Raw genomic sequence first — 56,559 nt, 5'->3', positions numbered from 1 at the left:
CGCGTGGGCATGCTTGACGTCATAGCTCATGCCGACCCCACGCAGGGCGATTTCACGAGCGGCTTCGAGATACGACAGGGAGCCGCTGGAACCCGGATCATAAGTCAGCACCGTCTGCCCGTAGCTCGGCGCCTCCGAGATGCGCACCGACCGAGGGATGCTCGTCCGCAGCACCTCCTCACCGAAGTGGCTGCGGACCTCGTCCGCCACCTGGGAGGCGAGCCGGGTCCGGCCGTCGTACATGGTGAGCAGAATCGTGGACACATGCAGCGTGGGGTTCAGATGCGCCCGCACCAGGTCCACGTTCCGGATCAACTGCCCCAGCCCTTCGAGCGCGTAGTACTCGCACTGGATGGGGATCAGCACCTCCGCGCCGGCGACCAGCGCGTTGACGGTCAGCAGGCCGAGCGACGGCGGGCAGTCGATCAGGATGTAGTCCAGCGGCTGCTCGTACGCCTCGATCGCCCGCTGAAGCCGGCTCTCCCGTGCGACCAGCGACACCAGCTCGATCTCCGCACCGGCGAGGTCGATGGTGGCGGGCGCGCAGAAGAGACCTTCGACGTCCACGACAGGCTGGACCACCTCGGAGAGCGGCTTGCTCTCCACCAAGACGTCGTAGATCGAGGGGACTTCGGCATGGTGGTCGATCCCGAGCGCCGTGGAGGCGTTGCCCTGTGGATCGAGGTCGACCACCAGAACTCGCGCGCCGTGGAGCGCGAGTGAGGCGGCGAGGTTGACCGTGGTCGTGGTCTTGCCGACGCCGCCCTTCTGGTTGGCGACGACCATGACCCGCGTCTGTTCGGGGCGTGGCAGGCCCTCACCGGCACGGCCCAGGGCCTCTACGGCCAACTGGGCCGCACGGCCGATGGGGGTGTCGTCCATCGGGGGCGGCGATGTTTCACGTGAAACATCGCCGCCCGACGACTCGGAACGGGGGCCGGGGACCGGATCGGTCATCGGTCCCGCGATGTTGGCGTCGGACCGCAAGGATTCACTCTCCTCGACTTCAGGCTCGCAATGAGGAGAGCCTGCCATGCTTTCGGGGTCATGAACCAGCGAGGCCCGTGGTTCTGTGGATGAATCCATATCTGTGGACAACCCTGTACCCCTTACGAGGGGTTTCTTGCCCCGCGATGTGGAAGCGGCGCGACCTCGGCCGATAATGCCCTGCAGCAGTGAGCGACGTTTCACGTGAAACACGATGCACTCGCCGCAGGGCTGGACCGTCACGACACTCCGCAGTGGATGGTCATGGCTGCTTCGATGGAGCATCGTCGGCCGACCTCACCGACGAGTGGCGGATATCACCGACGGCAGCCCGCACCGGTGATCGACATCGGTGATCGACATCATCGGCGGCGGCGCGCTCGATCCGCTCGGGCGGCCTTGGCGCGCTTCGTGGCGAACCGCACCCCGCCGGGGCTCTCCCCGACCTCCGCCCTAACCACCGTGGCCGGCGGGTCCACCAGGCCCGCACCGACCCGCAGCACCGAGGAATCGATCACACCGAGCTTGCTCAGTGCCGACCGCGCGCCCTTCAGCTCCTCCTCGGCCGTGTCCCCCTTGAGCGCCAGCATCTCTCCGTACGGGCGCAGCAGCGGTACGCCCCAGCCGGCCAGCCGGTCCAGCGGAGCCACGGCGCGGGCGGTCACCACATGGACGGGCTGGAGCGTACCGAGCACTTCCTCGGCGCGCCCCCGTACCACCGTCACATGGTCCAGCCCCAGCAGCTCGACCACTTCCTGGAGGAAGTTCGTCCGCCGCAGCAGCGGCTCCAGCAGCGTGATCCGCAGATCCGGCCGTACCAGCGCCAGCGGGATCCCCGGCAGCCCCGCGCCCGAGCCGACGTCACACACGCTCACGCCCTCGGGTACGACCTCGGAGAGCACCGCGCAGTTCATCAGGTGCCGCTCCCAGAGCCGGGGCACCTCACGCGGTCCGATCAGACCGCGGGTGACTCCCGCGTCAGCGAGGAGCTCCGCGTACCGGACGGCGGCCGGGAAGGAGTCGCCGAACACCGTCCTTGCCTCTTCCGGCGCAGGGGGAAGCTCTGCCTCCGTCACGGGAACCGTCCTTCCGTTCTGAACCACCGGACTGTGGCTCATGGTCACTGTCTCACCGACAAAGTTTTCGGCCCCGCCTGTGGACAGACGGGGCCGAGAACCGAGAGAACGCTCAGGCAGGGAGCACGACGACGAAGCGCTGCGGCTCCTCGCCCTCGGACTCGCTGCGCAGTCCGGCCGCCGCGACGGCGTCGTGCACGACCTTGCGCTCGAAGGGCGTCATGGGGTTCAGCTTCACCGGCTCACCGGTGCTCTTGACCTCGTCGGCCGTCTTGGCACCCAGCTCGGCGAGCTCCGTACGCTTCTTCGCACGGAAGCCGCCGATGTCCAGCATGAGGCGGCTGCGGTCGCCGGTCTCCCGATGCACCGCCAGCCGCGTCAGCTCCTGAAGCGCCTCGAGCACCTCGCCGTCCCGGCCGACGAGCTTCTGCAGATCACGGCCGCTCACATCGCTGATGATCGAGACCGCGGCCCGGTCGGCCTCGACGTCCATGTCGATGTCGCCGTCGAGGTCGGCGATGTCGAGCAGACCTTCGAGATAGTCGGCCGCGATCTCCCCTTCCTGCTCAAGACGGGTGAGGGTGTCACTACCCTCGGCGGCGGCGGAGATGGTGCCTTCCGACACGGATGGACTCCTTCTTACTGCTGGCTCACTACGGGCCGGCTACGGGCTTCGGGGCGCTGCGCTTACTTCTTGGTCGGATGCTTGGGCCGCTGCTGACCCTTGCGCTGCCCGGACTTCGCCCGTGCGGCACCGTTGCCGGTCTTGCGCGGCGGCTTGGGCTGGGCGTCCTGTGGCTCGTCCTTCTTCTGCAACGACGTCTTGGGCGAATCGTCCGCGGCGTCGGAAGGCTTGGCTCCCGAGGTCTTGGCCGCGGGCTGGTGAGCGCCGCCGGCCTGCCGCTTCGACTTGGGCTGGCGCTTGGGCTGCTGCCGCTTCGCCGCGTGCGACTCGCCCTCGGGCAGCGCCTCACCCTTGATCACGGTGCCGTCGGCCTGCGCGACAAGACCACTCTTCGACAGGCTGTTGATGAACTTACGCTCATTGTCGTTGCGGTCGGGCCCCTTGGCCACGATCGCCGAGACGATGGTGCGCCTGCGCTTGGAGCGGACCTCGTTGTGCGTGGTGATGCCCTTGAGCAGCCGCTGGAGGTACTGGTCCTGGGCCTTGCTGCCCGGAGTCGGGTTCTGGTTGATCACGTACATCTGCTGGCCCATGGTCCACACGTTGGTGGTCAGCCAGTAGACGAGGACACCGACGGGGAAGTTGATGCCCATCACCATGAAGATCACCGGGAAGATGTACATCAGCATCTTCTGCTGCTGCATGTACGGCGTCTTGACCGTGAGGTCGACGTTCTTCGTCATCAACTGGCGCTGCGTGTAGAACTGCGACGCCGACATCATGACGATCATGATCGCGGTGACGATACGTACGGAGGTCAGCGTCGCGTCCAGGGACCCGACCTTGTCGGCGCTGTCCGTGAACTTGGCCGCCAGCGGGGCGCCGAAGATGTGCGCCTGGCGCGCGCTGTCGAGCAGCGACTGGTTGATGACGCCGACCGTCTTGCCCGAGGCGATGCTGGAGAGCACGTGGTAGAGGGCGAAGAAGAAGGGTGACTGCGCCAGGATGGGAAGGCACGAGGAGAGGGGGTTGGTGCCCGTCTCCTTGTACAGCTTCATCATCTCTTCGGACTGGCGCTGCTTGTCGTTCTTGTAGCGCTCCTGGATGGCCTTCATCTTGGGCTGAAGGACCTGCATGTTCCGGGTCGACTTGATCTGCTTGACGAACAGCGGGATCAGACAGATCCGGATCAGGACCACCAGGGACACGATGGACAGTCCCCAGGCCCAGCCCGTGTCGGGGCCGAAGATCGCCCCGTACACACTGTGGAACTGGACGATGACCCATGAGACGGGCGTGGTGATAAAGCTGAAGAAACTGGCAATCGTGTCCACTAATCAGGCTCCTTGAGCATTGGACGAGGTCTCTGCGGCCGGACTCGGGGTTTCGGGGGCCGAGGCCGAACCCCCGGAAGGCACGCCGGCGGCGGATTGCCCGCCCTTGGTGCCGCGCCACGCGTTGCGCAGCAGTTCATGCCACCGCGGGCGCTTGCGCGGAGGGACATGGTCCACACCACCCGGCGACCACGGATTGCACCGCAGAATGCGCCAGGCCGTCAGACCGATGCCCTTGACCGCGCCGTGCCGGTCGATGGCCGTGTAGCCGTAGTGGGAACACGACGGGTAGTACCGGCAGACGGGCCCGAGCAACGGGCTGATCGTCCACTGGTACAGCTTGATCAGAGCCAGCAGCGGGTACTTCATCGCGCGCCCCCTCCCAGCAGCCGCTCAAGTGCGGCGTCCAGGTCTCGGGCCAGGTGTGCATGGTCGGCGTCGCCCGCACCGGGCAGCGCTCGTACGACAACCAGGCTACCGGGGGCCAGCCGGGGCAGCCGATCGCGTATGAGGTGGCGGAGCTTCCGCTTCACCCGCGTCCGGACGACAGCTCCGCCCACGGCTTTGCTTACGACGAAACCCGCCCGCGTCGGGGGATCGCTCTCCCCAGGCGCGTGCGGGCCCGTAGTACCGCTACGTAGATGTACGACAAGAAGCGGGCGTCCGGCCCGGCGTCCCCGGCGTACCGCGGTCGCGAAATCCTCGCGCCGCCTCAGCCGATTCTCGGTAGGCAGCACGTCATAACCTGTAGACGATCAGGCGGACAGGTTGGCGCGACCCTTGCCACGGCGGTTCGCGAGAATCGCGCGGCCGGCACGGGTGCGCATGCGGAGCCGGAAGCCGTGGGTCTTGGCACGACGACGGTTGTTCGGCTGGAAGGTGCGCTTGCTCACTCGAGGGCTCCAGAAATGATGGTCGGAAGGCGGCAAATCGCCTGGCTGTCACCGTGCGCCCACGAGTAGCTCGCGATTACGCCCGAGTGCACCGCTTCACGACCACGGATCGTGATCCTTGCCCATCGGAGGCAGGCGGCAGCAGCCATCGACAACTCGACCTGGTCACGGTACGCGCGGCTACGCCATACGGTCAAACCAGCAAGCTGCCACGTTCCATTATGCACAGCCTGTGGACAACAACTTGAACCGCGTGGGTCGCCCTGACTACCGTGGCTGAACTCCGGATTCTTTTCCGCCGGTCTTCCCACCCCGTCCCGAGAACCACACATTCGTGGGACCAGCGAGAGAGCGTGCCCTGTGGCTGACGTACCTGCCGATCTTGCCGCAGTGTGGCCACGAGTGCTGGAGCAGCTCCTCAGGGAGGGCCAGCAGGGAGTCGAGCCCAAGGACAAACAGTGGATCGAACGCTGCCAGCCGCTCGCGCTGGTGGCCGACACCGCTCTGCTGGCCGTGCCCAACGAGTGGGGCAAGCGGGTCCTCGAAGGCCGCCTCGCCCCGCTCATCAGTGAGACCCTGAGCCGCGAGTGCGGCCGGCCCATCCGTATCGCCATCACCGTCGACGACTCGGCCGGCGAGCCCGTCCCGCTGCCGCAGCAGAACCGCTACCAGAACTCGCAGCACGACGACAGCCGCGATCCCCGCGATCCCCGCAATCCCCGCGATCCCCGGCACGACGACCAGCGGCCGGACGACCCCCGCCACGACGACATGCGTCCGGACGGCGGTTACCACCCCTACGGCCGCCGCTCCGACGACGACGGCATGCCGACGGCCCGCCCCGCGTACCCCGACTACCAGCAGCAGCGCCCCGACCCCGGGGCCTGGCCCCGGACGCAGGAAGACCTGTCCTGGCAGCAGCAGCGGCTCGGCGGCTTCCCCGACCGCGACCCGTACGCGACCGCGCGCCCGCAGCAGCCCCAGCACGACTACCGTCCGCCGCCGCAGTCGCCGGAGAACAGGCAGTACGAGCAGCAGCGCCCCGAGCGGCACGAGCGGCACGACCTGGACCCGCAGCAGTCGCGGCACGGCGGCCGGGGCGGGGCGACCGGGCCGCTGGGCGCGCAGGCGTCGCCGCCGCCGGGACCCGGCGAGCACCACGCGCGCCTCAATCCCAAGTACCTCTTCGACACCTTCGTCATCGGGGCGTCCAACCGGTTCGCGCACGCGGCGGCCGTCGCCGTCGCGGAGGCGCCGGCCAAGGCGTACAACCCGCTGTTCATCTACGGCGAGTCCGGACTGGGCAAGACGCATCTGCTGCACGCGATCGGGCACTACGCGCGCAGCCTCTATCCCGGCACGCGGGTGCGGTACGTGAGTTCGGAGGAGTTCACCAACGAGTTCATCAACTCCATCCGCGACGGCAAGGGCGACACCTTCCGCAAGCGCTACCGGGACGTCGACATCCTGCTCGTCGACGACATCCAGTTCCTGGCGAGCAAGGAGTCGACGCAGGAGGAGTTCTTCCACACCTTCAACACGCTCCACAACGCAAACAAGCAGATCGTGCTGTCCTCGGACCGGCCGCCCAAACAACTGATCACCCTGGAGGACCGGCTGCGCAACCGCTTCGAGTGGGGCCTGACCACCGACGTGCAGCCGCCGGAGCTGGAGACGCGTATCGCGATCCTCCGTAAGAAGGCCGTGCAGGAGCAGTTGAACGCGCCGCCCGAGGTACTGGAGTTCATCGCCTCACGGATCTCGCGCAACATCCGCGAGCTGGAGGGGGCGCTGATCCGGGTGACGGCGTTCGCCTCGCTCAACCGGCAGCCGGTGGACCTCGGCCTGACCGAGATCGTGCTCAAGGACCTCATCCCCGGCGGCGAGGACTCGGCCCCCGAGATCACCGCGGGCGCCATCATGGCGGCGACGGCCGACTACTTCGGGCTGACCGTGGACGACCTGTGCGGATCGTCGCGCAGCCGGGTGCTGGTGACGGCCCGCCAGATCGCGATGTATCTCTGCCGTGAGCTGACCGACCTGTCACTGCCCAAGATCGGCGCGCAGTTCGGCAACCGCGACCATACGACCGTGATGCACGCGGACCGCAAGATCCGCGCGCTGATGGCCGAGCGGCGCTCCATCTACAACCAGGTCACCGAGCTGACCAACCGCATCAAGAACGGCTGAGCCGGCCGGCGAACGCGTCGGCGGCCGGCCCGCCGGGCGCTTCGGGGCGCTTCGGGACACCGTCCCGGGGCGCCCTTCGTCATGTCCGGCGGGTGATCGGGGCGCGACACGCGCTCGACACGCGCTCAACCGCTGTTCGAATACGGGTCGTCGGGGGCCGCTTCTCCACAGAAAGGGGCCCGATCTGCCGTCCACAGCCTGGGGATCGATAAGTTGTCCAGACTGCGTCCACAGGTGGGCCGACCGGAATTGGATCATGCCAGGTCAGACCCCTGGGGATTTGTGGCCAACTTTCCTCCACAGCCTGTGGACAGTTTTTTCGCCCACAGGACCGGGCTCCGGTTGTCCACCGGCGGCCCACAGGCAACGGCCCGTTGCCCACAGCCTCGGCCCGCTTCTCCACACCGCTGTCCACTGTTCGGCAACAGAACACGACTGTTCACCGTGTCGAGTGAAAGGCGTCACACCGAGGTTGCCTCGGGCCCTGTGGGGAACGTCGGAAAAGCTGGGGACGACCCTGGGGAGAAGTCGGGGTGTCCTGTGCACCGGTTGTGCAGAACTTTCGGCCGTCCACAGAGCGACGGGGTTGTCCACCGTCGCCACCCACAGGGCCGGTGGACAAAAAAGCGGGTCTGACCTGCGAAAACGACGTTATCCACGGAATCCACAGGCCCTACTACTACTAACACCTGGAGTTACCTGGGAATCCGCTTGGAAGTGGGTGCTGTGCACAACTCGGCGCCGGACCGCGCCCGGCCGGTTGTCGCGACTTGACCCCGAGCAGCACCGAGTGTCGGTGCCGTACGTCAGACTGGTCCCCGGCAACCTCACCCTGCCCATGGCGGAGTGAGCTCATGCCGACGACGAAGAAGGCCGGCAGGGCGAGTCAGCAACAGCAGGAGGCGGTTCCGGTGAAGATCCGGGTGGAGCGCGATGTACTGGCGGAGGCGGTGGCCTGGGTGGCCCGTAGCCTCCCGGCCCGTCCGCCGGCGCCCGTTCTTGCGGGCCTTCTGCTGAAGGCCGAGGAAGGCGCGCTCAGCTTCTCCAGCTTCGACTACGAGGTCTCGGCCCGGGTCTCGGTGGACGCCGAGGTCGAGGAGGACGGCACCGTCCTGGTCTCCGGCCGGCTCCTGGCCGACATCTGCCGCGCCCTGCCCAACCGGCCGGTGGAGATTTCCACAGACGGTGTACGGGCGACGGTGGTCTGCGGCTCCTCGCGGTTCACGCTGCACACACTGCCCGTGGACGAGTACCCGGCACTGCCGCAGATGCCGACCGCCACCGGCACCGTGCCCGGTGAGGTCTTCGCCTCCGCCGCCGCCCAGGTGGCCATCGCGGCGGGCCGTGACGACACGCTTCCGGTGCTCACCGGCGTACGGATCGAGATCGAGGGCGACACGGTCACCCTGGCCTCGACCGACCGCTACCGCTTCGCGGTCCGCGACTTCCTGTGGAAGCCGGAGGTCGCGGACATCTCCGCGGTCGCCCTGGTGCCCGCCAAGACGCTGCTGGACACCGCCAAGGCCCTCACGAGCGGCGACACGGTCACGCTGGCGCTCTCGGGCTCCGGTGCGGGCGAGGGGCTGATCGGCTTCGAGGGCGCGGGCCGGCGGACCACCACGCGGCTTCTGGAAGGCGATCTCCCGAAGTACCGGACGCTGTTCCCGACGGAGTTCAACTCGGTCGCGGTGATCGAGACGGCGCCGTTCGTCGAGGCCGTCAAGCGCGTGGCGCTGGTCGCCGAGCGCAACACCCCGGTGCGGCTCAGCTTCGAGCAGGGCGTGCTCATCCTGGAAGCCGGTTCCAGCGACGACGCACAGGCTGTGGAAAGGGTCGACGCCAAGCTCGACGGCGACGACATCTCGATCGCCTTCAACCCGACGTTCCTGCTCGACGGCCTCAGCGCCATCGACTCGCCGGTCGCGCAGCTCTCCTTCACGACCTCCACCAAGCCGGCGCTCCTGAGCGGCAAGCCCGCGCTGGATGCCGAGGCCGACGACGCGTACAAGTACCTGATCATGCCGGTGCGCCTGTCGGGCTGATCCCGCCTCCTGCCGGGCCGTCGCTCCCCGCGTACGGCCGTGGTGGGGGCCGGGGCCGGGTCGTCAGGACCGTCCCACCAGGTCCGGCGTAGGCTCGGGCCGGGGCGTTCGGCACCGTCGCCGCCCGCCCCGCGCCTGAATGATTGTCGGCTCAACGCTTAAGGAACCATTGATGGAGCTCGGTCTCGTCGGCCTCGGCAAGATGGGCGGCAACATGCGCGAGCGCATCCGCCGCGCAGGCCACACCGTCATCGGATACGACCGCAACGCGGACGTCGCGGACGTCCACAGCCTCGAAGAGCTGGTGAGCAAGCTCAAGGGCCCCCGGGTCGTGTGGGTGATGGTCCCCTCCGGCGCGGCGACGCAGTCCACGATCGACGAGCTGGCGGGGCTGCTGTCCCCCGGCGACGTGGTCGTGGACGGCGGCAACTCCCGCTGGACGGACGACGAGAAGCACGCGGTGGAGCTGGGCATCAAGGGCATCGGCTTCGTCGACTGCGGTGTCTCCGGCGGCGTCTGGGGCCTGAAGAACGGCTACGCGCTGATGTACGGCGGCACCGTCGAGGACGTGGCGAGGGTGCAGCCGATCTTCGACGCCCTCAAGCCGGCGGGCGACCGCGGCTCGGTCCACGCGGGCAAGGTCGGCGCCGGCCACTTCGCCAAGATGGTCCACAACGGCATCGAGTACGCCATGATGCAGGCGTACGCCGAGGGCTGGGAGCTGCTGGAGAAGGTCGACTCGGTCACCGACGTCCGCGAGGTGTTCCGCTCCTGGCAGGACGGTACGGTCATCCGTTCCTGGCTGCTGGACCTGGCGGTCAACGCGCTGGACGACGACGAGCATCTGGACGCCCTGCGGGGCTACGCCGAAGACTCCGGCGAGGGCCGGTGGACGGTCGAGGCGGCCATCGACAACGCGGTGCCGCTGCCCGCGATCACCGCGTCGCTGTTCGCCCGGTTCGCGTCCCGGCAGGACGACTCGCCGCAGATGAAGATGGTCGCCGCGCTGCGCAACCAGTTCGGTGGCCACGCGGTCGAGCAGGCGGACGAGCGGACGCCGGGCAAGCCCGGTAAGCCCGTCAAGCCCGGCGGTCCCACGAACAAGTAGTCGCCGTTCGCACACGCGGCGGCGCCGGAACGGGGAGGTCGGGCCAGTCCATGCACGTCACGCATCTCTCGCTGGCCGACTTCCGTTCGTACGCCCGGATCGAGGTGCCGCTCGATCCGGGCGTCACCGCGTTCGTGGGGGCGAACGGGCAGGGGAAGACCAATCTGGTCGAGGCCGTCGGCTATCTCGCCTCGCTCGGCAGCCACCGGGTCTCCTCGGACACCCCGCTGGTGCGCAGCGGCGCCGAGCGCGCGGTGATCCGGGCCGCCGTCACCCAGGGCGAGCGCTCGCAGTTGATCGAGCTCGAACTCAATCCGGGCCGCGCGAACAGAGCCAGGATCAACAGGTCTTCGCAGGTCAGACCGCGTGATGTGCTGGGGATAGTGCGGACGGTGCTGTTCGCGCCGGAGGATCTGGCGCTGGTGAAGGGCGATCCCGGTGAGCGCCGGCGCTTCCTCGACGAGCTGATCACGGCGCGCTCCCCGCGTATGGCGGGCGTGCGCTCGGACTACGACCGGGTGCTCAAGCAGCGCAACACCCTGCTGAAGTCGGCGGCGATGGCGCGGCGGCACGGCGGGCGCGGGACGGACCTGTCCACGCTCGACGTGTGGGACCAGCATCTGGCGCAGGTGGGCGCGGAGTTGCTGGCCCAGCGGCTGGATCTGATCGAGACGTTGCAGCCGCTGACGGACAAGGCGTACGAGCAACTGGCGCCCGGTGGCGGGCCGGTGGCGCTGGAGTACCGTTCCTCCTCCGCCGACCAGGAAGGGCCGGACGCTCAGGTGCCGCGTTCGCGCGAGGAGCTGTACGCCCGGTTGATGGCCGCGCTGGCGGGGACACGGAAGCAGGAGATCGAGCGGGGGGTCACGCTGGTGGGTCCGCACCGGGACGAACTGCTGCTGAAGCTGGGCCAGTTGCCGGCCAAGGGGTACGCGAGCCACGGCGAGTCCTGGTCGTACGCGCTGGCGCTGCGGCTGGCCTCGTACGACCTGCTGCGCGCCGAGGGCAACGAGCCGGTGCTGGTCCTCGACGACGTCTTCGCGGAGCTGGACGCGCGGCGCCGGGAGCGGCTGGCGGAGCTGGTGGCGCCGGGCGAGCAGGTGCTGGTCACGGCCGCGGTGGACGACGACGTGCCGGGCGTTCTGGCCGGGGTGCGGTTCACGGTGGCCGACGGGGCGGTGGAGCGGACATGAGGGGTGCCGAGAGGCCGGACGGGCCCGCCAGGACCGGCGGCGCGCCCGCCGCGCTGCCCGATCCGGCGGCCGGGTCTGCCCCGGCCGCGCCAGGTGCGGACTCCGTGCCGTCCGCGCCGGCGCCCGCGGAGTCCTCGGGCGTCGACCTGGCGCGGGTCGCGCTGCGGGCGGCGAAGGAGCAGGCGCGGGCCCGTGGCGCCGCGGCCCAGCAGAAGAAGCACGTCAGACGGGGCGGTGGCCTGCGGTCGGGGTCGGGGGCCGACGGCCGCGATCCGCTGTCGCTGGGCGCCGCGATCAACCGGCTGATCACCGAGCGCGGCTGGGAGACGCCGGCGGCCGTGGGCGGGGTGATGGGCCGCTGGCCGCAGATCGTGGGTGACGACCTGGCCAGGCACTGTGTGCCCGAGCGGTACGAGGAGGACGAGCGGATCCTGACGGTGGTCTGCGACTCGACGGCCTGGGCGACGCAGTTGCGGCTGCTGGCGCCGCGACTGGTGGCCCGGCTGAACGAGGACCTGGGGCACGGCACGGTGAAGGTGATCAAGGTGCGCGGCCCGGCCGGTCCGCCGCGGCGCTTCGGCGCGTTGCGGGCGCCCGGCAGCAAGGGGCCGGGGGACACGTACGGCTGAGCGCGGTGGTACGGCGCCGGGCGGCGCGTACGGCTCGCGGAGGCGTACGCCGGTACGGCTCCGCGCCCCGCGTGGTGGCCCGGCAGGCGCCGTACCACCGCGCTCAGCCCGCGGCCCTCCGGAAAGCCCGCAGGAAGCCCGCGGAAAGCTCCCGGAGCGTGTGCCGAGCCGCTCCCCGTACGGATGGCCGGACCGTCCCGCGGTTGACCTTCCCGCCCGTCCGGAGCCGCGTCGACGGGCCGCCCGGGGCGCCGTGAAAGCCCCAACAGCCCTCCTGCGGCCCCTACTTCACACATGTGCCACGGCGTCACTCCGGGCCGCCGCGCAGAGCGCTGTGACCTCGCCGTACGCCGCCGGAGGGTGAGCTGTCCCGCACGGTAGCCGGAGGTTGACAGCCCGAAGCGCTCAAAGCCCGTGTGAGCCTCTTGGAGCCCCTGCCCGAATATGGGGAGTCGGCAGCCGCCGGTTCAGGGCGGCACATGCGGACTCAGGTACCGGCAAACCCCCATTCGGGTCGCCGCTACCGGTAGACTGATGGAGAATCCCGCCCCGTCGGCGGGACTCGCTTCCCAAGACTGTCAAACACTGTCGCAAGCCGAACGACGCAGCCGCTCCCGCCTGCCCGGAGAACGGCCTGTGCTGTGCCAGAAAGGGCGCTTCGTGGCCGATTCCGGCAACCCCAACGAGAAGACTCCGTCCGTAGCCACTGGTGAGAACGGCGAGGTGAACGCCTCGTACGACGCCAATGCCATCACGGTGCTGGAGGGCCTGGACGCGGTCCGTAAGCGTCCTGGCATGTACATCGGCTCCACCGGTGAACGTGGCCTTCATCACCTGGTGACCGAGGTCGTCGACAACTCCGTCGACGAGGCCCTGGCCGGGCACGCGGACACCATCGACGTCACGATCCTCCCCGACGGCGGCGTACGCGTGGTCGACAACGGCCGTGGCATCCCCGTGGGCATCGTCCCGTCCGAGGGCAAGCCGGCCGTCGAGGTCGTGCTGACGGTGCTGCACGCGGGCGGCAAGTTCGGCGGCGGCGGCTACTCCGTCTCCGGCGGTCTGCACGGCGTGGGTGTCTCCGTCGTGAACGCGCTGTCGACAAAGGTCGCCGTCGAGGTCAAGACCGACGGCTACCGCTGGACGCAGGACTACAAGCTCGGGGTGCCGACGGCGCCGCTGGCGCGCAACGAGGCGACGGACGAGACGGGGACGACGGTCACCTTCTGGGCCGACCCCGATGTCTTCGAGACGACCGAGTACTCCTTCGAGACGCTGTCGCGCCGCTTCCAGGAGATGGCCTTCCTCAACAAGGGCCTGACCCTGAAGCTGACCGACCAGCGCGAGTCGGCCAAGGCCGTCGTCGGCGCCGATGTCGCGGGCGCGGACTCGGCCGAGGCGACCGGCGAGGAGCCGGTGCGCTCGGTGACGTACTACTACGAAGGCGGCATCGTCGACTTCGTGAAGTACCTCAACTCCCGCAAGGGCGAGCTGATCCACCCCACGGTCATCGACATCGAGGCCGAGGACAAGGAGCGGATGCTCTCGGTGGAGATCGCGATGCAGTGGAACTCGCAGTACAGCGAGGGGGTGTACTCCTTCGCGAACACGATCCACACGCATGAGGGCGGTACGCACGAGGAGGGCTTCCGCGCGGCGATGACCGGCCTGGTCAACCGCTACGCGCGCGAGAAGAAGTTCCTGCGCGAGAAGGACGACAACCTGGCGGGCGAGGACATCCGCGAGGGTCTGACCGCGATCATCTCGGTGAAGCTGGGCGAGCCGCAGTTCGAGGGCCAGACGAAGACCAAACTCGGCAACACGGAGGCGAAGACCTTCGTACAGAAGATCGTGCATGAGCATCTGACGGACTGGTTCGACCGGCATCCCAATGAGGCCGCCGACATCATCCGTAAGTCGATCCAGGCCGCCACGGCCCGGGTCGCGGCCCGTAAGGCGCGGGATCTGACGCGTCGCAAGGGGCTGCTGGAGTCGGCGTCGCTGCCCGGCAAGCTGAGCGACTGCCAGTCGAACGACCCGGCCAAGTGCGAGATCTTCATCGTCGAGGGCGACTCGGCCGGCGGCAGCGCGAAGTCCGGCCGCAACCCGCAGTATCAGGCCATTCTGCCGATCCGCGGAAAGATCCTGAACGTCGAGAAGGCGCGGATCGACAAGATCCTCCAGAACACCGAGGTGCAGGCGCTGATCTCGGCGTTCGGCACCGGTGTGCACGAGGACTTCGACATCGAGAAGCTCCGCTATCACAAGATCATTCTGATGGCGGACGCCGACGTCGACGGCCAGCACATCAACACCCTCCTCCTGACGTTCCTCTTCCGCTTCATGCGCCCGCTGGTCGAGGCCGGTCACGTGTATCTGTCGCGTCCGCCGCTGTACAAGATCAAGTGGGGCCGGGACGACTTCGAGTACGCGTACTCCGACCGGGAGCGCGACGCCCTGGTGGAGCTGGGCAAGCAGAACGGCAAGCGGATCAAGGAAGACTCGATCCAGCGCTTCAAGGGCCTCGGCGAGATGAACGCCGAGGAGCTGCGCATCACGACGATGGACGTCGACCACCGGGTGCTCGGCCAGGTCACGCTCGACGACGCGGCGCAGGCCGACGACCTGTTCTCGGTGCTGATGGGTGAGGACGTCGAGGCGCGGCGCTCGTTCATCCAGCGCAACGCCAAGGACGTCCGCTTCCTCGACATCTGAGTCGGTCATCCGCCAACGACCGCTACGTAAAGGCCGAAAGGAACTTTGACCAGCAATGGCCGACGAGAACACTCCTGTGATGCCCGAAGAGGTGCCCGCCGTGGAAGGCGTGGGCATGCGTGTCGAGCCCGTGGGGCTCGAGACGGAGATGCAGCGCTCGTACCTCGACTACGCGATGTCCGTCATCGTGTCGCGCGCGCTGCCCGACGTACGGGACGGTCTGAAGCCCGTCCACCGCCGCGTGCTGTACGCGATGTACGACGGCGGGTACCGGCCCGAGAAGGGCTTCTACAAGTGCGCCCGCGTCGTCGGTGACGTGATGGGCACCTACCACCCGCACGGCGACTCCTCGATCTACGACGCGCTGGTGCGTCTCGCGCAGCCGTGGTCGATGCGGATGCCGCTGGTGGACTCCAACGGAAACTTCGGCTCTCCCGGCAACGACCCGGCCGCCGCCATGCGGTACACCGAGTGCAAGCTGATGCCGCTGTCCATGGAGATGCTGCGGGACATCGACGAGGAGACCGTCGACTTCACGGACAACTACGACGGCCGCAACCAGGAGCCGACGGTCCTGCCGGCGCGCTTTCCGAACCTGCTGATCAACGGATCGGCCGGTATCGCCGTCGGTATGGCCACCAACATCCCGCCGCACAACCTGCGGGAGGTCGCCGCGGGCGCGCAGTGGGCGCTGGAGCACCCGGACGCCTCGCACGAGGAGCTGCTGGACGCGCTGATCGAGCGCATCAAGGGTCCGGACTTCCCGTCCGGCGCGCTGGTCGTGGGCCGCCGGGGCATCGAGGAGGCGTACCGGACGGGCCGTGGCTCGATCACGATGCGCGCGGTCGTCGCGGTCGAGGAGATCCAGAACCGGCAGTGCCTGGTCGTCACGGAGCTGCCGTACCAGACCAACCCCGACAACCTCGCGCAGAAGATCGCCGACCTGGTGAAGGACGGCAAGGTCGGCGGCATCGCCGACGTCCGTGACGAGACGTCCTCGCGTACGGGTCAGCGCCTGGTGGTCGTGCTCAAGCGCGACGCGGTCGCCAAGGTCGTTCTGAACAACCTGTACAAGCACACCGACCTCCAGACGAACTTCGGCGCGAACATGCTGGCGCTGGTGGACGGTGTGCCGCGCACGCTGTCGATCGACGCGTTCATCCGGCACTGGGTGACCCACCAGATCGAGGTCATCGTCCGGCGTACGAAGTTCCGGCTGCGCAAGGCCGAGGAGCGCGCGCACATCCTGCGTGGTCTGCTCAAGGCGCTGGACGCGATCGACGAGGTCATCGCGCTGATCCGGCGCAGCGACACCGTCGAGATCGCGCGCGGCGGTCTGATGACGCTGCTGTCGATCGACGAGATCCAGGCGAACGCGATCCTGGAGATGCAGCTCCGCCGGCTGGCGGCGCTGGAGCGGCAGAAGATCGTCGCCGAGCACGACGAGCTCCAGGCGAAGATCAACGAGTACAACGCGATCCTCGCCTCGCCCGAGAGGCAGCGGCAGATCGTCAGCGAGGAACTGGCGGTGATCGTCGACAAGTTCGGTGACGACCGGCGTTCCAAGCTGGTGCCGTTCGACGGTGACATGTCCATCGAGGACCTGATCGCCGAGGAGGACATCGTCGTCACCATCTCGCGTGGCGGCTATGTGAAGCGTACGAAGACCGACGACTACCGCTCGCAGAAGCGCGGCGGCAAGGGCGTGCGCGGCACGAAGCTCAAGTCGGACGACATCGTGGACCACTTCTTCGTGTCCACGACGCACCACTGGCTGCTGTTCTTCACGAACAAGGGCCGGGTGTACCGGGCGAAGGCGTACGAGCTGCCCGACGCGGGAAGGGACGCGCGCGGCCAGCATGTGGCCAACCTGCTGGCCTTCCAGCCGGACGAGAAGATCGCGCAGATCCTCGCCGTACGGGACTACGAGGCGGCGCCGTATCTGGTGCTGGCCACGAAGGCCGGTCTGGTGAAGAAGACGTCTCTGAAGGATTACGACTCGCCTCGTTCCGGCGGTGTGATCGCGATCAATCTCCGTGAGACGGACTCGGGCGCGGACGACGAGCTGATCGGTGCCGAACTGGTGTCGGCCGAGGACGATCTGCTGCTCATCAGTAGGAAGGCGCAGTCGATCCGGTTCACCGCGACCGACGACGCGTTGCGTCCGATGGGGCGTGCGACATCGGGTGTGAAGGGGATGAGTTTCCGCGAAGGGGACGAACTGCTGTCGATGAATGTCGTCAGGCCCGGTACGTTCGTGTTCACTGCTACGGACGGCGGTTACGCGAAGCGGACCAACGTCGACGAGTATCGCGTTCAAGGACGTGGCGGCCTCGGTATCAAGGCCGCGAAGATCGTGGAGGACCGCGGGTCGCTGGTCGGCGCGCTGGTGGTGGAGGAGACGGACGAGATCCTTGCCATCACCCTGGGCGGCGGCGTGATTCGTACGCGAGTCAACGAAGTCAGGGAGACGGGCCGTGACACGATGGGTGTCCAACTGATCAACCTGGGCAAGCGCGATGCCGTCGTCGGCATCGCACGTAACGCCGAGGCCGGTCGTGAGGCCGAACAGGTCGAAGGAGTCGTCGGCGATGATGCCGGTGACGAACAGGCGACCGACGCGGCAGCGCCTGCCGAGGACGCTGAGGGCACCCAGCCCTCGGTAGCGGAGCACGAGGAGTAGAAGCGTGAGTGGAGCCACGGGCGCCGGATCGGCCGCTTCCGGAGCGAGCGGTGCCCGTGGCCCTGCCGCGGACTCCCAGGGGGTTACGGTGAGCGGCACCCGGGGGCAGCAGCCCCCTTTCGACTCGTACGGATCCGAGCAGCCGCAGCAGGCGGCGCAGCCGTACCACCCGCCACAGGCGTATCCGACGCCGCAGGGCGGGGGGACACAGGGCGGACAGCAGCGACCGGGCGCACAGCCGCCGCAGGGTCCGCCGCAGGTCCAGTTTCAGGGCCAAGGACAGGGGCAGGGCGTGGGGCCGGGTCAGCCGGGACAGACACAACAGGGCGGCGCCCGGCAGCCCACGGCGGCGGGCGTACGCCTGCCGCGCACGGGCGCGCGTACGTCACCGCGTACGCGAAAGGCGCGGCTGCGGGTGGCGAAGGCCGATCCGTGGTCGGTGATGAAGGTCAGCTTCCTGCTCTCCATCGCGCTGGGCGTGTGCACGGTCATCGCGGCGGCGGTGCTGTGGATGGTCATGGACGCGATGGGCGTGTTCTCGACGGTGGGCGGGACGATCAGCGAGGCGACGGGCTCGAACGAGAGCAACGGTTTCGACCTCCAGTCGTTCCTCTCGCTGCCGCGTGTGCTGATCTTCACGTCGGTGATCGCCGTGATCGATGTGGTGCTCGCGACGGCACTGGCGACGCTCGGATCGTTCATCTACAACCTGTCGGCGGGGTTCGTGGGCGGCGTCGAGTTGACGCTCGCCGAGGACGAGTAACCGGCCGGGCGCGAGGACCGGCGAGACGCCCTTCCACCAGGCTCGACAAGGGGTTGGACGGTGGAGGGGCGGCGAAGAGTGTGGCCCCGGTATCGATTTTGGGACTGGCCCTGGAGTGCGCTAATCTTCAGGGGCAGCGCGGGGCTATAGCTCAGTTGGTTAGAGCGCATCCCTGATAAGGATGAGGCCACAGGTTCAAATCCTGTTAGCCCCACAAGCGCCGATCCGCCCGGACAGAGAGCCTTCTGTCCGGGCGGATCGCTTTTTGCCGCGCGGGTGTTGACTGGTGGTTGTGGCCCCTGTTCCGGGGCGCATGTAGGTCACCGATCGGTATCGGCCGGTGTGTATAGTCGGGCGCCAGAAGGCCCCTAAGACAAGGAAAGACGAGGTAGCGCGGTGAAGAAGCTTCTCCTGGTCGCACTGGCCGCCATCGGCGGGCTCCTCGTGTACCGCCAGATCCAGGCGGATCGCGCCGAGCAGGATCTGTGGACGGAGGCGACCGACTCCGTGCCCGCAGGTTCGGGTGTGTGAGACCCAGTAGTCGGTTACGTGGGCCCCGGTCGCTGAGGCGACCGGGGCTCCGTGCTGTCGGCTTCGGTTTTGGCTGTGAGTTCGTGTGTGAGTTCGGCTGTGACTTCGCCTGCGCGAATGATTTGGTTGCTTTTGTGAAATTCCGGGCCCGGTGGGGGGGCCGGTCGAGGCGTACGGATCGGCTGCCCGCGCAGACAGGGGCGCGGCCGGCGGGGCAGGATGGGCGGGCAGTTGGTGGTGGGCGGCGGGGCCGCCGGACGACAAGGGGACGCGCGTGAAGAGGCTGCGCAGCAGGGGCCGGGTGGCGCTGGTCGCGGCGGCGGCGATGTGCGCGGTGGTGGCGCAGCCGGGGGTGTCGGGTCTGCCGGGACCGCCTGGGCTGGCCGGGACGGCTCGGGTGGCCGAGGGGCCGCGTCCGTACGCCTTCGACCCGGATGCCGGGCGGATCGAGGGCGGGACGAGTACCGGCGACGCGCGGCAGCTCGACGGCGGCTTCACGTACCGCGATTCGATCGAGCCGGGCCAGAAGCGCTTCTACCGACTGGAACTGGACGACGCGGAGAACGCGTACGTGTCGGCGACCGCCGTGCCCGAGCTGGGATCGCTGGTGGACTACGGCGACAGGATCACGGTCACGATGCAGGACGGCGACGGCGAGGACTGTGACTCCGCACAGGCCCGGGTCCCGCCGACGGCCGACTATCCGCAGCCGCTGACCACCTATGTGACCCGGACTCTCAGCGACAAGAAGTACAGGTCCTGCCGGGAGGCCGGTTCGTACTACGTGGTCGTGGAGCGGGAGTCGAAACCCACGTCCACGCAGGACGCTTGGGACCTGGAGCTGCGGTTTCTGTCCGAGCCGAAACTGACGAGCGCCGACCCCACCGAGGCGCCCGGAGACTGGTCGAGCAGCTCCCCCGGCCGGCCGTCCGGTGCTTCCCAGGCGCTGGCGGGAGGTGCCGGCTTCGCCACCGCCGCGAGCCTGGGCGACGGTGAGTGGACGGCGCCGATCCGGCCCGGTGAGTCGCTGTTCTACCGCGTGCCCGTCGACTGGGGGCAGCAGTTGTTCGCCGGCGCCGACCTGGGCGGTTCGGAGGGGACCGGCCTCGTCAGCGGGGCGATGTCCCTCGCCGTGTACAACCCGGCGAGAGGGCTCGTCGACAGCAACGCGTCCATGTCGTACAACGGCGAGCGGAAGTCGACGTCGACGGATCCGGCGCCGCCGGTGGACTACGCGAACCGCTTCAGCACCGCCGAACAAGCGAAGGCGATGCGCTTCGCGGGGTGGTACTACCTGCGGGTGAGCCTCAACCCCGAGGTGGGCGAGGAGTTCGGGCAGAAGGCGTACGACCTGACGCTGCGGGTGAAGGTCGACGGCACGGCGAAGGACGGGCCGGGGTACGACGGACCGGCCGAGGAGTTCAGTGTGTCGGACGAGAATCTGGAGCAGGCGGACGACGGGGAGACGCCGGTCGCCGCCGAGGACCGCGGCACCATGAAACTGGTCGCGGCGGGTGGGATCGGGACGGGGACGGTGTTGGTGCTGGGGCTCGGGGGATGGATGCTGCTGGCGCGGCGGCGGGAGGCGGGGCGGTAAGGGGGGGGGCGGCCTGCGTGCCTTCGCGGAAGGGCCGTCAGATCTGCGCGAGGGCCCAGAAACCCACGCCGAAGCAGACCAGCGCGAGCAGCAGGACCGGGATCGTCACCTTGGGTGGCGGTCCCGGTCGTTTGTGCGGGGTGGGGGCGGGAGCCGGGGCGGAGGCGGGGGCGTACGGAGCTGGTGGGTACTGGGTGGGAACCCCGGGCCGCTGAGCGGTGTATCTACGAGTGTGCGGCAGGTCGTGCGGCACCGACGTGGTGGGCGCCTGCGACAGATCGGGTGCCGCGGGGGAAGGAGACGTGAACGGATGCGCGGGCGCGGAGTAGGGAGCGACGGGCGGGGCCGGTTGCAACGGGTGCGGCCCGGAAGGGGGTTGGTACATCTGCTGTGGGCGAGGTGTCTGTGGCTGTTGGAGCGGTGGCTGTTGCTGGTCCGGGTAGGGCGATGGCGGGGGCGGGGGGAGGTGGAAGCTGCCGGTCTCCGACATGGAGGTCGGTGGGGCGGGCTGCGGCTGGTCGCCGGTGACTCCGCCCGTCAGCCCGCCGGTGACCCCGCCCGTGACTCCCCCGGTGACGGCGCCCGTGACGCCGCCCGTGTGCTGGTTTCCGTACGAGGGCGGCTGGGGGCCGTGCTGGTTCGGATCCGGGGCCGTGACGGGCCCGTCGGGGCCGAACGAGGCGGGAAGCGGCCCGAGTTGGTCGAAGACCTCGACGGGCTCGTCGTCCTCCGTCTGCTCGGGCAGCATCTCGGCGGCCGTCGTGAGCGCCTTGCGCGCCCCCGTGGCCGTACGGAACCGGGCGTCCGGATCCGGCTGGAGCAGTCCGGCGAGGACCTGCCACAGCGGCTCGGGAATCCCCTGCGGCGCGCCGGGGGTGCCGTGCGCGGTGAAGTACTCCACCAGGGCCTTGGCGTCCGGCTTCTGCCCCTCCAGCAGATAGAGCGCGACCAGGCCGACCGCGAAGAGGTCGGCGGGGAAGTCGGGCTCCGCGCCCATCATCTGCTCCGGCGCGAAATAACCGGGCGTGCCCACCACGTAGTTGGTCTCGGTCAGCCGTGGCTCTCCCTTGCGCATGGAGATCCCGAAGTCGGACAGCTTCAGATGCGGCCGGCCGGTCCCGGTGGCGTCCAGCAGTATGTTGGCGGGCTTGATGTCGCGGTGGACGACCCCCTCCGCGTGCACCGCCGCGAGACCGGCGAGCAACTGGTCGAGCAGGGTGCAGACGAAGCGCGGCGGCAGCGGCCCGTAGTCGCCGATCACATGGGCCAGTGATCCGCCGCTCACCAGGTCCATGGTGAACAGGACCTTGTCGTCGTCGGCGGCCCAGCTCGCCGGTGCCAGTACGTGGGGGTGATCGATCCGCAGGGCCTGCTCGCGTACGAAACGCAACAGGGTGTGCGCGTCGCTCTGCTGGAGGACCTTGGCCGCCACGTAGCGGCGGCGCCGGTGGTCCCAGGCACGCCAGACGGCGCCCACACCGCCACGTCCGATCGGGTCGACCAACTCGTACCGACCAGCGAAGACCTCACCCATTGCGCCGCGCTCGCTCCCAGTCGTCCTGTCCGGCGGACCGTCGCCCTCGCCCGGCCTGATCCAAAAGACACGCCCTAGTTCTGGTGCGCCTCGTAGTGCGCGACCGCCTCGGCGGTGCGCCCGGCCCCGTACACCCGGAGGAACTCTGCCAGTTCGGGGTGGCTCGGTGCGAGGGAGTCCGCCGCGTCGATGATGTCACCGGCGGCGGCGACGGACCGCAGCAACGACTGGATCTCGCGGACGACCCGCCGCACGGTCGGCGCGCCCGTGCTGTTCGTCGTCTGGCTGGTGGCGGTGAGGACGGAGCCGCCCTGCGACTTCTTGACCTCGTCCATCCGGGAGGTGGCCTCGGCGGCGCTGACACTGCCGTCGGCGACCTGCCCCGCCAGATCCTGGAGCGCCTGAACGCGCTGGACCACGGCGGGATTTCCGATCTTGGCGCGCTGGCCGCTCATCAACTGGGAGAGCATCGGGGCCGACAGACCGAGCACGGCGGCGAGCCTGGCCTGATTCAGCCCCAGGTCATCGATCAGCCGGCGGAAGAGTGCTCCCAGCGGCTCTCCGTACCAGCTCCGCTGGAGTTCCCTGGCTCTTGCTGTCGATTCCTGCTGTGCGGCGTCCATTCGCGTCTCCCCATCGCTTCCCCAGGCGGCAGCTTCGCTGCTGCGAACCTCTGGGGCATCCTACGGAGCGGGGTCGCGCATCGGGAGTCCCAATCCTTTTGCGAGATCACGGGGGACACCCGGTACTCTGGTCCCCGGCGCCCGCCGAGATGTCCTGCGGCGCCGGTGTACATCCCTTCCGGGGCCTTAGCTCAGTTGGTAGAGCGCTGTCTTTGCATGGCAGATGTCAGGGGTTCGACTCCCCTAGGCTCCACTTGTCCAGCCCCTTCGACCTGCGGAAACGCGGTTCGGAGGGGCTTTTCGCGTGCTGCTGTGTCAGCGCGGTGACAGCGACGGGGACCGCGTCCGGGCTGTCGCCGGCAGTTCCACGGTGATGCGGATCCCGCCGGCGGAGCGCGGGGTGAGGGTCAGTGTCCCGTCGTGCGCGTGGGTGATGCTCCTGACGATCGCCAGACCGAGGCCGACGCCCGCATGGTCGGTGCGTACGCGCCCGGTGCCGCGCTGAAACGGTTCGGTGAGTGTCGCCACCAGTTGTGGGGTGACCTTCTCGCCGGTGTTCTCGACGGTGAGCACCACACTTCCGGGGCGGAGGCTGGTCGTGACCCACACGGTGCCCTGTTCAGGCAGGTTGTGGACGATCGCGTTGTGCACGAGGTTCGTGGTCATCTGTAGCAGGAGCGCGTGTGAGCCGGTGGTGGGGGCCAGGTCGCCGGAGGTCTCGATGGTGACCCCGTGTTTCTCCGCGAGGGGCAGAAGCGTCTCGGTGGCGTCCTCCGCCGCGAGGGACAGGTCGACGTGTTCCCGGGTGAAGGACCGCTGGTTGGCGCGGCTGAGTAGGAGCATCGCTTCGGTGAGGTCGATCGCCCGGGTGTTGACGAAGTGGAGGCGGTCGACGAGTTCGCCGGTGTCGCGGTTCGGATCCTTGCGGGCCACGTCGAGAAGGGTCTGCGTGATCGCCAGTGGGGTGCGCAGTTCGTGGGAGGCGTTGGCCGCGAATCTCTGCTGTTCGGCGTCGTGTGCTTCGAGCCGCGCGAGCATCGCGTCGAAGGAGTCGGCCAGCTCGCGGAACTCGTCACTGCGGCCCTCCAGGTGGATTCGGTGGGAGAGCGATCCGTTCGTGGCCAGGCGGGTGGCATTGGCGATGCGCGTCAGGGGCGCGAGCATGCTGCCGGCGAGGAGCCAGCCTCCCAGGAGGCCGAAGACCAGCAGGAACGCCAGCGCCATGGCTGCCTTCGGGGCGAAGGCGGCCAGCAGGTCGGAGCGGTCGGGCATCATCAGCGGCGAGGGAGCGAGCGTGTCGGGTACGTAACGCAGCAGGAACAGCCATACGACGCCGAGCAGCAAGCCACCCGCGAGCATCAGGAACCCCGCGTAGCTGAGGGTGAGTTTGAGGCGGACACTCAGTCCGGGGGCCCTATCCACGCTCTCCGCCCCGCTGTTCGGTGCCGGGTGCCGAGTCGATGCGGTAGCCGACGCCGGCCACGGTGGCGATGACCCAGGGTTCGCCGAGGCGTTTGCGCAGTGCCGAGACGGTGATGCGTACGGCGTTGGTGAACGGGTCGGCGTTCTCGTCCCACGCCCGCTCCAGCATCTCCTCGGCGCTGACGACACCGCCTTCGGCGGCGACGAGGACTTCGAGCACGGCGAACTGTTTGCGGGTGAGCGCGACGTAGCGGCCGTCCCGGTAGACCTCGCGGCGGAACGGATCCAGCCGCAGACCCGCGATCTCTCGCACGGGTGGTCTGCTGTGGGCACGTCTGCGGTCGAGTGCTCTGAGTCTGAGGACGAGTTCTCGCAGGTCGAACGGTTTCGTGAGGTAGTCGTCGGCGCCCAGTCCGAACCCGGACGCCTTGTCGTCGAGCCGGTCGGCGGCGGTGAGCATCAGGATCGGCATGCCGCTGCCGGAGGCGACGATCCGTTTGGCGATCTCGTCACCGGACAGTCGGGGGACGTCGCGGTCGAGGACGGCGATGTCGTAGGCGTTGACGCTCAGCAGCTCCAGGGCGGTGTCGCCGTCACCCGCGATGTCGGACGCGATCGCCTCCAGGCGCAGGCCATCGCGGATGGCTTCTGCCATGTAGGGCTCGTCCTCGACGATCAGCACACGCATACGGTCGATGCTACGAGCCGGTGCATATCGTCGACATATCGAAAACCTCATACGTGCTGACAACACCACGCCGCCTTGACTACCGGCAGGACGCGACGGTGACCCGCGGTGACCGCGGCAGTGTCCGGCAGCGATCGGCAGCGAGCGAGGACAGACGATGACGCAGGTGGACACGGCGGCGACCGGACAGAGCGACGCCGACCACCGGAACACCGGCTCCGGCACGTGGCGCGCGGGCGTCCGCCGGGCGATCCGCGCCGGCTCCCGGCCGGGGCCCTGGAAGCGCGGTCCGGTGCTCGCGGCGCTGGCGCTGCTGCTCGGCCTGCTCATGCTGCTGCACGCGGAGATCCCGAACCGGACCAAGAACCTCGGCAGCCTGGTGGAGACGTTCCTGCCGTGGTTCGGGCTGTTGATCCCGGTGCTGCTGGCCGGGGCGCTGTGGCGGCGCTCCGCCTCCGCGGTCGTCGCGCTGCTGCTGCCGGTGGTGGTGTGGCTGAACCTCTTCGGGGGGCTGCTCGGCGACAAGTCCCACCCGGACGCCGATCTCACGGTGGTCAGCCACAATGTCGGCGCCGACAACCCCGACCCGGCCGGCACCGCCCGCGATCTGGCCGCCTCCGGTGCGGACGTGCTGGCGCTGGAGGAGCTGAGCGAGCAGGCCCGGGGCACGTACGAGAAGGAGCTGGCGCAGACGTACCCGTACCACACGGTGCAGGGCACGGTCGGGCTGTGGAGCAAGCTGCCGCTGTCGGACACCCGGCCGGTCGACGTCATGATGGCCCCGGTGCGGGCGCTGCGCACCACGGTGGCCACGGACCACGGGCCGCTGGCGGTGTATGTGGCCCACCTGGGGTCCGTACGCGTCAATCCCAGGGCGGGCCTTTCGACGGGGCAGAGGGACGGCGGCGCGTACGCGCTGGGCGAGGCCGTCGCCGCCGAGCGAAACGAGCGGGTGGTGCTGCTCGGCGATCTGAACGGCACCATGGACGACCGCGCGTTCGACGGCCTGACCTCGCGGATGCGCTCGGTCCAGGACACGGCCGGGGACGGCTTCGGCTTCAGTTGGCCGGCGACGTTCCCGGTGGCGCGGATCGATCAGATCCTGGTCAGGGGCGTGGAGCCGCGCAGCGCCTGGCTGCTGCCGGCCACCGGCAGCGACCACCTGCCGGTGGCGGCCGGAATCAATTGGTGAACGGGCCCGGTGGTGAACGGGCCATATCGTCGGCGTATCGAAAACCGCATACGTGCCGACAACACCGCGCTGCCTTGACTGGAGCCATGTCCTACAGCGAACCAGCCCGCCCAGCGGCCCAGACCCGAGAAGGCCGGCGCGAGGGCCGGCGTGCGGGCCGGCCTGAGGACGGCGGACCAGCGAGCCGAACCGCGCACCACCGAGGAGTTGGGACCGTGGGCATGAGTCTGACTGTCAAGCCGATCAGCGCCGCCGAGCACTTGGCGTTCGTACGGACACAGCGGTCGGTCAGCTTTCTCCAGACCCCGGCGTGGGGCCACGTCAAGACCGAGTGGCGCAGCCAGTCCCTCGGCTGGTACGACGGCCGGCGGTTGGTCGGCGCGGGGCTCGTCCTGCACCGACCCGTGCCGCGGTTCGAGCGCTTCACGCTGGCCTATCTGCCCGAGGGCCCGGCCATCGACTGGACCGGGCCGATCGACGCGTGGCTCGACCCGCTGGCGGCCTGCCTGAAGGCACAAGGCGCGTTCGCGATCCGGCTCGGCCCGCCGGTGCCCACGAACATCTGGAGCGCCGACCAGGTCAAGGAGGGCATCGCCGATCTGGGTATCAAGCGGCTGACCGAGATGTCCAGCCGGCAGGAGGACGCGGTCGGCGTCCGCGTGGCCGGTCGGCTCAGGGACGCCGGCTGGCTGCCGCAGAGCCCGGAGGACGGCTTCGGGGTCGGGCATCCGCAGTTCAAATACGAGATCCCGCTGGCCGGAAAGACCGAGGACGACCTGCTCGGCGGCATGAACCAGCTCTGGCGCCGCAACATCAAGAAGGCGGCCAAGGAGGGCGTCGAGGTCACGGTCGGCGAGGACCTGAAGGCGTTCCACGACCTGTACGTCCACACCGCCGGGCGCGACCGCTTCACGCCCCGGCCGCTGGGCTACTTCGAGACCATGTTCGCGGTGCTGCGTGCCGAGGACCCCGAGCGGATCAAGCTCTATCTGGCCCGTCACCGGGGCGACCTGGTCGCCGCCACCGTACTGATCCGCGTCGGTGCTCACGCGGTGTACGCCTACGGTGCCTCCTCCACCGAGAAGCGCGAGGTGCGCGGCTCCAACGCCTGTCAGTGGGCGATGATCCGCGATTCGCTGGCGGCCGGCTGCGACGTCTACGACCTGCGCGGCATCACCCCCACCCTCGACGCGGACGACCCGCACGTCGGGCTGATCCAGTTCAAGGTCGGCACCGGGGGCCGGGCGGTGAGGTACGTCGGCGAGTGGGACCTGCCGCTGCGGCCGATGGTCTACCGGGCCTTCGACCTCTACATGAAGCGGCGCGGGCGCTGAATCTTCCAGGTGGACTTCGGCCCGGTCCTGGCCCGGTCCTGGCCCGGACAGGCCGGCTAGACGAGCGCGGCGGCGATCTCGTCGAGGCGCGCTCCGCGGGAGCCCTTGACGAGCACCACATCGCCGGCGGCGATGTGGTCGCGCAGCCACTCGACGGCCGCGTCGTTGTCGGCCAGGACCACCGCCCGCTCTCCCGCGCCGTCGGCGATCGGCCGGGCGGCCTCGCCGACCACGGCCACCACATCGGCCCGCGAGACGGCGTACGCCCCGACGGCGCGGTGCTCGGCCGCACTGTCCTCGCCCAGCTCGAGCATCGTGCCGAGGACGGCGATACGGCGCCCGCCCTCGATCGCGGCCAGCGCGTCCAGGGCGGCGCGGGTCGAGTCGGGGTTGGCGTTGTACGAGTCGTTGAGCAGCGTCGCGCCACCGGCGAGGTCGCGCGGCTCCATGCGCCACCGCGAGAGCGAAGCCGTGGCCAGCGCCGCCGTGGCCGCGCCGAGGGGTACGCCGGCCGCCAGCCCCGCGGCCGCGGCGGCCGACGCGTTGAGCGCCTGGTGGGCGCCCAGCTGCGGCAGCGCGACCGGAACCGAGGCGCCGGCGGTACGCAGGGTGAAGGACGGCCGGCCCAGCCGGTCCAGCGCCAGGCCGAGCGCCCGCACGTCGGCGTGGCCGGCCCGGCCGAAGGTCAGCACCGGACCGCCGGTGAGCGAGCGCATCGCGACCACCCGGGGATCGTCGGCGTTCAGGACGGCGATGCCGCCGGGCGCCAGCCCCCGTACCAGCTCGCCCTTGGCCTCGGCGATGGCCGCGCGCGAACCGAACTCGCCGAGGTGGGCCTGGCCGACGTTGAGGACGACCGCGATGTCGGGCGCGACCAGGCCGGTGAGCGCGGCGATGTCGCCGATGTGGCGGGCTCCCATCTCCAGGACGAGGAAGCGGGTGGCCGCGTCGGCGCGCAGCATGGTGAGCGGCACGCCTAGCTCGTTGTTGAGCGAGCCGATCGTGGCGATCGTCGGCCCGGCGGCGTCCGAAGCGCCCGAAAGCACCGCCGCCAGCAGGTCCTTGGTGCTGGTCTTGCCCTGGGAGCCGGTCAGCCCGACCACGGTCAGGCCGTCGCGCAGCCGGGCCACCACGTGGGTGGCGAGCGCCTGTAGCGCGGCCCGGGTGTCCTCGACGACGACGGTGGGCAGCGGCGTGGGCCGGGAGCCGAGTACGGCCACCGCGCCGGCCCGGCCGGCCTGGGCGGCGTAGTCGTGGCCGTCCACGCGCTCACCGGAGAAGGCGACGAAGAGGGCGCCCGGCTCGGCCTGCCGGCCGTCGAGCACGGGCGGCGCGCTCACGGTGACGGCGCTGTCGCCCTCGACCGTCCCGCCGACGACCGCGGCGATCTCGCGGAGGCTGAGCGGGATCATGACCGGGCGGCGAGGGCAGTGAGTTCGCGGTAATTCATGCCTCCAGTCAACGGGGCCTGCTGTTTCCGGCGCGTATTCAGATTTCGATATGCCGACGATATGCGACCACTCGGTAACTTATGGTCCGCATATCGAAAATCGCATACGTGCCGACAACACCACGCTGCCTTGACTTGGGACATGTCCTACAGCGAACCAGCGACCTCGTCCTCCTCGGCCGCCCCGGCAACGGGACTCACCATTTATGGATGCGGGCAGGACGAGGCCGTTCTGTTCCGGGAGATGGCTCCCCGCTTCGGCGTCGTACCGACCATCGTGGAGGCGGCGGTATCCGAGGCCAACAGTGAACTGGCCGCCGGAAACCGGTGCGTCAGCGTGGGCCATAAAACGCGGATCGCGAATTCCACCCTGCTGGCACTCGGCCGGGCCGGCGTCACGTACATCTCCACAAGGAGCATCGGCTACAACCATATCGACAGGGAATACGCGGGACGGGTCGGCATCACCGTCGAAAATGTCGCCTACTCGCCCGACAGCGTTGCTGACTACACGCTGATGCTGATGCTGATGGCGGTACGGAACGCGAAATCCACCGTCCGCCGAGCCGACCTGCACGACTACCGGTTGAACGAAGTGCGCGGGAAAGAGCTACGCGACCTGACCATCGGCGTCGTAGGAACGGGACGCATCGGCACAGCAGTTGTGGACAGGCTGCGGGGTTTCGGCTGTCGAATACTGGCCCATGACAGTCACCCCGAGACCGCTGCCGATTACCTGCCACTCGATGAGTTGCTGCGGTCGAGCGACGTCGTCACGCTCCACGCACCGCTCAACGCGGATACGCATCATCTCCTCAATCGTCAGCGTATCGAGCAGATGAAACACGGCGCGTTCATCATCAATACCGGGCGAGGTCAACTGCTGGACACCCAGTCCCTTGTTTCGGCCCTGGAAAACGGCAGATTGGGCGGTGCCGCGCTGGACGTCCTCGAAGGAGAGGAAGGAATTTTCTACGCCGACCGCAGAGACACGCCAATCGAGAGCAAGTCGTTGTTGCGACTCCAAGAGCTGCCGAATGTGCTCATCACTCCACACACCGCCTATTACACGGACCACGCCCTGAGCGACACGGTCGAAAACTCCATCATCAACTGTCTGAAATTCGAAAGCGGGAATCGGCATGGCTAGGTTGAAGGTCGGCGTCATATTCGGAGGATCTTCCGAAGAACACCCCGTCTCCGTCAAGTCCGTGCAACAGGTCGCCCGACACCTCGATATCGAGAAGTATGAACCGTTCTACGTCGGAATCACGCGGAGCGGTGCCTGGAAGCTCTGTGACGGGCCCGGCGCGGACTGGGAGAACGGCAGGTGCCGTCCGGCCGTGCTGTCACCGGACAGGAGCGTCCACGGACTGCTCGTTCTGGAGGACGGGAAATACGACTCGATCAGTCTGGACGTCGTATTGCCCGTTCTGCACGGCAGGCTCGGTGAGGACGGTGCGATACAGGGTCTGCTGGAACTGTCCGGAATCCCCTACGTAGGCTGCGATATCCAGAGCTCCGCTCTGTGCATGGACAAATCCCTCACCTACATGGTCGCCCGAAGCGCGGGAATCGCGACGCCGAATTTCTGGACCGTCACGGCGGACGACGACATCGACCGCGATCTGCTCACCTACCCCGTCTTCGTGAAGCCGGCCCGTTCGGGGTCGTCCTTCGGCGTCAGCAAGGTGTCACGAAAAGAGGAACTGCTGACTGCGGTGGAAACCGCGAGGCAGTACGACTCGAAGGTGCTGATCGAAGAGGCTGTCTCCGGCAGTGAGATCGGCTGCGCCATCCTGGGGAACGAGCCGGATCTGGTCGCGGGCGAGGTGGATCGAATCGCGCTGACTCACGGCTTCTTCCAGATCCATCAGGAAGCGGAGCCCGAAAGCGGCTCCGACAACTCGACAGCGATCGTTCCCGCCGACATTCCGGAGCAGTCGCGAGCGCTCGTTCAGGAGACGGCGAAGGCCGTGTACCGCGCCTTGGGATGCAGGGGACTGTCGCGCGTGGACATGTTCCTCAGGGACGACGGGGAAGTCGTCCTCAACGAGGTCAACACGCTGCCCGGCCTGACCTCGTACAGCCGCTACCCGAGGATGATGGCGGCTGCCGAGCTGCCGCTTTCCGACGTGATCGACCGGCTGGTGTCGTCGGCATTGGCGGGGAAGACCCGATGAACGATGATTTCGTCTTCGTGGACGAGCGTGTGCCCGCCATACGCTGGGATGCCAAGTACGCCACCTGGGACAATTTCACCGGAAAGCCGGTGGACGGATATCTGGCGAATCGAATCGTGGGCACGAGGGCGCTGTGCACAGCTCTGGAAAAGGCGCAGGGAAAGGCCGAATCGCTCGGCTTCGGCCTGCTTCTCTGGGATGGTTACCGCCCGCAACGCGCCGTGGACTGCTTTGTGCGATGGTCACGACTTCCGGAGGACGGCCGGACGAAACCACGGCACTATCCGAATATCGACAGAGCCGAGATGTTCGAGAGGGGATATGTGGCCACCAGGTCGGGCCACAGCCGTGGCAGCACCGTTGACCTGACCCTGTATCACCTGGCCACCGGTGAACTCGCCCCCATGGGCGGTGACCATGACCTGATGGATTCGATCTCACATCATGGAGCAGAAGGGATCACGCGAAGCGAAGCAACAAACCGTCAGCGTCTCTGCTCCATCATGGCCGACGGCGGCTTTCGCTCGTACGACTGCGAATGGTGGCACTACACACTGGAAGAAGAACCCTATCCGGACACCTATTTCGACTTTCCCCTCACATAGGTGATCCGGCCGAAGAAGACTCCCGGCGGAGCAGTTCCTCGCAGTGGGTGCGCAGGCGTCGGGGCCAGCGGTCCTGCCAGGCCCGCCACAGGAGCACCTGTACGACCACCAGGACGAGCGCGGCGCAGGCGGCGGCGCCGAGCGCCAGCGCCACCAGTGCGAGGGCCTTCTCGAATCCCCCGGGCCCCGCGTCGGTGTCGCCGAAGGCGCCCGACGCCATCAGGACAGTGGTGTTGAGCGCGACCCATCCCGCGCCGATCAGCGCCGCGGTCCACGGCGCGCGTCGGGCATTGTCGTCGCGCCGTGTGCGCCGAAGGGGCAGATGGCCGGACAGCCGTTCCCGGTGCGCGGCGCAGGCCTTCTTGAAAGCGGGGTGATCCGCGAGCTCCCGCGCCGTCACCGGGCGTCCGGCGGACCGGGAATCGCGGACGAATCGCCATGCCGCCAGGGTCAGCGGATGCTCCGGAGGCGTCGCGTCCCTGGGGTCGGTCACGTCGGGCGGCGGTACGAGCCCTTCCCGCGCGTCGGTGTGCACGGGCCCCTCGGCGGTCAGTGCCCGCAGGGCCAGCTCCGCCGCGAGGTGTTCCCGGTACCAGGTCGATGTCCACGTCCGGCTGTATCCGCACCGGGTCAGCCAGGTCGCGTGGTACGCGTCCAGCTCCCCCGACGCGATCAGACGCTCCGTCACCCGCAGATCGGAGCGGTGACTCCACAGGGCCAGGACGCCGATCCCCGCGTTCAGCAGCACCAGGAGCCCACTCGTGCTCAGCACGAGCCACGCCACGCCATCGTTCATAGCGACAAGGATCGGATCGTTCCCCCGTCCTGGCCAGGGTGAGCCGTGTCCCCGTCTCGCACCAATGGCCTGACGTGGGCTCAGGAATCTGTCGCCGGCGGGGTGTAGAGGTCGATGAGCTGGGCGAGGTGACGTCCCGCGGTCAGCAGGGGGCGCTCGCTGCGGGACACCTGGGCCGCCAGTTCGGCGCCTTCCAGGGTGCTGATCACCGTATGGGCCAGGTCGTGGGCGTCGTCCTCGGCGATGCCGGCGCGGTGAAGTCGGGCATACACCAAGTCGCGCCAGTTCGCGAACGCGGCAGCCGCGGCCTCCTGGATGTCGGGCGCGCGGCCCGCCGTACCCAGGGCGGTGGAGGTGACGGGGCAGCCCTCGATCCAGTCGGACTCGCGCAGCCCCTCCGCGAGACGGTGCGCGCAGTCGATCACCGCCTGGGCGGGGTCGGCCGCACGGTCGAGGGCCAGGCGCAGTTCGTCGGCGAACTCGCGGTCCCCGTGTTCGATCGCGGCGACCGCCAACTGCTGCTTGCCGCCGGGGAAGAAGTGGTAGACCGATCCGAGTGTGGCTCCGGCCTCGGTGGAGATCTGTTTGATCCCCGTGCCGTCGTAGCCCTGGCGCTGCATCAGCAGCGAGGCCGCCCGGACGATCCTCTCGCGCGTGCCGACGGGACGCCCCGCACCCGTGGTGAGGTCCTGCTCCGCCGTCTTCACAGCAGAAGCCTACTGGATAGAACGCTCGCTCTAGAGGCGTGTTAGGTTTTCCACTGGATAGAGCGTTCGTTCTAGTGAGAGTGGAGCATGTGATGAGTACGCCTACGAGTGCCCCGGCGGTGACGGTGATCGGCCTCGGCCCCATGGGACGGGCGATGGCGGGCGCGTACCTGGACAAGGGCTACGCGGTGACGCTGTGGAACCGCAGCGCGGGCAAGGCGGACGCGCTGGTGGCCAGGGGCGCGACCCTGGCCACGTCGGTCGACGAGGCCCTTGGCGCCGGCGGCCCGGTGGTTCTCAGCCTGACCGACTACGACGCGATGTACGCGATCCTCGAACCGGCCGTCGCGAGCCTGCCGGGACGGGTGATCGTCAATCTGACCTCGGACACCCCGGAGCGGGCGCGGGCGGCGGCGCACTGGTTCGCCGGCCACGGCGCACGCCATCTGACCGGCGGGGTGAACACACCGCCCTCCGGTATCGGCACGTCGGACGTCTTCACCTTCTACAGCGGTCCCCGCGACCTGTTCGAGGAGCTGACGCCGGCGCTTGAGGTGCTGACCGGCACCGACTACCGGGGCGCGGACCAGGGGCTGGCGGCGCTGTACTACCAGATCGGGATGGATCTGTTCTGGACGACGATGACCGCCTGGGTGCACGCCCTCGCGATCGCGGACGCCAACGGCATCTCAGCGGCGGAATTCCTGCCGTACGCGTCGCAGAGCACGGGCGGGATGTCGCGGTTCTTCGAGTTCTACACGCCCCGGATCGACGCGGGCGAGTTCCCCGGTGATGTGGACAGGCTCGCCATGGGGGTGGCCAGTATCGAGCACGTCCTGCACACCACCGAGGCGGCCGGGGTCGACACCGCACTGCCGAAGGCGGTCCTGGAGCTGTTCGGGCGAGGAATGGCGGGCGGTCACGCCGACGACAGCTTCACCAGCCTTTTCGAGGTGCTGAAGGGCAGTCCGAAGGCCGCCTGACGCGGCATCACAAACGATTAACGGCACTCGTTGCACCGTACGGGTGGTGTTCATCAGAAGAACTGCGCAGTGGCGGCGTTGGTCCCTCGATTCCCAAGATGCGTACACATCATGTGGAAGGTATGTAGATCGCTCAACCCGAGCGCAACCTGAAAGCGAGGGGCCATGGCCGCCTTCAAGGTCAAGAATCTGTGGACCGTCTTCCTGACCGCGTTCTTCGCGGTGCTCACCACCCTGGGGCTGACCGCTCCCGCCGCCGCGGCGGACGCCGCCGTACAGCAGCCCGCCGAGCAGCCCGCGAAGGGTGACCGTTCGGACCGTTCGCCGGTCGCCGCCGAGGCGCGGGGCGGAGGTGGAGGCGGAGTTGGAGTCGGAGTCGGAGTCGGAGTCGAGGAGGCACCCGCCGTGCGACGGGCACTGCCCCGGAGCGCGCGGCCGGCGGACACGTCCCGGCCGCCGACCATCGAGCAGCGTATCCGCGCGGAAGCTCACGGTTCGTCACCTTCGGTCCGGCGCCTGCCCGTCGACACCCGTACGGACGCCGACGTGGCGCGTGACAACGAGGCCGCTGCCGCCGCCGACGCGGCGCTCGTGGCGGCGGCGTGAGGAACCGGGATTCCCTCAGGACTCCCGGTGCCCGCACCACGCGGAGCATCCCCACCACGCACGACGCCCGCGACACCGTCTCGGCCGTACCGGACTTGACCCCACCGGTCTCACCCGCACCGGACCCGGCCGGCGTCACCCGCGTCACCCGCGTCACCCGCAGTGCCCGCAGTGCCCGCCGTGCCGAACCAGCCAGGCCGCCGCATCACCCGCGCCGGCCGCGACAGTCGTCGTACGGCGACAGCACCACCAGTCGTACGGATCACCGGTCACCCGTCACGGGCGGTTGTCGCGATCCCTCGCCTCTTCTTCCTCGGCCTGCTTGGCCTTCACCTCCGGATCGAGCGCACTCTGGCTGCCGTCGACGGACGACAGCGACGTGTCGCGCTCGGAGACCTCTGTAGGAGCGGGCGGTTCCACCAGCCAGTCGGGATTGGCCTGCTTGTCCCACCACTTCCACGCGGCGACAGCGCCACCGGTCAGTACACCGAGGACCAACAGGCCCTTGGCGAGCCGTCCGGCCCTGGCCCGTCGCTCATGCTTCCTCACAAGCTTCTGGACCTCCTTCACCGTGATCTGACCACGCAGCGCGGCGAGGGCGGCGGCGGAACGTGCCGCTGCCTGCCCGGCGACCGGCTGTGCGACGGAGACCGCGTGCTCGACGCGCGGCACCGTGTAGTCGGCGGCCTGACGCGCGGCCTTACGCGTCCGTGCGGCGGCACGATGTGCTGCCACGTCGACCTTTGGGGGCACATGCGGCGCCACGTGGGTGCCGTACTTAGCACACGCCTGCTTCGCGGCCTTCGACACCTTCGGTGCGAGCCGGACGCGGGCTTCTTCGGCGTACAACGCGGCCTGTTCCTTGGCCGTCTCGGCGTAGGGTGCCACCGCTTCCGCGGCGTGCAGCACGCTCTCCCTCGCCGAATCGGTGGCGGCGCGCACGCTGTCCATGCGGGTCACAGGATCCTCCTCCTCGGTGGCGGTCAGGGGCTAGGGGGTTTCCCCCGTTAATTGGACAAAGATCCGCCTGTCCACCCAGATCGAAATCATGCCTGCCGCCCGCCGGACCGGCATGCGGTGCGGGCATCCGGGTCAACGAAGTCGACTTGGGGCGATGCTCGGGCATTGCGGTGCAAGGGGAGCTTCCGGACGACAATGCCACGGTTCGCCGTGCCGCGCCCCGGCAAAGCCATGACTGCCTCGCCTTTCTCCCGCCGCCGCCCGACCCTTGAGGGGTACGGGGCGGGCGACCCGCTCGGCGGCCGTGCGAGGATCGACAGAGTCAGAGCAGACTCACGGAAGGCAGATCGTGGCCGAGCAGCTTTACGCCACCCTGAAGACCAACCACGGCGATATCGAGATCCGGCTCCTGCCGAACCACGCGCCGAAGACGGTCAAGAACTTTGTGGAGCTCGCCAAGGGCGAGCGTGAATGGACCAACCCGGCGACCGGCAAGAAGTCCAGCGACAAGCTGTACGACGGCACGGTCTTCCACCGGGTCATCAGCGGTTTCATGATCCAGGGCGGAGACCCGCTGGGTAACGGCACCGGTGGTCCTGGCTACGAGTTCGGGGACGAGTTCCACCCGGACCTCGCCTTCGACAAGCCGTACCTCCTGGCCATGGCGAACGCGGGACCGGGCACCAACGGCTCGCAGTTCTTCGTCACCCTGGCGCCCACCGCGTGGCTGACCCGCAAGCACACCATCTTCGGTGAGGTCACCGACGAGGCGAGCAAGAAGGTCGTGGACTCCATCGGATCCACGCAGACCAACGCGCGCACCGACCGCCCGGTGGAGGAAGTCAAGATCGAGTCGGTCGTCGTCGAGTCCCGCTGAGGACTGTCCGACGGACAGGTCCCCGGGCCGCCGGCACATCGCCGTAGGCCGGGGCGCACCCGCCCCTTCGGACGCGTCACGACGCCGTCTCGGATTCCCCTTCGGGGAACCATCCCGCCCTGCCCGTCCGTAGTGGTTACATACCGGACGGGGAGGGCGGTGCGCTGTGCTCCTCCCGCCGCAACGAGCACCGAGGGGACCGATGGACCAGCAGCACGGGGGCCCGGACCGGCCCGCCGCCGACACGACACCCCACTGTTACCGGCACCCGGACCGTGAGACGGGCATCCGCTGCACTCGCTGCGAGCGCCCCATCTGTACGGACTGCATGATCAGCGCCTCCGTCGGATTCCAGTGCCCGAACTGCGTACGGGAGGGATCCGGCTCGGGCATCTCCCCGACCGCCGCCCGCCCGCGCACGATCGCCGGCGGCACCATCTCCGCCGACCCCCGGCTGCTCACGAAGATCCTGCTGGGGCTGAATCTCACGGTCTTCGTCGCCGTCCTGGTCAGTGAGCAGCGCGTCGTCGGCGAGCTGGATCTCATCGGGCTCGCCTACAACACGGATCTCGGCCAGGTCGTGGGCGTCGCCGACGGGCAGTGGTATCGCCTGTTCACGGCGGTGTTCCTGCACCAGGCCGTATGGCACATCGCGTTCAACATGCTGGGGCTGTGGTGGCTCGGCGGTCCGCTGGAGGCGGCGCTGGGGCGGGTGCGCTTTCTCGCCCTGTATCTGATCTCCGGTCTGGCGGGCAGCGCCCTGACCTATCTGCTCGCCGAGCCGAACCAGCCGTCGCTCGGTGCCTCGGGCGCGATCTTCGGTCTTCTGGGTGCCACGGCCGTACTGATGCGCCGGCTGAACTACGACATGCGGCCGGTCTTCGCGCTGCTGGCGCTGAACCTGCTCTTCACGTTCACCTGGTCCGGGATCGCCTGGCAGGCGCATCTCGGCGGTCTGGTCGCGGGCACGGTGATCGCCGTGGGCCTCGTGCACGCGCCGCGTGAGCGGCGGGCGCTGGTGCAGTGGGGCACGTGTGCGGTGGTGCTGCTGGCCACGATCGCGCTCGTCGTGCTCAGGAACGGCCAGCTCACCTGAGGGCCGCCGGAGGCACCGGGGGTCCCTGAAGCACACAGTTGTCCACAGCGTGTGGCGGATCTTGTGCAATCTGTGGGGGAACATCAGTGCCCCTTGTCGCTGATCAGGGTTTTCCCAGCAGAGACAAGGGGCCGAGACGCTTCATCACATCGGCCGAAGCGGGTGCTCCAGTCACACCGGCGTCAACCTGCCGTGGAGTTATCCACAGATCGTCAGACCTTTTCCCCCGGCTGTGGACAGCACTGTGGATAAGTCTCTGGGCAGAGGTTGACGCCGGCCGCGGCCCTTACTTCCACTGGGTGGAGACACCGAAGCCGGCGGCGATGAAGCCGAAGCCGACCACGATGTTCCAGTTGCCGAAGGCGTCGATCGGCAGCGAGCCGTCGGTCACATAGAAGACGACGATCCAGGCCAGCCCGACGAGGAACAGCGCGAGCATGACCGGCGCCACCCAGCTCCGGTTGGACAGCCTTATGGTGGTCGACTGCTTCGCCGCGGGGGGCGGCGTGAAATCGGCCTTCTTGCGGATACGTGACTTCGGCACGAGGGACTCTCCTGTCGATGCGCTGCGTGACCGCGCAGGTAACTGAAACGGTGTGCCGGGGGTGAGGAGCAGGGGGAACGCCGGCTCCCCCGGGCGTCCGTTAGCGTAGTGCTTCCGTGGCGCCTAAGGAGATAAGGGTACGTTGAGCAATTCTGCCGACTCCCCCGAAGGGCCGGTCCGCCGACCGAGCCGGCGGCCGGTCCGGCTGCTCACGGCCGGGGTCTTCGCCCTCGCCGGCCTCATCTTCGTCACCAGTTTCAATACGGCGAAGGGCACCAACCTCCGTACGGACGACTCGCTGCTCAAGCTCTCGGACCTGATCCAGGAGCGCAGCGACAAGAACGCGGCGCTGGAGGAGTCCACCGGCGCCGTACGGGAGAACGTCGACGCTCTCGCCAGCCGCGACGCCGGTTCCACGGAGGCCCAGGACGCGAAACTGCGCGGTCTGGAGAACGCCGCGGGCACCAAGAAGGTCTCGGGCCAGGCCCTCACCGTCACCCTCGACGACGCCCCGCCGGACGCCACGGCCAGTCCCGGCTACCCGGAACCGCAGGCCAACGACCTGGTCATCCACCAGCAGGACCTCCAGGCCGTCGTCAACGCGCTCTGGCAGGGCGGCGCGAGCGGCATCCGCGTCATGGACCAGCGGCTGATCTCCACCAGCGCGGTGCGCTGCGTCGGCAACACCCTGATCCTCCAGGGCCGGGTCTACTCACCGCCGTACAAGATCACGGCCGTGGGGGACCAGGGCAAGCTCCAAAAGGCGCTCGAGGATTCGCCCGCGATCCAGAACTACCAGTTGTACGTCCAGGCGTACGGCCTGGGGTGGACGGTCGAGGAGCACGGCGAGACCACGCTCCCCGGCTACACGGGCACCGTGGATCTCCACTACGCGAAGCCGGTGGAGTAGTCCGGCCCAACCGTTGGGCCGCGCCGTCCTCTTACAGAAGAAGAGGGCAACGGCACACCTGACCCATGCGCCGCCCACGTGACCCCGCGGCCCCTTAGTCTGGTTCGGTATCGCGCACGCCGGTACGGCGGTGTGGGCGCGGAACGGGTACGGAACGGAAGGGACAGCATGTACGGCTGGATCTGGCGGCATCTGCCGGGCAACGTGTGGGTGCGGGCGGTCATCGCGCTCGTGCTGGCGCTGGCGGTCGTCTTCGTGCTGTTCCAGTACGTCTTCCCGTGGGCGGAGCCCATTCTGCCGTTCGGGGACGCGACGATGACCGGCGCGGGAGGCACCCCATGAGCGGTGCCCGCGTCCTCGTCGTGGACAACTACGACAGCTTCGTCTTCAACATCGTTCAGTATCTGTACCAGCTCGGCGCCCAGTGCGAGGTGCTGCGCAACGACGAGGTGTCGACGGCGCACGCCCAGGACGGCTTCGACGGCGTGATGCTCTCCCCCGGCCCCGGTACGCCCGAACAGGCCGGTGTCTGCGTCGACATGGTGCGCCACTGCGCCGCGACCGGCGTCCCCGTCTTCGGAGTGTGCCTCGGGATGCAGTCGATGGCGGTGGCGTACGGCGGTGTGGTGGGCCGGGCCCCCGAACTGCTGCACGGCAAGACCTCGTTGGTCACGCACGAGGGCAAGGGCGTGTTCGCCGGGCTGCCCTCGCCCTTCACCGCGACCCGCTACCACTCGCTCGCGGCGGAGCCCGCCGAACTGCCGGACGAGCTGGAGGTCACCGCGCGTACGGCGGACGGCATCATCATGGGGGTACGCCACCGTGAACTGCCCGTCGAGGGAGTGCAGTTCCACCCCGAGTCCGTCCTGACCGAGCACGGTCATCTGATGCTGGCCAACTGGCTGGCGCAGTGCGGTGATCCGGGCGCCGTGGGCCGGTCGGCGGGCCTGGCGCCGGTGGTGGGCAAGGCGGTCGCGTGACCGCACTCCGCCCCGAGCACGACGCGGGATACGGCGCCTCGTACGAGCAGCGGGAATCGTACGAGGAACCGGGCGCGTTCGAGGCGGCGGTGGATGGACTCGCGGATCCGTTGAACGATCCGCTCCCCGGGCAGGTCGCCCCGCCGACTCCGGCGCCGGCCCCGCCCTCTCCTGCTCCCTCTTCGCCTGCGCCTTCTGCGGCTCCCGGCCCCTGGGCGGCGGGGGACGGGATATCGCAGCCGCAGCCGCAGCCGCAGCCGCAGCCTTCGGCGGAGCAGGAGTGGTCGGGGTACGGGCCCTATCCGTACGAGGCTCAGGCGCCCGCATCCTCGCCCGCCCCGCCACCTGATCCCGGTCCGCCGTACGTCCCCGTCCGGGACGACGAGACCGTCGGTCTCCGTACGGAGGACACCCGCCGCGCCCCGGTGAGTGTTGGGGTCACCGGCGGCGCCGGGGAAGCCACGGCCCTGCTGCCCACCGTCCCCGAATCCGCCGCGGACCGGCCGGTGCGGACCGAACCGGCCACCGGGGGCCGCGCCGAGCGGCGTAAGGCGGCCAAGGGCGGCCGTGGACGGGGTCGTAGGCGCCCGGAAGGCTCGGGGAGCCCCGAGAGTGCGCCGGAGACCTCAGCGCCCGCCAGGCCGCTCTCCCGCGTCGAGGCGCGGCGGGCCGCCCGTGCCCTCAAGGACAGTCCGGGAGTGATCCTCAGCCGCGCGGTCGGCGAGATCTTCATCAGTCTCGGTGTGCTGATGCTGCTGTTCGTCACGTACCAGCTCTGGTGGACGAACATCCGGGCCGATCTCTACGCGGGCAAGGAGACGGACAAGATCCGGGCGGAATTCGCGGAGGGCCGCCAGCCCGGGGTCTTCGAGCCCGGCAAGGGTTTCGCGATCATGCATATCCCCAAGCTCGACGTGGTCGTTCCGATCGCCGAGGGGATCGACAAGTCGACCGTGCTGGACAACGGCATGGTCGGCCACTATTCGGAGGGCCGGCTCAAGACGGCGATGCCGTCCGACAAGCAGGGCAACTTCGCGGTCGCGGGACACCGCAACACCCACGGTGAACCTTTCCGGTACATCAACCGCCTGAAGCCCGGCGACAAGATCATCGTGGAGACGCAGGACGCCTACTTCACCTACGACATGGCGAGTATCCTCCCGCAGACCTCGCCGTCGAACGTCGGTGTGATCTCTCCCGTGCCGCCCGGTTCCGGATTCACGGAGCCCGGCCGATACATCACGCTGACGACCTGTACGCCGGAATTCACCAGTACGTATCGAATGATCGTGTGGGGCAAGATGGTTGAGGAACGGCCACGCGACGAGGGAAAGCCCGACGCGCTCGTCGGCTGAACGGATCACGACGGAGACCAGGGACCAGGGACCAGGGGACGGGTGCTGTGGCAGCGGGAACAGAGCACGGCGACGGGCATGCGACAGCATCCGAAGAAGCCGGAAAAAACGATACATCCGCGACAACTGGGGTGGTTGAGCCCGCGCCTGAGTCTGCGGACCCCGAGCCGCCCGAGCCCGAGCCCGCGCCCGACTCCTCGGACCCTGAGTCCCCGGCCCCTGAGTCCCCGGCGGAGCCGGAGCCCGAGCCCGCCGCGGACGCGCGCCCGGTCCGGCCGCGGCGCGGCCGGGTCGCCGCCGCCGTCAGCGTCTTCGGCGAACTGCTCATCACCGCGGGCCTGGTGCTCGGTCTCTTCGTCGTCTACTCGCTGTGGTGGACGAATGTCCTGGCCGACCGCGAGGCCACGAAGCAGGGCAACGAGGTACGCGACGGCTGGGCCGACGGCCGCGGCGGCCCCGGCGCCCTCGACGTCAAGAACGGCATCGGCTTCCTGCACGTGCCCGCGATGAAGAACGGCGAGGTCCTCGTAAAGAAGGGCACTGACCTCAAGTCCCTCAACAACGGCGTCGCCGGCTACTACACCGATCCGGTCAAGTCCGCGCTGCCCGAGGACAAGAAGGGGAACTTCTCGCTGGCCGCGCACCGCGACGGGCACGGTGCGAAGTTCCACAACATCCACAAGCTCAAGACCGGTGACTCGATCGTCTTCGAGACGAAGGACACCTGGTACGTCTACAAAGTCTTCAAGGACCTTCCGAAGACCTCGAAGTACAACGTGGACGTGCTCCAGCCGGTGCCGAAGGAGTCGGGCAAGAAGAAGCCCGGCCGCTATCTGACCCTCACGACGTGCACGCCCATCTTCACCTCCGACTACCGCTACATCGTGTGGGCCGAGCTGGAGCGCACGGAGAAGGTCGACAAGGACCGGACGAAGCCGCCGGAGCTGCGCTGAGCCGGCCCGTCCAGCACGACGGCGTACGGCACGAAGAAGCCCCGGCATCCTGAAAGAGGATGCCGGGGCTTCTTCATCTCCTAAGGAGGCGGCGACCTCAGTCGCTGCCGCCGAAACCGCCGCCGATGAAGCCCCCGTTGTCACCGCCGCCGTTGTCGCCGCCCCCGTTGTCATTGCCGCCCGTGGAAGCGACGAACAGCGTCACGGTGCTGTTCTTCTCGACTTCCTGGCCGGGCTGCGGATTGGTCCCGACCACCCGCGCGTTGGGGTCGTTCGGCGAGTTCGGGGCCAGTACGACCACCAGACCCAGGGCCTCCAACTGGGCCTTCGCCTCGGCGACCGTCTTGCCGCCGACGTCACCGGGGATCTGCACCTTCTCGGGCTGCGCCGGCCCCTTCGAGACCTGGAGGGTGACCTGGCTGCCCTTGGCCGCCCTGGCGTTGCCCGTCGGGGTCTGGCCGACGACAGTGTTCGCGGCCTTCTCCGAGTCGACGTCCGTACGCGCGACCGTGAAGCCGAGCAGTTCGAGCTGGCTCTTCGCCTCTTCGTACGGCTTGTCCGTGACTGGCGGCACCTGTACCTGCGCCTGCTTGGCGACGGAGAGCGTGACCGTCGCCCCCGTCTCCGCCTCCGAGCCGCCGGCCGGTTTCTGCGAGACGACCGTTCCCGGGTCCTGGTCGCTCTCCACCTGCTTGGTCTCGACCTTGAACTCCGCGTCCTGAAGAGTCTTCGTCGCGTCCTCGACGGTCTCGTCGGCGACGTCGGGCACCTGGACCTTCGGTGCGCCCTCCGAGACGACGACCTGGATGGTGTCGCCCTGGTTCATCTTCTCGTCGGCCCCGGGGTTCTGCGAGCAGATGGCGCCCTTGGGCTGGTCGCAGCGGTCCGTCCCGGACTGGGCGACCTCGACCGAGGCGTTGCTCGCCAGCTCCTTCGCGGACGCCATCGTCTCCCCCACGAGCTGCGGCACGGGGATCCGGTCCGCGCCGCCGTCGTCGCCGCCGAAGACCGCCTTGCCGATCAGGATGGCGCCCGCGAGCACCAGGACGCCGGCGAGGATCAGCAGGATCGTCGAGGTGTTGGACTTCTTCTGCCGGCGCCGGTCGGGACGGTCGTCGTAGTTGCCGTAGCCGCCCCCGTCGTCGGGGTTGACCGGCGGCATCATCGACGTCTGGCCGCCGCCGGGAGGGGCGGTGCGCAGCGCCGTGGTGGGCTGGTCGTCGGAGCCGTAGCCGCCCGCGTAACCGACCGCGCCCATGGCCGCGGTGGCCGCGACGGGCTGGCCGTCGAGGCACGCCTCGATGTCGGCGCGCATCTCGTCGGCGGACTGGTAGCGGTAGTCCGGGTCCTTGACGAGGGCCTTCAGCACGATCGCGTCCATCTCGGGCGTGATCTCGGGGTCGAAGGTGCTCGGCGCCTGCGGCTCCTCCCGTACGTGCTGGTACGCGACGGCGACCGGTGAGTCCCCGATGAAGGGCGGGCGCACGGTCAGCAGCTCGTAGAGCAGACAGCCGGTGGAGTACAGGTCGGAGCGCGCGTCGACCTGCTCGCCCTTGGCCTGCTCGGGGGAGAGGTACTGCGCGGTGCCGATGACCGCGGAGGTCTGGGTCATCGTCATGCCGGAGTCGCCCATGGCGCGGGCGATGCCGAAGTCCATGACCTTGACCTGGCCGGTGCGCGTCAGCATGACGTTGGCCGGTTTGATGTCGCGGTGGACGATCTGGGCGCGGTGCGAGTACTCCAGCGCCTGGAGGATCCCGACGGTCATCTCCAGCGTGCGCTCGGGCAGCAGTCTGCGCCCGGAGTGCAGCAGCTCACGCAGGGTGGACCCGTCGACGTACTCCATCACGATGTACGGGATGGACACCCCGTCGACGTAGTCCTCGCCGGTGTCGTAGACGGCGACGATCGCGGGGTGGTTGAGCGAGGCGGCCGACTGGGCCTCTCGGCGGAACCGGGCTTGGAAGGACGGGTCGCGGGCGAGGTCGGCCCGCAGCGTCTTCACAGCGACGGTGCGGCCGAGCCGGGTGTCGTGCGCGAGGTACACCTCGGCCATGCCACCACGGCCGAGCACCGAGCCCAGCTCGTACCGGCCGCCGAGGCGACGCGGCTCTTCCATACTGTTCCAGCCCTCTCCGTCTGTCCCGACCGCACCGGTGTGCGGTCCGGCGGTGTGCTGTCCGCGCATACGCTACCGGGCACGCCGCATCCGGTCCGACCGTCCCTGGTAGCTGATACAGGACTGGTACTTCAATGGCCACATATCGGTTGTTAACGTTCGGGTGGCGAGGGTGAGACCGGTCACCGGTCGGGCATCGGCGCCGCGTTATCGATTCCGCCGAATTCCGCCGCCGTGCCGCCGCCGTGCGGTGTCGAGCTGTGATCGAGTTCGGTGTAGAGGGAAACGTTTTCCGTGTTTATCGACGGTCCGCCGACTCGTCCGACAATGGCCCGGACAGCGCCAATAGCTGTCCGGGCCATTTCGGGAATGTCGCCCGACTACTCCTTGCTGTCGATCACGGCCTTCATGACGTCCTTGGCGATCGGGGCGGCCAGGCCGCCGCCGGAGATGTCGTCGCGGGTGGCGTCGCTGTCCTCGACCACGACCGCGACGGCGACCGGCGACCCGTTCTCGCCCTTGGCGTAGGAGATGAACCAGGCGTACGGGTTCTTGCTGTTGTTCTCGCCGTGCTGCGCCGTGCCGGTCTTGCCGCCGACCTTCACGTTCGGGATCTGCGCGTTCTTGCCGGTGCCCTCGTCGACGACCGTCTCCATCATCTCCTGGAGCATCTGCGCGTGCTCCTGGCTGAGCGGCTGGCCCATCTCCTCGGACTCGGTCTTCTTGATCACGTCCAGATTCGGCGCCTCGAGCTGGTCGATCATGTACGGCTTCATGAGCTTGCCGTCATTGGCGATTGCGGAGGCGACCATGGCCATCTGGAGCGGAGTCGTACGGGTGTCGAACTGGCCGATGGAGGAGAGGGCGGTCTGCGAATCGTTCAATTCCTCGGGAAAGATCGAGGCGTTGGCGCGGACCGGGACGAACTGCTCCTCGTTGAAACCGAATTTCTTCGCGGTCTCCAGCATCTTGTCCGCGCCGACGTCATAACCGAGCTTGCCGAAGACGGTGTTGCAGGAGATCCGCAGCGCTTCCTTGAGCGTCGCGTTCTTGCACGGGATGTTGCCCTCGTTCTCCAGCGGCGTCGTCGTGCCCGGCATCGTCCACGGGAGCGGGGTTTCGGTCTTGGCGTCGATGTCGTCCACGACACCGTTCTCCAGCGCCGCCGCGGCGGTGACGACCTTGAAGGTGGAGCCGGGCGGATACGTCTCGCGCAGCGCGCGGTTCAGCATCGGCTTGTCGATGTCCTTTTCGAGCGCCTTCCACGCCTTCTCGTCGTCGGCGCCGTAGCCGGCGAAGGACGAGGGGTCGTACGAGGGGGTGGAGGCCAGCGCGAGGATCTTGCCGGAGCCGGGCTCCAGGGCGACAACGGCGCCCTTCTTGTTGCCCAGGCCCTCGAAGGCGGCCTTCTGCGCGGCGCCGTTGAGGGTCGTGACGACGTTGCCGCCCTTCGCCTCGTCGCCGGTGAACATCGCCATGGTGCGGTCGAAGAAGAGCTGGTCGTCGTTGCCGGTGAGGATGCCGTCCTCGATCTTCTCGATCTGCGTGGCGTCGTACGCCTGCGAGGCGTATCCGGTGACCGGTGCCCACATCGGGCCGTCGAGATAGGTCCGCTTGAACGCGAAGTCGGTGTCCTTCGTCTCGACCGACCCGGTGATGGGCTTGCCGTCGACCACTATGTTGCCGCGCTCGCTCGCGTACCGCTCGATCAGGACGCGGCGGTTGCGATCGTGGCTGTTCAGCTCGTCGGCCTCGACGTACTGGAGCCAGTTGGTGCGCACCAGCAGCGCCAGGACCAGCAGTCCGCAGAAGATCGCGATGCGTCGCAGGGGCTTGTTCACGGTCGGACCACCTGGGTCATCTCGGCGTCGGGTGAGGGGGCGGGCGCCGGGGCGGGACGGCGTGCGGTGTCGCTGATTCTGATGAGGATGCCGATCAGCGCCCAGTTGGCGATCACCGACGAACCACCGGCCGCGACGAACGGCATCGTCATACCGGTCAGCGGGATGAGGCCCATGACACCGCCGGCGACAACGAAGACCTGGATGGCGAAGGCGCCGGAGAGACCGATCGCCAGGAGCTTGCCGAAGGGGTCGCGGGCCGCGAGCGCGGTGCGTACGCCGCGCTCCACGATCAGGCCGTAGATCAGCAGGAACGCCATCGTGCCGGCGAGCCCGAACTCCTCGCCGACGGTGGACAGGATGAAGTCGGAGTTGGCCGCGAAGCCGATCAGGTCGGAGTTGCCCTGGCCGAGACCGGTGCCGAGCGTCCCGCCGGCGCCGAACGACATCAGCGCCTGGCCGATCTGCTCGCTCTGCTCCCAGGTGGAGTCCGCGAAGGGGTTGAGCCAGAACTCCACGCGCTGCTGGACGTGCGGCTCGAACGTGGCGACACCGACCGCGCCCGCGGCGGACATCACCAGGCCGAAGACGATCCAACTGGTGCGCTCCGTGGCCACGTACAGCATCACCACGAAGAGGCCGAAGAACAGCAGCGAGGTGCCGAGGTCGGTCTCGAAGACCAGGATCAGGATCGACATGGCCCAGACCATGAGGATCGGTCCCAGGTCGCGTCCGCGCGGCAGGTAGAGGCCCATCACCCGGCGGCTGGCGAGCGCCAGGGCGTCGCGCTTCACCATCAGATAGCCCGAGAAGAAGATCGCGATGATGATTTTCGCGAACTCACCGGGCTGGACGTTGAAGGGGCCGATGCTGACCCAGATCTTCGCGCCGTTCACCGCCGGGAAGAAGACCGGGAGGATCAGCAGGACCAGCGCCACGGCCATGGAGATGTACGTGTAGCGCTGGAGGATCCGGTGGTCCTTGAGCAGCAGCAGCACGGCGACGAAAAGCGCGATGCCGATCGCCGAGTACAGCAACTGCTTGGGCGCGTCCGGGGTGAACGCGCCGAAGGAGCTCTCGGCGCGGGCGATCAGCCGGGGCGACTGGTCCAGCCTCCAAATGAGGACGAGCCCCAGGCCGTTGAGCAAGGTGGCGAGCGGCAGCAGCAGCGGATCGGCGTACGGGGCGAACTTGCGCACCACGAGATGGCCGACACCGGCCAGCAGCCCGATGCCCAGGCCGTACCCGATCATGCCGCTGGGCACCTCGTTCTTGACCGCCAGGCCGACGTTCAAGTACGCGAAGATCGGGATGACGACGGCGAAGGCGAGCATCGCCAGCTCGGTGTTGCGGCGGCTCGGCGCTTCGATTGCGCCGATGGTGGTCGTGTTGGTGACAACGCTCATGGTGGTGAAGGCCCCCTACGGCCGGCTACTGCTTACCGCAGTTCGAGGCGAGCTTCTGCTCCTCCTCCGAGAGGCTGGGGCCCGGAGAGGGAGTCGCCGATTTCGGCGTCTCTTGCTTGGTGTCGGTGCCGGTGGTCTGTGGCTTCGTCCCGGTCGTGCCGCCGGCCTCGCCCTCGCCGGTGATCGCGTCCGCCGCGCGCTCGGACTCACGGCGCTGTTCGTCCTTCTGGCACGCGGCGGCCTGCTTGGACAGGTCGTCGATCTTGGTGCGCGCGGAGGCCTTGCTGCCCTCGGCGATCGTGTCCTCGACCTGCTTGCGCTGGTACTCCGGCAGGTACTTGAGTTCGATCTTGGTGAAGTCCTCTTCGACCTTCGACAGCGAGACCCACGCCAGATCCTGGCTGATGCCCCGGTAGAGCGCGACGTGTTCGTCGTTGACCCCGACGTAGTACTGGGTCTGGGTCCAGCGGTAGCCGCCGTACAGCCCGCCGCCGACGACCGCCAGCGCGAGCACGACGTAGAACGAGCGCATGAACCACTTGCGCCCCGCGCCCCGCGGCTTGGCGAAGTCGTCGTCGCTGTACGCCCCGAAGCTCGCGTCCGGCGGCATGCCGCCGTAACCGGCCCCGTCTCCGCTGCCCGGCGGGCCGAAGCCCCCCGAAGGGGGCTGGTGCTGCTGCGGTACGGGACGGCCCAGACCGGCGGCGCGGCCGGCGGGCGTCTGCATCGACGGGTCGCTCTCGGCGGCGTGCAACTGCTGATTCTCGGCGACGGCGCCGACGACGACCGGGGTGTCGTTGAGCTGCCCGGCCAGGGTGTCGTTGGACTCGACGTCCAGGACGTCGGCGACGATGCAGGTGATGTTGTCGGGACCGCCGCCGCGCAGAGCGAGCTGGATGAGGTCCTGGATGGTCTCCTGCGGGCCCTGGTAGCTCGCCAGGGTCTCTTCCATGGTCTGGTGCGAGACGACGCCGGAGAGGCCGTCGGAACAGATCAAGTACCGGTCGCCCGCGCGGACTTCGCGGATCGACAGATCGGGCTCGACATGGTCGCCGCTGCCCAGCGCGCGCATCAGCAAGGAGCGCTGCGGGTGGGTGGTGGCCTCTTCCTCGGTGATGCGCCCCTCGTCGACGAGGCGCTGCACCCAGGTGTGGTCCTGTGTGATCTGGGTGAGCACGCCGTCGCGCAGGAGGTAGGCGCGGGAGTCTCCGACGTGTACGAGGCCCAGGCGCTGGCCCGTCCACAGGAGGGCGGTGAGCGTGGTGCCCATGCCCTCGAGCTGGGGGTCCTCCTCGACCATCACGCGCAACTGGTCGTTGGCGCGCTGGACCGCCGTACCGAGCGAGGTCAGGATGTCCGATCCCGGCACGTCGTCGTCGAGCTGCACGAGCGTGGAGATCACCTCGGACGAGGCGACCTCACCGGCGGCCTGGCCGCCCATGCCGTCGGCGATGGCCAGAAGGCGCGGACCGGCGTAGCCGGAGTCCTCGTTCCCCTCCCGGATCATGCCTTTGTGCGACCCGGCGGCGAAGCGCAGAGAAAGACTCATGCGCGCCTCTCCTGTCGGTTCGCCAGCCGAATGTGGCGCCAGCCGGTCTCGAGCCACACTGCCCACCCTCCGGTCGGGAGCCCGCCGCGGTCCCGGTGAAGGACCGCCGCGGCTCGCTCGCTCCGCTCGCTCATTGTCGTACTACTTCCGCAGCTCGATGACGGTCTTGCCGATGCGGATCGGCGCGCCCGGCGGAATCGGTGTCGGGGTGGTGAGGCGGGTCCGGTCGAGATACGTGCCGTTGGTGGACCCGAGATCCTCGACGATCCACTGGCCGTCCCGGTCCGGATAGATCCTGGCATGCCTGCTGGACGCGTAGTCGTCGTCCAGCACGATCGTTGAGTCGTGCGCCCGGCCCAGGGTGATGGTCTGTCCCTGGAGGGCCACCGTGGTGCCGGTGAGGATCCCCTCCGAGACGACCAGCTTTGTGGGTGCCCCCCGGCGCTGGCGGCCCGTCTGCTGCCGTTGTGCGGGCGGCGCGGCGCTCTGGCGGGGGGCGCCCTGCGGCGGCCGTGAGTCGGCGTTGCGGCGTGAGCCGCGCTGCGTGACACGTGTGCCGAAGAGATCGCTCCGAATGACCTGGACGGCCACAATCACGAACAGCCACAGAACGGCTAGGAAACCTAGCCGCATGACCGTCAGGGTCAGCTCTGACATTGCCCCCGCTTCACCCTTCGGCTTGCCGGTAAACGATGGTGGTTTGGCCCACGACGATCCGCGAGCCGTCGCGGAGCGTAGCGCGGGTGGTGTGCTGTCCGTCTACCACGATGCCGTTGGTGGACCCGAGATCCTGGATCGTCGAGGGCGTTCCGGTCCGAATCTCGCAGTGCCGGCGGGAGACGCCGGGGTCGTCGATCCGCACGTCGGCGTCGGTGCTGCGGCCCAGCACCAGCGTGGGGCGCGAGATCTGGTGGCGGTTGCCGTTGATCTCGATCCACCGGCGGACCTGGACGCCCGGCATCGCCCCGGGAGGCGGTGTCGAGGGGGGCTGTGCGGCCTGTCCCGGGCGCCCGGCGCCCGGCGGGGGCGTCGGAGGCATGGGGGGCGGTGACGAGGGAGGGTAGCCGTAACCACCGGGCGGTGCGGCCGGCGGGGCCGCGGGGGCCCTGCCGGGGGCGGCTCCGCGTACGGGTGCGGGGCCGGGGCCCTGCTCGGGTCCCTGTGACGTACTCGACGCCAGGGTGCGGCTGCGTACCCGGTACAGACCGGTGTCGAGGTCGTCGGCCTTCTCCAGATGGACCTTGATCGGGCCCATGAAGGTGTAGCGCTGCTGCTTCGCGTAGTCGCGTACGAGCCCGGACAGTTCGTCGCCGAGCTGTCCCGAGTACGGGCTGAGGCGCTCGAAGTCGGGCGCGCTCAACTCGACGATGAAGTCGTTGGGGACGACGGTCCGCTCGCGGTTCCAGATCGTTGCGTTGTTGTCGCACTCACGCTGAAGGGCGCCGGCGATCTCCACGGGCTGGACCTCGGACTTGAACACCTTCGCGAAGGTGCCGTTGACCAGACCTTCGAGTCGCTGCTCGAAGCGCTTCAGGACTCCCATGGGGCACCTCCTTCGTCGTTGCCGTCCTGGTACTGCTTACTGATCGTATCCACGCGTAGGGAAATCGGCTGGTTCCCCTTGTCTGCCCCGTCGATGAGTGTCACCTCTCACACGGATCGTAGAGGCGGCCTCTGGACAGTGTCCCGCACGCGGGGTGCACTCCGGAGGAGTGGGGGGAGGCCGCTCGAGGTTGCTTCTTCCCCGGCAAGGTCGCCGGGACAAACGGATGTGATTCCACTGTGTGCAGCGTGCTAATCTTTTCGATGTCGCCAGGCGATCACACCAGCAGGTGAGAGGCCGGACGGCACACCCAATGCGCGGGTGGCGGAATAGGCAGACGCGCTGGATTCAGGTTCCAGTGCCCGAAAGGGCGTGGGGGTTCAACTCCCCCCTCGCGCACAGAGGTCAACTGACCCGATGAAGCCGGTCGAAGCGACGGAATGTCGCTTCGACCGGCTTCTTCGCGTGCCGAACAGACCTGTGGCCTCTTCCTGATGAGCACGAGGCCACGGCGGGTCCGGTGGCGTCCGGTGGCGTTCGGTGGCGTTCGGTGGCGTTCGGCGGCTTCGCTGTCCTTGCTGTCCTTGCTGTAGCCGTTGAAGGAACGTGACCGATTCGCGTCCCCAGATCTCGGGCGGTCCGGCCGGTGACGGGGTGACATCCACCACAGCGAGTCGTGGATCGCGGTCGCGGTCGCGGCCTCGCGCTGCCGCGACGTGGTGGCCGGTCCCGCTGTGACCGGCTGTGTCAGGGGGACGAGCAGGTTCGCGGTTCGACGGCTCCGCCCCGGTGGGTGATCAGGGTGAGGGTGTTGCGCAGGGTGGTGATGCCGAGGTCGGTGAGGGTGTCGATCCAGGCATCGACGTCCTGGCGATAGTCGTGGTTGCCGTTGCCGTTGCCGCTGCCGCGTGGTGTCGGTGTGCGATGCGCCGGGGCCGGTATCCCGGTACCGGCCGGCCTCCTCCTTAAGACGGAGCCGCCACGTCTCAGTCGGACGCGCGGCCCGCCAGCAGCGCCATGGTCTGATCCCACAGCTCCTTCTGTACGAGGGGATCCCGCCCGGGTTCGGGGCACTGAAGCGGCTTGGCGTCGCGTACGGAGAAGTAGCCGCCGCTGGTGTGCGCGAACGCGGGGTCGGTGGCGAGCCGGACGATGATGCCCGCGCCCTTGCGCGGGTCACCGACGCGCAGCGTGTTCAACACCCGCCGCAGCAACTGGGATCCGGGCAGATCACGTCCCAGGCCGGTGGCGTTGAAGCCGGGATCGCAGCAGTTGACCGTGACCTTCGCGGGATCCAGGCGCCGGGCCAGTTCCTGCGTCCACATGATCGTCATCAGCTTGGTCCGCCCGTACAGCGCCATCGACGCCCGGCGTGTGTATGGGGCGACATGGCGCAGGTCCTCGGCCGGCGCGATCGACTTCGCCTGCTGGGACGCCTCGGAGGCGACGTTGACGATCCGGGACGGCGCCGAGCCCAGGAGCCGGTCGGTCAGGGCTTGGGTCAGCACGAATGGACCCAGATAGTTGACCGCCGTCATGCCCGAGAAGCCTTCGGTGGTGGTGCGCTGCGAGAAGGCGTGCAGCCCGGCGTTGTTGACCAGCACGTCCAGACGCGGGTAGAACGCGGCGATCTCCTGTCCGACCCGTCGAGCGTGTGCGATCAGGCCCAGATCCGCGTGGAAGACGTCCACCGGCACGTCACCGGCGACCGCCTTGAGTTCATTCGTCATGGCGTCGGCCTTGGTACGGGAGCGGGCCACCATGCCGATGCGGTAGCCGCGCCCGGCCAGGTCGAGAGCGGCGATACGGCCCAGGCCGGAGGTGGCTCCGGTGATCACGGCAACGGGACGGTCCATCACTTCACTCCATTCGTGAGGTACCTCATGATATCCCTGTGGGAGGATACCCGACACCATGAGCGAGCACGCGGCGATCACCGCCGAAACCGGCCCTGAGCAGGTAGGACTGACGTTCCTCACCGTCGCCTACGGCCTGCGCGGGGCAGTGGACCGGCACATGCGGTCGACCGTGGGACTCTCCCTGTCCCGCACCAAGGTCCTTCAGGCTCTGGCCGCGCACGGCACCCTGCACCAGGCCCAGCTCGCCGACGCCCTCGGCCAGGCACCCCGGTCCGTCACCCAGATCGTGGAAGGACTCGAACGTCTCGGCCTGGTCTCCCGCGCGGACGACGCCGACGACCGCCGCCGCAAGACCGTGTCCCTGACCGCCGCGGGCAGCACCACGCTGGCGGCGGCGGAAGAAGCGGGCGCCCATGTCCTGCGCGAGATCTTCGGCTCGCTGGACCCGCAGCAGATGAAAACCATGCGGTCGTCGCTGGCCCGCCTCGGCACGGCACTCACCACAGAGTGACGAGGCCCGCTGTCCGACCCGACCGCGGCCGCATGTCACCGGGCGGGTGGGGGTGGTGACATGGGCCCGGCCCGCACCCGTACTGCTCGGGGTGCGGGCCGGTCTGTTCGTCCGCTGTGCGTCTGTTGTCGGTGGGTTGCGCGTCCGCGTCCGCGTCCGGGTCCGGGTCCGCGTCCGGGTCAGGCGGCGAGGCGGGAGGCCAGGGCCTTCGCCTTCTGCGCGGCCTCTTCGCGGGCCTTCGTACGGGACGCCTCGGCGAGCGGGATGAGTTCGGCCATGGCGGGCAGGCTGTGGGCCAGGGTCAGCTCGGGGACGATGAAGTCGACTCCCTCGACACCGAACATGCCGCTCAGGACCTTCGTCAGATAGTTCTGGACGAATTCGAAGTCCTCGCGCGGGGTGCCCGGCGCGTACGAGCCGCCCCGGCTGGCGACGACCGTGAACGGCTTGCCGGTGATGGGGCTGTTCTCGCCGGTGTTGTGGTCGACGATGATCACGTGGTCCAGCCATGCCTTCAGGGTGGACGCGATCGTGAAGTTGTACATCGGGGCGCCGATGAGAACGGCGTCCGCGGCCGCGAGTTCGGCGGCGAGTTCGGCGCGCAGCGCGTTGTCCGCGCCCGCGGCGGCGGCGGCGATGTCCAGATGCGGCAGTGGCGCCGCGGCGAGGTCGCGGTAGACGACCGTGCCTTGCGGCTGCTGCTCGCGCCAGCCCTGTACGAAGGCGGCGGTGACCTCGCGCGAGGCGGATCCCTGCGGGGAAACGGCGGAGTCGATGTGCAGCAACGTGGCCATGAAGGTCTCCATAGGGGACGGAGGGGTGGGCGCGGCCCGGCGGAGTGCCGGTTCCGTTCGTGCACTTTCGTGCGTACCTATTAATAACACAGTAGCTTACTTTTTTTCATCCCCTCGCGGGTTCGCAGTACGCTGGTGCCATGGAGGGAAACGGCGGGGACCCGTGCAAGCCGGTGGGCACGGGGATGACGCGCGTCTTCGAGCTGTTCGGGAAGCGGTGGACCGGGCTGATCGTGTCCGTCCTGATGCAACGAGCCGTGTACTTCGCGGAGTTGCGGCGGGCGATCCCCGGTATCAGTGAGCGCATGCTGTCCGACCGGCTGACGGAGCTGGCGGCCGCGGGGCTGCTCGTGCGCGAGGTCGACGAGGGGCCGCCGCTGCGCGTCGCATACCGGCTCACGGAGGCGGGGGCGGCGATGGAGCCCGCGCTGGAGGAGCTGGGGCGGTGGGCCGAGACGCATCTGGCGGGCGAGAGCGGCTGCCCGAAGCGGGAGTAGGGCCTGTCGGCGAGGTGGGCTCGTCGGGGGGCGTGGGCGTGGGTGGGGGCGTGGGCTTCGGGCGTGATCATGCTTCGAGCTGGGGCGGAGGGTTATCCACAGGGAGAGGCGGTTGTCGGGGTGCGGCGGTAACGTCGTGGGCGGTTGATGTCGGGCGAGTGCGGGGGAGGCGGTGCGCCATGGGCGAGGCCGGTGCGGTGGTGGCGGACGGGCGCATTCCCGTGGTGCCGGGGTTCGTGCGGCGCGTGACGCCGGGCGGTGGGCGGGGCACGCCGAAGGACGCCGGGAAGGCGTTGCGGGAGCGGGTTCCGAGGTCTTCGCACGATTCGCTGGTTGTCTCGGCCTCGCGGCCGGACGCGGTGCGGGCGGTGGAGGAGTCGAGCCGTGACCGGGTGCCCGAGCTGGCGCCGCTGCGGGTGGGGCGCATGGCCGCGACGCCCTTCGCGTTTCTGCGGGGCGCGGCCGGACTGATGGCGCACGACCTGGTGGGGACGCCGGTGACCGGCGCGGGCGCGCAGATCTGCGGCGACGCGCACGCGGCGAATTTCGGGTTGTACGGGGACGCGCGAGGCCGCCTCGTCATCGATCTGAACGACTTCGACGAGACGGTGGTCGGCCCCTGGGAGTGGGACGTCAAGCGGCTCGCGACGTCGCTGGTGCTGGCCGGGCGTGAGGCCGGCGCCGACGAGGACACGTGTCGGCGCGGCGCGCAGGACGCGGTGGGCGCGTATCGGCGCACGATGCGGCTGCTGTCGAAGCTCTCCGCCCTGGACGCGTGGAACGCGATCGCGGACGAGGAGCTTGTCTCCCATACGGACGCGCGCGACCTGATGGGGACGCTGGAGCGGGTGTCGGAGAAGGCCCGCAAGAACACGAGCGCGCGCTTCGCCGCCAAGTCGACGGAGGTCGTCGCGGGCGAGGGGGACAGCGACGGGGCCGGCGGGAGCGGGAGCGCGGACGTGACGGCGCAGCGGCGCTTCGTCGACGCGCCGCCGGTGCTGCGGCGGGTGCCGGACGAGGAGGCGGCGGCGGTCGCGGCCTCGCTGGGCGAATATCTGCACACGCTCTCGGAGGACCGGCTGCCGCTGCTCGCGCGGTACGCGATCCACGACGTGGCGTTCCGGGTGGTCGGCACGGGCAGCGTCGGGACGCGGTCGTACGTGGTGCTGCTGCTGGACCACCGGGGCGAGCCGCTGGTGCTTCAGGTGAAGGAGGCGCGGGCGTCGGCGCTGGTGCCGTATCTGGAGGCCGCCGGATTCGAGGCGCCGGGCGTGGAGCACGAGGGGCGCCGGGTGGTGCTGGGGCAGAAGCGGATGCAGGTCGTCAGCGACAACCTGCTGGGTTGGACGACGGTGGCCGGCCGGCCGTATCAGGTACGGCAGTTCAGGAACCGCAAGGGCAGTGTGGATCCGGCCGCGCTCCCGGCCGACCAGGTGGACGACTACGCGCGAATGACCGGCGCGCTGCTGGCCAGGGCCCACGCGCACAGCGTGGATCCCCGGCTCGTCGCGGGCTACTGCGGCAAGGGCGAGGAGCTGGACGAGGCGGTCGCGGCCTTCGCCGTCGCGTATGCGGACCGGACCGAGGCGGATCACGCGGAGCTGGTCACGGCCGTCAAGAGCGGACGGATAGCCGCCGAGCTGGGGGTGTGAGTCCGGCGGGGCCCGGGGCGGGCCGGGCTTCGTGAACGTGAGTGGGGCTCGGTGAGGGTGTGCCGGGGGTCGCGCGGCGGGGCGCGATGTGTCGGATGCGACGTCGGCGTATCGGGGCGTGGACCAGGGATGTGAGGGAGGTGGCCGGGTTCGCCCGTAGGCTGGACGGGTGACGCAGGACGCCCCCGGGGAGCCGACGATCCGTAACGACGACGAGCAGGACGTGCCAGACGTGCCGGACGCTACGACGGATGCCACCAAGGACGCCGAGGACCCGGCAGGGGCGGACGGGGGCGGTGGCGCGGGGCCGGGGCCCGATCGGCCGGAGGCACGGCTTGAGCGGGCCGTGCGCGCCGCCGAGCAGGCGCTGATCGAGTTCGAGATCGCGCTGGAGACCTTCCGGGTCGAGGTGGAGAACTTCTCGCGGCTGCACCACCAGCGGCTGGGGCCGATGTACGCGCGGCTGGACGAGCTGGACGCGATGATCGCCGAGGCCCGCGCGTCCCGGTCGGGCGACCCCGAGGATCTGCGCAAGGCGCGGGAGGCGCGGGCGATGGTCCAGCCGATGCCGGGGATCGAGGAGCTGTTCCACGACTGGCTGGACTCCGACGGTCTGTCGGCGGA

General features: G+C 68.9%; 53 protein-coding genes and 3 tRNA genes (2 of these 56 cut by a window edge). 31 read left to right on the top strand and 25 right to left on the bottom strand.

The annotated features are described in order from the left end of the window. From OG329_RS20590 to rpmH, 7 genes are all read right to left on the bottom strand, one after another. A protein-coding gene (locus tag OG329_RS20590; protein ID WP_079127908.1) for a ParA family protein crosses the window boundary here: on the bottom strand, window positions 1-1,035 show its 5' portion. It extends 42 nt beyond the left edge of the window; 1,035 of the gene's 1,077 nt are visible here — the first part of the coding sequence; the start codon lies at window positions 1,033-1,035; the stop codon falls past the left edge of the window. A 314-nt stretch (window positions 1,036-1,349) separates the two neighbouring features. Continuing rightward, window positions 1,350-2,105: a 16S rRNA (guanine(527)-N(7))-methyltransferase RsmG gene (gene rsmG, locus OG329_RS20585; RefSeq protein WP_405797067.1), complete on the bottom strand. Its 756-nt coding sequence runs from the start codon at window positions 2,103-2,105 to the stop codon at window positions 1,350-1,352. Window positions 2,106-2,175: 70 nt separating this feature from the next. Then, on the bottom strand, window positions 2,176-2,688 hold the full coding sequence (locus OG329_RS20580) for a R3H domain-containing nucleic acid-binding protein (protein ID WP_023540257.1): 513 nt from the start codon (window positions 2,686-2,688) through the stop codon (window positions 2,176-2,178). A gap of 62 nt (window positions 2,689-2,750) precedes the next feature. Next, on the bottom strand, window positions 2,751-4,022 hold the full coding sequence (yidC, locus tag OG329_RS20575) for a membrane protein insertase YidC (RefSeq protein WP_405797066.1): 1,272 nt from the start codon (window positions 4,020-4,022) through the stop codon (window positions 2,751-2,753). 3 nt (window positions 4,023-4,025) lie between these two features. Beyond that, entirely contained in the window at window positions 4,026-4,391 is a 366-nt protein-coding gene (gene yidD, locus OG329_RS20570) for a membrane protein insertion efficiency factor YidD (RefSeq protein ID WP_354605011.1), read from the bottom strand. Beyond that, complete coding sequence (gene rnpA / locus OG329_RS20565; protein WP_405797065.1) at window positions 4,388-4,759, bottom strand: ribonuclease P protein component; 372 nt, start codon at window positions 4,757-4,759, stop codon at window positions 4,388-4,390. The genes yidD and rnpA overlap by 4 nt, the downstream gene beginning before the upstream one ends. A gap of 18 nt (window positions 4,760-4,777) precedes the next feature. Further along, complete coding sequence (gene rpmH / locus OG329_RS20560) at window positions 4,778-4,915, bottom strand: 50S ribosomal protein L34 (protein WP_014047156.1); 138 nt, start codon at window positions 4,913-4,915, stop codon at window positions 4,778-4,780. 360 nt (window positions 4,916-5,275) lie between these two features. Between rpmH and dnaA the strand changes: the two genes are divergently transcribed. The 11 genes from dnaA to OG329_RS20505 all read left to right on the top strand — a co-directional run bounded on the left by dnaA (window position 5,276) and on the right by OG329_RS20505 (window position 20,366). Beyond that, window positions 5,276-7,105, top strand: coding sequence for a chromosomal replication initiator protein DnaA (gene dnaA / locus OG329_RS20555; RefSeq protein WP_405797064.1), 1,830 nt, complete (start codon window positions 5,276-5,278; stop codon window positions 7,103-7,105). A 911-nt stretch (window positions 7,106-8,016) separates the two neighbouring features. Beyond that, window positions 8,017-9,147 (top strand): DNA polymerase III subunit beta, encoded by a 1,131-nt coding sequence (gene dnaN / locus OG329_RS20550; protein WP_242572562.1) that lies wholly within the window; start codon window positions 8,017-8,019, stop codon window positions 9,145-9,147. Window positions 9,148-9,319: 172 nt separating this feature from the next. After that, entirely contained in the window at window positions 9,320-10,255 is a 936-nt protein-coding gene (gene gnd / locus OG329_RS20545) for a phosphogluconate dehydrogenase (NAD(+)-dependent, decarboxylating) (protein ID WP_405797063.1), read from the top strand. Window positions 10,256-10,305: 50 nt separating this feature from the next. Further along, a complete protein-coding gene (gene recF, locus OG329_RS20540) occupies window positions 10,306-11,448 on the top strand; it encodes a DNA replication/repair protein RecF (protein WP_405797062.1) in 1,143 nt (380 codons plus the stop codon). Beyond that, on the top strand, window positions 11,445-12,077 hold the full coding sequence (locus tag OG329_RS20535; RefSeq protein WP_405797060.1) for a DUF721 domain-containing protein: 633 nt from the start codon (window positions 11,445-11,447) through the stop codon (window positions 12,075-12,077). The genes recF and OG329_RS20535 overlap by 4 nt, the downstream gene beginning before the upstream one ends. A gap of 636 nt (window positions 12,078-12,713) precedes the next feature. Next, on the top strand, window positions 12,714-14,792 hold the full coding sequence (gene gyrB / locus OG329_RS20530) for a DNA topoisomerase (ATP-hydrolyzing) subunit B (RefSeq protein WP_405797059.1): 2,079 nt from the start codon (window positions 12,714-12,716) through the stop codon (window positions 14,790-14,792). Window positions 14,793-14,847: 55 nt separating this feature from the next. Then, window positions 14,848-17,475: a DNA gyrase subunit A gene (gene gyrA / locus OG329_RS20525; RefSeq protein ID WP_405797058.1), complete on the top strand. Its 2,628-nt coding sequence runs from the start codon at window positions 14,848-14,850 to the stop codon at window positions 17,473-17,475. 88 nt (window positions 17,476-17,563) lie between these two features. Then, window positions 17,564-18,238, top strand: coding sequence for a DUF3566 domain-containing protein (locus OG329_RS20520; RefSeq protein ID WP_405797057.1), 675 nt, complete (start codon window positions 17,564-17,566; stop codon window positions 18,236-18,238). Between the two features lie 140 nt (window positions 18,239-18,378). Further along, a tRNA-Ile gene (locus tag OG329_RS20515) sits at window positions 18,379-18,452 on the top strand. A 182-nt stretch (window positions 18,453-18,634) separates the two neighbouring features. Then, window positions 18,635-18,769, top strand: a complete 135-nt coding sequence (locus OG329_RS20510; RefSeq protein WP_003958712.1) for a DLW-39 family protein — start codon at window positions 18,635-18,637, stop codon at window positions 18,767-18,769. A gap of 274 nt (window positions 18,770-19,043) precedes the next feature. Then, a complete protein-coding gene (locus tag OG329_RS20505; protein ID WP_405797056.1) occupies window positions 19,044-20,366 on the top strand; it encodes a hypothetical protein in 1,323 nt (440 codons plus the stop codon). 37 nt (window positions 20,367-20,403) lie between these two features. On the opposite strand, the gene OG329_RS20500 is transcribed toward OG329_RS20505, so the two are convergent. Both OG329_RS20500 and OG329_RS20495 read right to left on the bottom strand, forming a co-directional pair. Then, window positions 20,404-21,900: a protein kinase domain-containing protein gene (locus tag OG329_RS20500; protein ID WP_405797055.1), complete on the bottom strand. Its 1,497-nt coding sequence runs from the start codon at window positions 21,898-21,900 to the stop codon at window positions 20,404-20,406. A 74-nt stretch (window positions 21,901-21,974) separates the two neighbouring features. Then, window positions 21,975-22,523 carry a DNA-binding protein gene (locus tag OG329_RS20495; protein WP_356591231.1) on the bottom strand — a complete coding sequence of 183 codons (549 nt, stop codon included), beginning with the start codon at window positions 22,521-22,523 and terminating at the stop codon, window positions 21,975-21,977. Window positions 22,524-22,703: 180 nt separating this feature from the next. On the opposite strand from OG329_RS20495, the gene OG329_RS20490 reads away from it, so the two are divergent. Beyond that, a tRNA-Ala gene (locus OG329_RS20490) sits at window positions 22,704-22,776 on the top strand. Window positions 22,777-22,838: 62 nt separating this feature from the next. Here the strand turns inward: OG329_RS20490 and OG329_RS20485 are convergent. Then, the gene (locus tag OG329_RS20485; RefSeq protein WP_405797052.1) at window positions 22,839-23,945 is read right to left on the bottom strand and encodes a sensor histidine kinase; all 1,107 of its coding nucleotides are present in this window, start codon (window positions 23,943-23,945) and stop codon (window positions 22,839-22,841) included. Further along, the gene (locus OG329_RS20480) at window positions 23,938-24,633 is read right to left on the bottom strand and encodes a response regulator transcription factor (protein ID WP_405797050.1); all 696 of its coding nucleotides are present in this window, start codon (window positions 24,631-24,633) and stop codon (window positions 23,938-23,940) included. Before OG329_RS20480 ends, OG329_RS20485 begins: the two co-directional genes overlap by 8 nt. A 157-nt stretch (window positions 24,634-24,790) precedes the next feature. On the opposite strand from OG329_RS20480, the gene OG329_RS20475 reads away from it, so the two are divergent. Next, window positions 24,791-25,825 (top strand): endonuclease/exonuclease/phosphatase family protein, encoded by a 1,035-nt coding sequence (locus OG329_RS20475; protein WP_405797049.1) that lies wholly within the window; start codon window positions 24,791-24,793, stop codon window positions 25,823-25,825. 221 nt (window positions 25,826-26,046) lie between these two features. Next, a complete protein-coding gene (locus OG329_RS20470) occupies window positions 26,047-27,159 on the top strand; it encodes a lipid II:glycine glycyltransferase FemX (RefSeq protein WP_405797047.1) in 1,113 nt (370 codons plus the stop codon). A gap of 56 nt (window positions 27,160-27,215) precedes the next feature. On the opposite strand, the gene murF is transcribed toward OG329_RS20470, so the two are convergent. Then, window positions 27,216-28,571 (bottom strand): UDP-N-acetylmuramoyl-tripeptide--D-alanyl-D-alanine ligase, encoded by a 1,356-nt coding sequence (murF, locus tag OG329_RS20465; protein ID WP_405797045.1) that lies wholly within the window; start codon window positions 28,569-28,571, stop codon window positions 27,216-27,218. A 180-nt stretch (window positions 28,572-28,751) separates the two neighbouring features. Here murF and vanH point away from each other — a divergent pair, with 180 nt between their 5' ends. From vanH to vanX, 3 genes are read left to right on the top strand one after another with little or no spacing between them, the layout of a single operon-like run. Further along, entirely contained in the window at window positions 28,752-29,759 is a 1,008-nt protein-coding gene (gene vanH / locus OG329_RS20460; RefSeq protein WP_405797044.1) for a D-lactate dehydrogenase VanH, read from the top strand. After that, window positions 29,752-30,792: a D-alanine--(R)-lactate ligase VanA-Sc gene (gene vanA-Sc, locus OG329_RS20455; protein ID WP_405797043.1), complete on the top strand. Its 1,041-nt coding sequence runs from the start codon at window positions 29,752-29,754 to the stop codon at window positions 30,790-30,792. The genes vanH and vanA-Sc overlap by 8 nt, the downstream gene beginning before the upstream one ends. Then, window positions 30,789-31,397, top strand: coding sequence for a D-Ala-D-Ala dipeptidase VanX (gene vanX / locus OG329_RS20450; protein ID WP_405797041.1), 609 nt, complete (start codon window positions 30,789-30,791; stop codon window positions 31,395-31,397). The genes vanA-Sc and vanX overlap by 4 nt, the downstream gene beginning before the upstream one ends. Here the strand turns inward: vanX and OG329_RS20445 are convergent. Both OG329_RS20445 and OG329_RS20440 read right to left on the bottom strand, forming a co-directional pair. After that, a complete protein-coding gene (locus OG329_RS20445; RefSeq protein ID WP_405797040.1) occupies window positions 31,390-32,193 on the bottom strand; it encodes a hypothetical protein in 804 nt (267 codons plus the stop codon). The genes vanX and OG329_RS20445 overlap by 8 nt on opposite strands. A gap of 80 nt (window positions 32,194-32,273) precedes the next feature. Then, a complete protein-coding gene (locus tag OG329_RS20440) occupies window positions 32,274-32,900 on the bottom strand; it encodes a TetR/AcrR family transcriptional regulator (RefSeq protein ID WP_405797038.1) in 627 nt (208 codons plus the stop codon). Between the two features lie 92 nt (window positions 32,901-32,992). Between OG329_RS20440 and OG329_RS20435 the strand changes: the two genes are divergently transcribed. Together OG329_RS20435 and OG329_RS20430 are read left to right on the top strand one after the other, a co-directional pair. Then, entirely contained in the window at window positions 32,993-33,883 is an 891-nt protein-coding gene (locus OG329_RS20435; RefSeq protein WP_405797036.1) for an NAD(P)-dependent oxidoreductase, read from the top strand. Window positions 33,884-34,048: 165 nt separating this feature from the next. Next, entirely contained in the window at window positions 34,049-34,489 is a 441-nt protein-coding gene (locus OG329_RS20430; RefSeq protein ID WP_405797035.1) for a DUF6344 domain-containing protein, read from the top strand. Between the two features lie 276 nt (window positions 34,490-34,765). On the opposite strand, the gene OG329_RS20425 is transcribed toward OG329_RS20430, so the two are convergent. Beyond that, on the bottom strand, window positions 34,766-35,449 hold the full coding sequence (locus OG329_RS20425; RefSeq protein WP_405797034.1) for a DUF5324 family protein: 684 nt from the start codon (window positions 35,447-35,449) through the stop codon (window positions 34,766-34,768). Window positions 35,450-35,798: 349 nt separating this feature from the next. Between OG329_RS20425 and OG329_RS20420 the strand changes: the two genes are divergently transcribed. Continuing rightward, on the top strand, window positions 35,799-36,326 hold the full coding sequence (locus OG329_RS20420) for a peptidylprolyl isomerase (RefSeq protein ID WP_405797033.1): 528 nt from the start codon (window positions 35,799-35,801) through the stop codon (window positions 36,324-36,326). 202 nt (window positions 36,327-36,528) lie between these two features. Then, window positions 36,529-37,422: a rhomboid family intramembrane serine protease gene (locus OG329_RS20415; protein ID WP_405797032.1), complete on the top strand. Its 894-nt coding sequence runs from the start codon at window positions 36,529-36,531 to the stop codon at window positions 37,420-37,422. Between the two features lie 286 nt (window positions 37,423-37,708). On the opposite strand, the gene crgA is transcribed toward OG329_RS20415, so the two are convergent. Next, window positions 37,709-37,966 (bottom strand): cell division protein CrgA, encoded by a 258-nt coding sequence (gene crgA, locus OG329_RS20410; protein ID WP_405797031.1) that lies wholly within the window; start codon window positions 37,964-37,966, stop codon window positions 37,709-37,711. Between the two features lie 142 nt (window positions 37,967-38,108). On the opposite strand from crgA, the gene OG329_RS20405 reads away from it, so the two are divergent. The 5 genes from OG329_RS20405 (at window position 38,109) to OG329_RS20385 (ending at window position 42,164) form a co-directional block, all read left to right on the top strand. Further along, window positions 38,109-38,876: a DUF881 domain-containing protein gene (locus OG329_RS20405; RefSeq protein WP_405797030.1), complete on the top strand. Its 768-nt coding sequence runs from the start codon at window positions 38,109-38,111 to the stop codon at window positions 38,874-38,876. 168 nt (window positions 38,877-39,044) lie between these two features. Further along, on the top strand, window positions 39,045-39,218 hold the full coding sequence (locus OG329_RS20400; RefSeq protein ID WP_405797028.1) for a hypothetical protein: 174 nt from the start codon (window positions 39,045-39,047) through the stop codon (window positions 39,216-39,218). After that, window positions 39,215-39,856 carry an aminodeoxychorismate/anthranilate synthase component II gene (locus tag OG329_RS20395; RefSeq protein WP_405797026.1) on the top strand — a complete coding sequence of 214 codons (642 nt, stop codon included), beginning with the start codon at window positions 39,215-39,217 and terminating at the stop codon, window positions 39,854-39,856. Before OG329_RS20400 ends, OG329_RS20395 begins: the two co-directional genes overlap by 4 nt. Then, entirely contained in the window at window positions 39,853-41,211 is a 1,359-nt protein-coding gene (locus tag OG329_RS20390; RefSeq protein WP_405797024.1) for a class E sortase, read from the top strand. Before OG329_RS20395 ends, OG329_RS20390 begins: the two co-directional genes overlap by 4 nt. Before the next feature lie 131 nt (window positions 41,212-41,342). Next, a complete protein-coding gene (locus tag OG329_RS20385) occupies window positions 41,343-42,164 on the top strand; it encodes a class E sortase (RefSeq protein ID WP_405797023.1) in 822 nt (273 codons plus the stop codon). Window positions 42,165-42,261: 97 nt separating this feature from the next. Here the strand turns inward: OG329_RS20385 and pknB are convergent, their stop codons facing one another. The 7 genes from pknB to OG329_RS20350 all read right to left on the bottom strand — a co-directional run bounded on the left by pknB (window position 42,262) and on the right by OG329_RS20350 (window position 50,622). Continuing rightward, on the bottom strand, window positions 42,262-44,283 hold the full coding sequence (gene pknB, locus OG329_RS20380) for a Stk1 family PASTA domain-containing Ser/Thr kinase (protein ID WP_405797021.1): 2,022 nt from the start codon (window positions 44,281-44,283) through the stop codon (window positions 42,262-42,264). Window positions 44,284-44,465: 182 nt separating this feature from the next. After that, the gene (locus OG329_RS20375) at window positions 44,466-44,645 is read right to left on the bottom strand and encodes a hypothetical protein (RefSeq protein ID WP_405797019.1); all 180 of its coding nucleotides are present in this window, start codon (window positions 44,643-44,645) and stop codon (window positions 44,466-44,468) included. Window positions 44,646-44,663: 18 nt separating this feature from the next. Then, the gene (locus OG329_RS20370; protein ID WP_405797018.1) at window positions 44,664-46,124 is read right to left on the bottom strand and encodes a peptidoglycan D,D-transpeptidase FtsI family protein; all 1,461 of its coding nucleotides are present in this window, start codon (window positions 46,122-46,124) and stop codon (window positions 44,664-44,666) included. Beyond that, window positions 46,121-47,530 carry an FtsW/RodA/SpoVE family cell cycle protein gene (locus OG329_RS20365; RefSeq protein WP_405797017.1) on the bottom strand — a complete coding sequence of 470 codons (1,410 nt, stop codon included), beginning with the start codon at window positions 47,528-47,530 and terminating at the stop codon, window positions 46,121-46,123. The genes OG329_RS20370 and OG329_RS20365 overlap by 4 nt, the downstream gene beginning before the upstream one ends. A 25-nt stretch (window positions 47,531-47,555) precedes the next feature. Continuing rightward, entirely contained in the window at window positions 47,556-49,079 is a 1,524-nt protein-coding gene (locus OG329_RS20360) for a Stp1/IreP family PP2C-type Ser/Thr phosphatase (RefSeq protein ID WP_405797016.1), read from the bottom strand. 141 nt (window positions 49,080-49,220) lie between these two features. After that, the gene (locus OG329_RS20355; protein WP_405797014.1) at window positions 49,221-49,736 is read right to left on the bottom strand and encodes an FHA domain-containing protein; all 516 of its coding nucleotides are present in this window, start codon (window positions 49,734-49,736) and stop codon (window positions 49,221-49,223) included. A 10-nt stretch (window positions 49,737-49,746) separates the two neighbouring features. Next, window positions 49,747-50,622, bottom strand: a complete 876-nt coding sequence (locus OG329_RS20350; RefSeq protein ID WP_405797012.1) for an FhaA domain-containing protein — start codon at window positions 50,620-50,622, stop codon at window positions 49,747-49,749. Window positions 50,623-50,937: 315 nt separating this feature from the next. On the opposite strand from OG329_RS20350, the gene OG329_RS20345 reads away from it, so the two are divergent. Then, window positions 50,938-51,021: transfer RNA gene (locus tag OG329_RS20345), tRNA-Leu, on the top strand. A 587-nt stretch (window positions 51,022-51,608) separates the two neighbouring features. On the opposite strand, the gene OG329_RS20340 is transcribed toward OG329_RS20345, so the two are convergent. Next, complete coding sequence (locus OG329_RS20340) at window positions 51,609-52,478, bottom strand: SDR family NAD(P)-dependent oxidoreductase (protein ID WP_405797010.1); 870 nt, start codon at window positions 52,476-52,478, stop codon at window positions 51,609-51,611. A gap of 58 nt (window positions 52,479-52,536) precedes the next feature. Between OG329_RS20340 and OG329_RS20335 the strand changes: the two genes are divergently transcribed. After that, window positions 52,537-52,992 carry a MarR family winged helix-turn-helix transcriptional regulator gene (locus OG329_RS20335; protein ID WP_405797009.1) on the top strand — a complete coding sequence of 152 codons (456 nt, stop codon included), beginning with the start codon at window positions 52,537-52,539 and terminating at the stop codon, window positions 52,990-52,992. Window positions 52,993-53,171: 179 nt separating this feature from the next. Here the strand turns inward: OG329_RS20335 and OG329_RS20330 are convergent, their stop codons facing one another. Continuing rightward, window positions 53,172-53,786, bottom strand: coding sequence for an FMN-dependent NADH-azoreductase (locus OG329_RS20330; protein ID WP_405797007.1), 615 nt, complete (start codon window positions 53,784-53,786; stop codon window positions 53,172-53,174). A 140-nt stretch (window positions 53,787-53,926) separates the two neighbouring features. Between OG329_RS20330 and OG329_RS20325 the strand changes: the two genes are divergently transcribed. From OG329_RS20325 to OG329_RS20315, 3 genes are all read left to right on the top strand, one after another. Further along, window positions 53,927-54,283: a winged helix-turn-helix transcriptional regulator gene (locus OG329_RS20325; protein WP_405797006.1), complete on the top strand. Its 357-nt coding sequence runs from the start codon at window positions 53,927-53,929 to the stop codon at window positions 54,281-54,283. 179 nt (window positions 54,284-54,462) lie between these two features. Beyond that, entirely contained in the window at window positions 54,463-55,935 is a 1,473-nt protein-coding gene (locus OG329_RS20320) for a DUF2252 domain-containing protein (protein WP_405797004.1), read from the top strand. Window positions 55,936-56,104: 169 nt separating this feature from the next. Then, window positions 56,105-56,559, top strand: the 5' end (the start) of a protein-coding gene (locus OG329_RS20315; protein ID WP_405797003.1) for a J domain-containing protein. The gene runs 469 nt beyond the window's last position; 455 of the gene's 924 nt are visible here — the first part of the coding sequence; its start codon is at window positions 56,105-56,107; the stop codon falls past the right edge of the window.

This window comes from Streptomyces sp. NBC_01506, from assembly GCF_045040295.1.
GTDB lineage: Bacteria > Actinomycetota > Actinomycetes > Streptomycetales > Streptomycetaceae > Streptomyces.
Note: the sequence above shows the minus strand (reverse complement) of the source record. Positions and strands in the feature narration are given on the sequence as shown.

Excerpts from the sequence above, each read along its gene's own strand:
- rsmG (WP_405797067.1), bottom strand. The coding sequence starts at position 2,105 with ATGAGCCACAGTCCGGTGGTTCAGAACGGAAGGACGGTTCCCGTGACG.
- yidD (WP_354605011.1), bottom strand. The coding sequence starts at position 4,391 with ATGAAGTACCCGCTGCTGGCTCTGATCAAGCTGTACCAGTGGACGATC.
- gnd (WP_405797063.1), top strand. The coding sequence starts at position 9,320 with ATGGAGCTCGGTCTCGTCGGCCTCGGCAAGATGGGCGGCAACATGCGC.
- recF (WP_405797062.1), top strand. The coding sequence starts at position 10,306 with ATGCACGTCACGCATCTCTCGCTGGCCGACTTCCGTTCGTACGCCCGG.
- OG329_RS20535 (WP_405797060.1), top strand. The coding sequence starts at position 11,445 with ATGAGGGGTGCCGAGAGGCCGGACGGGCCCGCCAGGACCGGCGGCGCG.
- gyrA (WP_405797058.1), top strand. The coding sequence starts at position 14,848 with ATGGCCGACGAGAACACTCCTGTGATGCCCGAAGAGGTGCCCGCCGTG.
- OG329_RS20500 (WP_405797055.1), bottom strand. The coding sequence starts at position 21,900 with ATGGGTGAGGTCTTCGCTGGTCGGTACGAGTTGGTCGACCCGATCGGA.
- OG329_RS20495 (WP_356591231.1), bottom strand. The coding sequence starts at position 22,523 with ATGGACGCCGCACAGCAGGAATCGACAGCAAGAGCCAGGGAACTCCAG.
- OG329_RS20480 (WP_405797050.1), bottom strand. The coding sequence starts at position 24,633 with ATGCGTGTGCTGATCGTCGAGGACGAGCCCTACATGGCAGAAGCCATC.
- OG329_RS20475 (WP_405797049.1), top strand. The coding sequence starts at position 24,791 with ATGACGCAGGTGGACACGGCGGCGACCGGACAGAGCGACGCCGACCAC.
- OG329_RS20470 (WP_405797047.1), top strand. The coding sequence starts at position 26,047 with ATGAGTCTGACTGTCAAGCCGATCAGCGCCGCCGAGCACTTGGCGTTC.
- murF (WP_405797045.1), bottom strand. The coding sequence starts at position 28,571 with ATGATCCCGCTCAGCCTCCGCGAGATCGCCGCGGTCGTCGGCGGGACG.
- vanH (WP_405797044.1), top strand. The coding sequence starts at position 28,752 with ATGTCCTACAGCGAACCAGCGACCTCGTCCTCCTCGGCCGCCCCGGCA.
- vanA-Sc (WP_405797043.1), top strand. The coding sequence starts at position 29,752 with ATGGCTAGGTTGAAGGTCGGCGTCATATTCGGAGGATCTTCCGAAGAA.
- vanX (WP_405797041.1), top strand. The coding sequence starts at position 30,789 with ATGAACGATGATTTCGTCTTCGTGGACGAGCGTGTGCCCGCCATACGC.
- OG329_RS20445 (WP_405797040.1), bottom strand. The coding sequence starts at position 32,193 with ATGAACGATGGCGTGGCGTGGCTCGTGCTGAGCACGAGTGGGCTCCTG.
- OG329_RS20435 (WP_405797036.1), top strand. The coding sequence starts at position 32,993 with ATGAGTACGCCTACGAGTGCCCCGGCGGTGACGGTGATCGGCCTCGGC.
- OG329_RS20430 (WP_405797035.1), top strand. The coding sequence starts at position 34,049 with ATGGCCGCCTTCAAGGTCAAGAATCTGTGGACCGTCTTCCTGACCGCG.
- OG329_RS20415 (WP_405797032.1), top strand. The coding sequence starts at position 36,529 with ATGGACCAGCAGCACGGGGGCCCGGACCGGCCCGCCGCCGACACGACA.
- OG329_RS20400 (WP_405797028.1), top strand. The coding sequence starts at position 39,045 with ATGTACGGCTGGATCTGGCGGCATCTGCCGGGCAACGTGTGGGTGCGG.
- OG329_RS20395 (WP_405797026.1), top strand. The coding sequence starts at position 39,215 with ATGAGCGGTGCCCGCGTCCTCGTCGTGGACAACTACGACAGCTTCGTC.
- pknB (WP_405797021.1), bottom strand. The coding sequence starts at position 44,283 with ATGGAAGAGCCGCGTCGCCTCGGCGGCCGGTACGAGCTGGGCTCGGTG.
- OG329_RS20375 (WP_405797019.1), bottom strand. The coding sequence starts at position 44,645 with ATGGCCCGGACAGCTATTGGCGCTGTCCGGGCCATTGTCGGACGAGTC.
- OG329_RS20365 (WP_405797017.1), bottom strand. The coding sequence starts at position 47,530 with ATGAGCGTTGTCACCAACACGACCACCATCGGCGCAATCGAAGCGCCG.
- OG329_RS20360 (WP_405797016.1), bottom strand. The coding sequence starts at position 49,079 with ATGAGTCTTTCTCTGCGCTTCGCCGCCGGGTCGCACAAAGGCATGATC.
- OG329_RS20355 (WP_405797014.1), bottom strand. The coding sequence starts at position 49,736 with ATGTCAGAGCTGACCCTGACGGTCATGCGGCTAGGTTTCCTAGCCGTT.
- OG329_RS20350 (WP_405797012.1), bottom strand. The coding sequence starts at position 50,622 with ATGGGAGTCCTGAAGCGCTTCGAGCAGCGACTCGAAGGTCTGGTCAAC.
- OG329_RS20340 (WP_405797010.1), bottom strand. The coding sequence starts at position 52,478 with ATGGACCGTCCCGTTGCCGTGATCACCGGAGCCACCTCCGGCCTGGGC.
- OG329_RS20335 (WP_405797009.1), top strand. The coding sequence starts at position 52,537 with ATGAGCGAGCACGCGGCGATCACCGCCGAAACCGGCCCTGAGCAGGTA.
- OG329_RS20330 (WP_405797007.1), bottom strand. The coding sequence starts at position 53,786 with ATGGCCACGTTGCTGCACATCGACTCCGCCGTTTCCCCGCAGGGATCC.
- OG329_RS20325 (WP_405797006.1), top strand. The coding sequence starts at position 53,927 with ATGGAGGGAAACGGCGGGGACCCGTGCAAGCCGGTGGGCACGGGGATG.
- OG329_RS20320 (WP_405797004.1), top strand. The coding sequence starts at position 54,463 with ATGGGCGAGGCCGGTGCGGTGGTGGCGGACGGGCGCATTCCCGTGGTG.